Source organism: Sphingomonas sp. 1185 (genome assembly GCF_040544655.1).
Lineage (GTDB): Bacteria > Pseudomonadota > Alphaproteobacteria > Sphingomonadales > Sphingomonadaceae > Sphingomonas.
On sequence record NZ_JBEPKL010000011.1, the window covers coordinates 57,672 to 109,768 of the forward strand.

The 52,097-nt window shown below is 63.4% G+C and carries 40 protein-coding genes, 1 tRNA gene and 2 pseudogenes; 18 read left to right on the forward strand and 25 right to left on the reverse strand.

Going from position 1 to position 52,097, the window contains the following annotated elements; all coding sequences use genetic code 11:
- Window positions 1–31: 31 nt before the first annotated feature.
- On the reverse strand, window positions 32–1,048 hold the full coding sequence (rtcA, locus tag ABIC44_RS09730) for an RNA 3'-terminal phosphate cyclase (RefSeq protein WP_354295133.1): 1,017 nt from the start codon (window positions 1,046–1,048) through the stop codon (window positions 32–34).
- Window positions 1,049–1,141: 93 nt separating this feature from the next.
- A complete protein-coding gene (locus ABIC44_RS09735; protein ID WP_058717031.1) occupies window positions 1,142–2,368 on the reverse strand; it encodes an RtcB family protein in 1,227 nt (408 codons plus the stop codon).
- 256 nt (window positions 2,369–2,624) lie between these two features.
- Between ABIC44_RS09735 and rtcR the strand changes: the two genes are divergently transcribed.
- Window positions 2,625–4,217, forward strand: a complete 1,593-nt coding sequence (rtcR, locus tag ABIC44_RS09740; protein ID WP_058717032.1) for an RNA repair transcriptional activator RtcR — start codon at window positions 2,625–2,627, stop codon at window positions 4,215–4,217.
- Window positions 4,218–4,257: 40 nt separating this feature from the next.
- Here rtcR and ABIC44_RS09745 read toward each other — a convergent pair whose 3' ends face one another.
- The 5 genes from ABIC44_RS09745 to ABIC44_RS09765 form a co-directional block, all read right to left on the reverse strand.
- Window positions 4,258–4,896 carry a hypothetical protein gene (locus tag ABIC44_RS09745; RefSeq protein ID WP_058717033.1) on the reverse strand — a complete coding sequence of 213 codons (639 nt, stop codon included), beginning with the start codon at window positions 4,894–4,896 and terminating at the stop codon, window positions 4,258–4,260.
- Window positions 4,897–5,009: 113 nt separating this feature from the next.
- On the reverse strand, window positions 5,010–6,941 hold the full coding sequence (locus tag ABIC44_RS09750; protein WP_354295136.1) for a relaxase/mobilization nuclease domain-containing protein: 1,932 nt from the start codon (window positions 6,939–6,941) through the stop codon (window positions 5,010–5,012).
- Complete coding sequence (locus ABIC44_RS09755; protein WP_294210122.1) at window positions 6,938–7,315, reverse strand: plasmid mobilization protein; 378 nt, start codon at window positions 7,313–7,315, stop codon at window positions 6,938–6,940. The genes ABIC44_RS09750 and ABIC44_RS09755 overlap by 4 nt, the downstream gene beginning before the upstream one ends.
- Before the next feature lie 199 nt (window positions 7,316–7,514).
- A complete protein-coding gene (locus ABIC44_RS09760) occupies window positions 7,515–9,350 on the reverse strand; it encodes a site-specific integrase (RefSeq protein WP_354295138.1) in 1,836 nt (611 codons plus the stop codon).
- Between the two features lie 262 nt (window positions 9,351–9,612).
- Window positions 9,613–9,687, reverse strand: a tRNA-Gln gene (locus tag ABIC44_RS09765).
- Window positions 9,688–10,019: 332 nt separating this feature from the next.
- On the opposite strand from ABIC44_RS09765, the pseudogene ABIC44_RS09770 reads away from it, so the two are divergent.
- A pseudogene (locus ABIC44_RS09770) lies at window positions 10,020–10,828 on the forward strand (IS5 family transposase).
- A gap of 489 nt (window positions 10,829–11,317) precedes the next feature.
- Here ABIC44_RS09770 and ABIC44_RS09775 read toward each other — a convergent pair.
- The 4 genes from ABIC44_RS09775 to ABIC44_RS09790 all read right to left on the reverse strand — a co-directional run bounded on the left by ABIC44_RS09775 (window position 11,318) and on the right by ABIC44_RS09790 (window position 17,730).
- The gene (locus ABIC44_RS09775; RefSeq protein WP_354295140.1) at window positions 11,318–12,340 is read right to left on the reverse strand and encodes an IS110 family RNA-guided transposase; all 1,023 of its coding nucleotides are present in this window, start codon (window positions 12,338–12,340) and stop codon (window positions 11,318–11,320) included.
- Window positions 12,341–12,603: 263 nt separating this feature from the next.
- Window positions 12,604–13,407, reverse strand: a complete 804-nt coding sequence (locus ABIC44_RS09780) for a formylglycine-generating enzyme family protein (RefSeq protein WP_354295142.1) — start codon at window positions 13,405–13,407, stop codon at window positions 12,604–12,606.
- A 16-nt stretch (window positions 13,408–13,423) separates the two neighbouring features.
- Window positions 13,424–15,349 (reverse strand): sulfatase-like hydrolase/transferase, encoded by a 1,926-nt coding sequence (locus ABIC44_RS09785; protein WP_354295143.1) that lies wholly within the window; start codon window positions 15,347–15,349, stop codon window positions 13,424–13,426.
- On the reverse strand, window positions 15,346–17,730 hold the full coding sequence (locus tag ABIC44_RS09790; RefSeq protein ID WP_354295144.1) for a TonB-dependent receptor: 2,385 nt from the start codon (window positions 17,728–17,730) through the stop codon (window positions 15,346–15,348). Before ABIC44_RS09790 ends, ABIC44_RS09785 begins: the two co-directional genes overlap by 4 nt.
- A 471-nt stretch (window positions 17,731–18,201) precedes the next feature.
- On the opposite strand from ABIC44_RS09790, the gene ABIC44_RS09795 reads away from it, so the two are divergent.
- From ABIC44_RS09795 to ABIC44_RS09805, 3 genes are all read left to right on the forward strand, one after another.
- Window positions 18,202–19,212, forward strand: a complete 1,011-nt coding sequence (locus tag ABIC44_RS09795) for an alpha/beta hydrolase (protein ID WP_354295145.1) — start codon at window positions 18,202–18,204, stop codon at window positions 19,210–19,212.
- Between the two features lie 193 nt (window positions 19,213–19,405).
- Window positions 19,406–20,425, forward strand: a complete 1,020-nt coding sequence (locus ABIC44_RS09800; RefSeq protein ID WP_354295146.1) for an IS110 family RNA-guided transposase — start codon at window positions 19,406–19,408, stop codon at window positions 20,423–20,425.
- 541 nt (window positions 20,426–20,966) lie between these two features.
- Complete coding sequence (locus ABIC44_RS09805; RefSeq protein WP_354295147.1) at window positions 20,967–21,338, forward strand: nuclear transport factor 2 family protein; 372 nt, start codon at window positions 20,967–20,969, stop codon at window positions 21,336–21,338.
- Window positions 21,339–21,664: 326 nt separating this feature from the next.
- On the opposite strand, the gene ABIC44_RS09810 is transcribed toward ABIC44_RS09805, so the two are convergent.
- Entirely contained in the window at window positions 21,665–22,687 is a 1,023-nt protein-coding gene (locus ABIC44_RS09810) for an IS110 family RNA-guided transposase (RefSeq protein WP_354295148.1), read from the reverse strand.
- A 149-nt stretch (window positions 22,688–22,836) separates the two neighbouring features.
- Window positions 22,837–23,643: a hypothetical protein gene (locus ABIC44_RS09815; RefSeq protein ID WP_354295150.1), complete on the reverse strand. Its 807-nt coding sequence runs from the start codon at window positions 23,641–23,643 to the stop codon at window positions 22,837–22,839.
- A 626-nt stretch (window positions 23,644–24,269) separates the two neighbouring features.
- On the opposite strand from ABIC44_RS09815, the gene ABIC44_RS09820 reads away from it, so the two are divergent.
- On the forward strand, window positions 24,270–25,301 hold the full coding sequence (locus ABIC44_RS09820; protein ID WP_354295152.1) for a purine nucleoside permease: 1,032 nt from the start codon (window positions 24,270–24,272) through the stop codon (window positions 25,299–25,301).
- Between the two features lie 260 nt (window positions 25,302–25,561).
- Here ABIC44_RS09820 and ABIC44_RS09825 read toward each other — a convergent pair whose 3' ends face one another.
- A complete protein-coding gene (locus ABIC44_RS09825; protein ID WP_354295154.1) occupies window positions 25,562–26,437 on the reverse strand; it encodes a LysR family transcriptional regulator in 876 nt (291 codons plus the stop codon).
- Between the two features lie 87 nt (window positions 26,438–26,524).
- On the opposite strand from ABIC44_RS09825, the gene ABIC44_RS09830 reads away from it, so the two are divergent.
- Both ABIC44_RS09830 and thrH read left to right on the forward strand, forming a co-directional pair.
- Complete coding sequence (locus ABIC44_RS09830) at window positions 26,525–27,145, forward strand: LysE family translocator (RefSeq protein ID WP_354295155.1); 621 nt, start codon at window positions 26,525–26,527, stop codon at window positions 27,143–27,145.
- A complete protein-coding gene (thrH, locus tag ABIC44_RS09835; protein ID WP_354295156.1) occupies window positions 27,142–27,774 on the forward strand; it encodes a bifunctional phosphoserine phosphatase/homoserine phosphotransferase ThrH in 633 nt (210 codons plus the stop codon). Before ABIC44_RS09830 ends, thrH begins: the two co-directional genes overlap by 4 nt.
- 90 nt (window positions 27,775–27,864) lie before the next feature.
- Here the strand turns inward: thrH and ABIC44_RS09840 are convergent, their stop codons facing one another.
- Window positions 27,865–28,344, reverse strand: coding sequence for an AAA family ATPase (locus tag ABIC44_RS09840; protein ID WP_354295158.1), 480 nt, complete (start codon window positions 28,342–28,344; stop codon window positions 27,865–27,867).
- A 118-nt stretch (window positions 28,345–28,462) separates the two neighbouring features.
- Here ABIC44_RS09840 and ABIC44_RS09845 point away from each other — a divergent pair, with 118 nt between their 5' ends.
- Window positions 28,463–28,900 (forward strand): GNAT family N-acetyltransferase, encoded by a 438-nt coding sequence (locus tag ABIC44_RS09845; RefSeq protein ID WP_307103749.1) that lies wholly within the window; start codon window positions 28,463–28,465, stop codon window positions 28,898–28,900.
- An 89-nt stretch (window positions 28,901–28,989) separates the two neighbouring features.
- Here the strand turns inward: ABIC44_RS09845 and ABIC44_RS09850 are convergent, their stop codons facing one another.
- Both ABIC44_RS09850 and ABIC44_RS09855 read right to left on the reverse strand, forming a co-directional pair.
- A complete protein-coding gene (locus ABIC44_RS09850) occupies window positions 28,990–29,676 on the reverse strand; it encodes a GNAT family N-acetyltransferase (RefSeq protein ID WP_354295160.1) in 687 nt (228 codons plus the stop codon).
- Window positions 29,673–30,359 carry a pyridoxamine 5'-phosphate oxidase family protein gene (locus tag ABIC44_RS09855; RefSeq protein WP_354295161.1) on the reverse strand — a complete coding sequence of 229 codons (687 nt, stop codon included), beginning with the start codon at window positions 30,357–30,359 and terminating at the stop codon, window positions 29,673–29,675. Before ABIC44_RS09855 ends, ABIC44_RS09850 begins: the two co-directional genes overlap by 4 nt.
- A 96-nt stretch (window positions 30,360–30,455) precedes the next feature.
- On the opposite strand from ABIC44_RS09855, the gene pdxR reads away from it, so the two are divergent.
- The 3 genes from pdxR to ABIC44_RS09870 all read left to right on the forward strand — a co-directional run bounded on the left by pdxR (window position 30,456) and on the right by ABIC44_RS09870 (window position 34,161).
- A complete protein-coding gene (gene pdxR, locus ABIC44_RS09860; protein WP_354295163.1) occupies window positions 30,456–31,880 on the forward strand; it encodes a MocR-like pyridoxine biosynthesis transcription factor PdxR in 1,425 nt (474 codons plus the stop codon).
- Window positions 31,881–32,022: 142 nt separating this feature from the next.
- The gene (locus tag ABIC44_RS09865) at window positions 32,023–33,453 is read left to right on the forward strand and encodes an IS1182 family transposase (RefSeq protein WP_354295165.1); all 1,431 of its coding nucleotides are present in this window, start codon (window positions 32,023–32,025) and stop codon (window positions 33,451–33,453) included.
- Between the two features lie 234 nt (window positions 33,454–33,687).
- Window positions 33,688–34,161: an HIT family protein gene (locus ABIC44_RS09870; protein ID WP_354295166.1), complete on the forward strand. Its 474-nt coding sequence runs from the start codon at window positions 33,688–33,690 to the stop codon at window positions 34,159–34,161.
- A gap of 40 nt (window positions 34,162–34,201) precedes the next feature.
- Here ABIC44_RS09870 and ABIC44_RS09875 read toward each other — a convergent pair whose 3' ends face one another.
- Complete coding sequence (locus ABIC44_RS09875) at window positions 34,202–34,513, reverse strand: cupin (protein ID WP_354295167.1); 312 nt, start codon at window positions 34,511–34,513, stop codon at window positions 34,202–34,204.
- A 51-nt stretch (window positions 34,514–34,564) separates the two neighbouring features.
- On the opposite strand from ABIC44_RS09875, the gene ABIC44_RS09880 reads away from it, so the two are divergent.
- Entirely contained in the window at window positions 34,565–35,086 is a 522-nt protein-coding gene (locus ABIC44_RS09880; RefSeq protein ID WP_354295169.1) for an Lrp/AsnC family transcriptional regulator, read from the forward strand.
- Window positions 35,087–35,245: 159 nt separating this feature from the next.
- Window positions 35,246–37,381, forward strand: a complete 2,136-nt coding sequence (locus tag ABIC44_RS09885) for a TonB-dependent siderophore receptor (protein ID WP_354295171.1) — start codon at window positions 35,246–35,248, stop codon at window positions 37,379–37,381.
- A gap of 401 nt (window positions 37,382–37,782) precedes the next feature.
- Here the strand turns inward: ABIC44_RS09885 and ABIC44_RS19630 are convergent, their stop codons facing one another.
- Window positions 37,783–39,051 (reverse strand): recombinase family protein, encoded by a 1,269-nt coding sequence (locus tag ABIC44_RS19630; protein WP_502959836.1) that lies wholly within the window; start codon window positions 39,049–39,051, stop codon window positions 37,783–37,785.
- 94 nt (window positions 39,052–39,145) lie between these two features.
- Here ABIC44_RS19630 and ABIC44_RS09895 point away from each other — a divergent pair, with 94 nt between their 5' ends.
- Complete coding sequence (locus ABIC44_RS09895) at window positions 39,146–42,043, forward strand: Tn3 family transposase (RefSeq protein ID WP_354295172.1); 2,898 nt, start codon at window positions 39,146–39,148, stop codon at window positions 42,041–42,043.
- A gap of 43 nt (window positions 42,044–42,086) precedes the next feature.
- Here ABIC44_RS09895 and ABIC44_RS09900 read toward each other — a convergent pair whose 3' ends face one another.
- The gene (locus tag ABIC44_RS09900) at window positions 42,087–42,557 is read right to left on the reverse strand and encodes a GNAT family N-acetyltransferase (RefSeq protein WP_354295188.1); all 471 of its coding nucleotides are present in this window, start codon (window positions 42,555–42,557) and stop codon (window positions 42,087–42,089) included.
- On the opposite strand from ABIC44_RS09900, the gene ABIC44_RS09905 reads away from it, so the two are divergent.
- Complete coding sequence (locus tag ABIC44_RS09905) at window positions 42,537–42,701, forward strand: hypothetical protein (protein WP_354295190.1); 165 nt, start codon at window positions 42,537–42,539, stop codon at window positions 42,699–42,701. The two genes, ABIC44_RS09900 and ABIC44_RS09905, sit on opposite strands and share 21 nt — an antisense overlap.
- 86 nt (window positions 42,702–42,787) lie before the next feature.
- On the opposite strand, the gene ABIC44_RS09910 is transcribed toward ABIC44_RS09905, so the two are convergent.
- The 4 genes from ABIC44_RS09910 to ABIC44_RS09925 all read right to left on the reverse strand — a co-directional run bounded on the left by ABIC44_RS09910 (window position 42,788) and on the right by ABIC44_RS09925 (window position 48,463).
- Window positions 42,788–43,297, reverse strand: coding sequence for a hypothetical protein (locus ABIC44_RS09910; RefSeq protein WP_354295174.1), 510 nt, complete (start codon window positions 43,295–43,297; stop codon window positions 42,788–42,790).
- Between the two features lie 69 nt (window positions 43,298–43,366).
- Window positions 43,367–44,566, reverse strand: coding sequence for a glycerophosphodiester phosphodiesterase family protein (locus ABIC44_RS09915; protein ID WP_354295176.1), 1,200 nt, complete (start codon window positions 44,564–44,566; stop codon window positions 43,367–43,369).
- A 10-nt stretch (window positions 44,567–44,576) separates the two neighbouring features.
- Window positions 44,577–45,653, reverse strand: coding sequence for a hypothetical protein (locus ABIC44_RS09920; protein ID WP_354295177.1), 1,077 nt, complete (start codon window positions 45,651–45,653; stop codon window positions 44,577–44,579).
- 86 nt (window positions 45,654–45,739) lie between these two features.
- A complete protein-coding gene (locus tag ABIC44_RS09925; RefSeq protein WP_354295179.1) occupies window positions 45,740–48,463 on the reverse strand; it encodes a TonB-dependent receptor in 2,724 nt (907 codons plus the stop codon).
- Between the two features lie 114 nt (window positions 48,464–48,577).
- On the opposite strand from ABIC44_RS09925, the gene ABIC44_RS09930 reads away from it, so the two are divergent.
- A complete protein-coding gene (locus ABIC44_RS09930) occupies window positions 48,578–49,693 on the forward strand; it encodes an ROK family transcriptional regulator (protein WP_354295180.1) in 1,116 nt (371 codons plus the stop codon).
- Between the two features lie 10 nt (window positions 49,694–49,703).
- Here the strand turns inward: ABIC44_RS09930 and ABIC44_RS09935 are convergent.
- Window positions 49,704–50,924 (reverse strand): annotated as a pseudogene (locus tag ABIC44_RS09935) (MFS transporter); the annotation flags it as partial.
- A 314-nt stretch (window positions 50,925–51,238) separates the two neighbouring features.
- On the opposite strand from ABIC44_RS09935, the gene ABIC44_RS09940 reads away from it, so the two are divergent.
- On the forward strand, window positions 51,239–51,979 hold the full coding sequence (locus ABIC44_RS09940) for an SDR family oxidoreductase (RefSeq protein ID WP_354295182.1): 741 nt from the start codon (window positions 51,239–51,241) through the stop codon (window positions 51,977–51,979).
- The last annotated feature ends 118 nt before the right edge of the window (window positions 51,980–52,097 follow it).

The following is a 52,097-nucleotide window of genomic DNA, read 5'->3' on the forward strand; positions in this document are numbered from 1 at the left end:
GATAGCAGAAAGTCGTTACGCTCGCAATCCGTCAGCCGATCGTCACGGCATGCGCCCCTCCCGCCTGCTGCTCGAACCGGGTACGTCGCCCTGTGAAGCGCTCGATCACCGTCGCTGCCGTGCGGGCATGCTCGCTCGGCTTGACGGTTGTGAACGCGCCGCCGCCCGCCAGGGCCATCGGCAACAGCAGCTGGTCGGCGAGATACGGCCCCGCAAAGGCATCGCACGCCAGATAGCCGCGCATCCGCCCCACCGCCGTCTTCGCGACTCGCTCCGCCGTCACGCCCAGTTGCGCGAAGCCGCTCACAATCTCGGTGACATGCTCGAACTGTGCCTCCAGCAGCAGGATGTTACCCGGCCCCTGATCGACCGGCAGTTCGCGCATGAAGCATTCGCGCTCCGACCAGTCGAACGCCTTGCGGACCACGGCGATCTCGCGCTCGGCGATCGACATGGGCAATCCGGCGAACAAGGCGCAAGCTGAGACGCCGACCGCCTCGCCCCGCGCCATGCACTCGACCGGCCGGAGCAGGCCCGGGGTGATATCCACCTCGATCCGCCCGCCACCACGTGGGTAGAAACCATGCCGGATCAGCCGCGCCTCCACCTGCCCGCCCATCCGCCGGACGATCGGCAAGAAGCTGCGCTCGATGAACTCGAACGGCGGGGCCAGCATGTTGTGAGTCCCGCCCTCCAGCATCAGCCGGGACGGACCGTCGGCGAGCAGCAGCGGCATCAGCACCGTCTGCAACACCAGCCCCGTCGATCCCGCCGTTCCAACCGAAAAGCGATAATCGCCAGCCTTTACCCGGCCGGGACGGAAGGTCAGTTCGGACGCCCCGACGACCAGCCCCTCGCACGTCGCGCTGCCGATCGCGCACGCCGCCTCGATCGCGGTGACATGCTGACGCATCAACCCCGGCTTCGATCGCTTGGCGCGGACGTTGGTGATGCGGACCGGCTCCCCGGTAACAAGTGACAGCGCGCACGCATTGCGTACGACCTGTCCGCCGCCTTCGCCCTCGCTGCCATCAATCTCGATCATCATATTCACTCTGACCAATGGTGTGCGTCGTCCACGGCCGCTTTGGCGGCCGGTGACGCGGGGCAACAGGCCCCCGGCCTGTCGCTATCTCCCACTTCACCCTTTGACGCACACCACCTGTTTCAACGTATGGACGATCTCAACCAGATCGGCCTGGGCGGCCATCACGGCTTCGATCGGCTTATAGGCCTTGGGCGTCTCGTCGATCACGCCTTCGTCCTTGCGGCATTCGACGCCGGCGGTGTCGGCGATATGCTCGTCGAGCGTCACCAGCTTCTTGGCCGCCGTCCGGCTCATCACCCGACCCGCGCCGTGGCTGCAGCTATCGAACGAGTCCGGGTTGCCGAGCCCACGGACGATGAACGACTTGGCGCCCATCGATCCGGGGATGATCCCCATCACGCCCTTCGCCGCCCGCACCGCGCCTTTGCGGGTCACCAGCACGTTCTCGCCGAAGTGGTTTTCGCGCGTGACGTAATTGTGGTGGCAGTTGACCGCCTCCAACTCCGCCTCGAACGGCTTGGCGATGACCTTGCGCAGGGCGGCGATGACGTTGGTCATCATCATCCGCCGGTTGAGCGCCGCATAATCCTGCGCCCAGCCGACCGCCTCGACATAATCGTCGAAATGGTCGGTCCCTTCCGGGAAGTACGCCAGATCCTCATCGGGCAGGTTGAGGTGCCATTTGCGCATGTCCTGCTTGGCCAGCTCGATGAAGAAGGTGCCGATCGCGTTGCCGACGCCGCGCGAGCCGGAGTGCAGCATCACCCACACCCGCGCTTCTTCATCGAGGCACAGCTCGATAAAGTGGTTGCCGGTGCCCAGCGTCCCCAGATGCACGAGGTTGTTCGTGTTCTTGAGCCGCGGGTGCTTCTCGCAGATCCGGTCGAAGCGCTGGACGAGCGTCGCCCAGGCCGAGACGATCGCGGGCGGCGGCGAGCCCCAACTCCCATTGTCGCGCTTGCCCCGGCCGACGCTGCGGCCATGCGGCACCGCCTGCTCGATCGCCGAGCGGACACCCTCCAGATGGTCGGGCAGATCGCTCGCCATCAGCGAGGTGCGCGCCGCCATCATGCCGCATCCGATATCGACCCCGACCGCCGCCGGAATGACCGCGCCTTTGGTTGGGATCACCGAACCCACCGTCGCACCTATGCCGACATGGACGTCGGGCATGGCCGCGACATGCTTGAAGATGAACGGCATCTGCGCCGCTCGCGCCAACTGCGCCCGCGCGCCGTCCTCGACGGGAACGCCCCGCGTCCAGGCCTTGATCGGCACGCCGCCGGGGACATCGGTGTATTCGTAAGCGGTGGCGGTCATCGTCTTACTCCTCGGACTTACCTGTGAGGCGGCCGGCCTATTCCGGCCGCCTCTGCCGCGTGTCGGACCGTTCGATACCATGCGATCCGACGAACATGGCTTTGCGAGGAGCGTGCCAAATGCCGCGCGACAGTCGAAAATCTTTCCTATCCACTTCCTAATTGGGGATTTTTCAGCACTTCGATCATGAGCGGGTTGATCCACTCCTCAAGTGGTTACGATCGACATGGATCGTAGTTTATCCTATAGTATCGCCATGAAGCCCACTGTCGCTATCGGTTTTCTCGGCTCGACGCTTGATGCCGCTAAGTTTGACGCCGGGCGGTGGAGCCGATGGCGGCCGACAGTCGGCCTCACCATGCACGAAGACCTACGGATCGACCGGCTCGTCCTGATCCACGGGACCCAGCATGCGCGCCTTGCCGCATTCGTGGCGCTCGACATCGCCTCCGTGTCGCCGGAAACGCGGGTCGAGATGCAGGTGATGGACTTCGCCGACCCATGGGATTTCGAGGAGGTCTATGGAAAGCTGCTCGATTTCGCGCGGGCCTATCCGTTCGATCCGGATGCGGAAGATTATCTCGTCCACATCACGACCGGCACGCACGTCGCGCAGATCTGCCTGTTCCTGCTGACCGAGGCACATTATCTGCCGGGTCGCCTGCTTCAGACACAGCCTGCCCGCGGGTCTGGCGGCGCGGCGGGGACGTGGAATATCATCGACCTCGACCTGTCGCGCTACGACAGCATCGCCACACGCTTCGCTGCCGACAGCGCCGAGAGCACCAGCTTCCTAAAATCGGGCATCGACACCCGCAACGCCGCCTTTAACGCGATGATAGACGAGATCGAGCAGGTCGCCGTCCGCAGCCGCGCACCCTTGCTGCTGATGGGTCCGACCGGCGCGGGCAAGAGCCAACTCGCCCGGCGCATCTACGAACTGAAGCGGATCAAGCGACAGGTGAAGGGGCCGCTGGTCGAGGTGAACTGCGCGACGCTGAAGGGTGACAGCGCGATGTCGGCCCTGTTCGGCCACCGCAAGGGCGCCTTCACCGGCGCCGCTGCGGACCGTGCCGGGCTGCTGCGCACGGCGGACACCGGCGTGCTGTTCCTCGACGAGATCGGCGAACTCGGCCTTGACGAACAGGCGATGATCCTGCGTGCGATCGAGGACAAACGGTTCCTGCCGGTGGGCGCCGACCGCGAAGTCGAAAGCGACTTCCAGCTGATTGCCGGTACCAATCGCGATCTTGCCGCCTGCGTGGCGGGGGGGACGTTCCGCGACGACCTGTATGCGCGACTCAATCTCTGGACCTTCGCGCTGCCCGGCCTTGCCGAGCGCCGCGAGGATATCGCACCCAACCTCGACTATGAACTCGACCGCCATGCCGAGCGCGAGGGCGACCGCATCACCTTCAACAAGGAAGCGCGCGACCGTTATCTCGGCTTCGCGACCAGTGCCGAGGCGCGCTGGCCGGGCAACTTCCGCGACCTCGCCGCCAGCGTCACCCGCATGGCGACCTTCAGTCCGTCGGGACGGATCAACGTCGACTGCGTCACCGCCGAGATCGCGCGACTCAAGCGCCTTTGGACGGGCGGGGCGGACGCGCCCGATGCACTCGCCGATCTGCTGTCACCCGAGCAGTTGGACGCGCTGGACCCGTTCGATCGGGTCCAGTTGGCCCATGTGGTGGAGACCTGTCGCGAGAGCCGCTCCTTGTCCGAAGCCGGCCGTACCCTGTTCGCCGCATCCCGCCGTCAGCGCACCTCGACCAACGACGCCGATCGCCTGCGCAAATATCTGGCGCGGTTCGATCTGAGCTGGACCGACGTGATGGGCGATCGCTGACCCTGTATGATACGGGGCGGCCGATGCCGCCCCGTGCCACTCAGGCCGCCGCCGTGATCCTGCTCCATCCCGTGCGGAAGGCGCTGATCTCGTCCGCCCAGAGTTGATGGGCCGTGTCCACGAGATCGGGATGCTCACCGGCCCATCCGCTCGGCAGGTGCTGTCGCGCCAACACGCAGAGGTGGACATGCTGCCGGGCGGTGCTGAGTCCGTCACCGGGCACGTGCAGCACTGCCATCGTCGACAGGCGACGACCGCCCGCCAGATGAACAGCCGCATAGGCCGACGCCATGTCGAGCAGGTCATGCGAAGGCATGTCATACTCGCCTTTGATGGTCAGGATCGCGGCGAGCAGCCGCTGATGCGGCCGGACGTTCGAATCATAATCCTCCAACAGCCGCCACAGCGGGGTATCGGGCGCCCCCTGCGCCAGGATCAGTCGATGGTCGCGGGCCGTGACGGGCAAGCCGCACGGTGTCCGCGGCGCATCGGCTTCCGGTTTGAACGGCGCCAGCTTGCTGCCGAACACCGCCATGACGTGGTTGACGCTCTGCCGGGATCGCGGGCGCAGCAGCGCATAGCCGACGGACTCACAGCCGGGTTCGCGCACGTCATAGATCATGTCCATGACCTCGGCCGGGCTGTGCCACGGTACCACGGCCGCATTCTTGGTCTTCATTGTCTTTGTCACTCCGGCGGCGTGGGCTGCACACGCGTCGCCTTCTTTTTCACCCTGACGGTACAGCCGCCAAGGCGCACTCCTGCTTCTCTCCTTGTTCTTCCGGCGCGCGCCTAGCGCCCGACCCCCCGCCCATGAGGAGGAAAACCGGGGGGAAAGTCTATATCGCTCGGCCCTTTGCTCAGGCGGGGCGGGTTCGCATGACGCGCTTTTTGGCGCTTGCTTTGGTCCACCACGGGCAGCGCCAAGTCTGGCCCGGTCGATACCGGTGGAAGCACCTTTGCTTGCGGCACGGGCTCGGGCACCGCCGTTTGTTTCGCGACGGGCATCGGTCGTTTGATCACGTTCGCCGATGGTGATGCCACCGCAACAGCATCGACCGGGCTTGCAGGCACATCGTCCTTCGCACCTTGGATTGGTCGCGCCGGCGGGAGGGGCGAAAGCGATGGACCAACGGCAGCAGCGGGCGGCGGAGCAAGGCGCTCAGCGAGAGTATTATCCGGTTGCGGGAGCGACGGCTGAAGCGCGCGCCACCGCTGCGCTAGGTCAGGGTCCGCCAGTGCATCGGCGAGGCCATATCTGACGGCCATGACGAAGGTCCGCTCGCGAAATTCGGGATCGCCCGCCACAATCACCCGGCCATCCGATTTTCGAACGGCAAGACGAAACGCAGCGAGCATGGCCGCCTCGTCCCGTGCGATCACGTCGATTGCCTCACCCCTGTCAAGGAAGGCTGTGGGACCATCGACTTTACGGGCGTAGCGGACGCCGTCCGAGCAGGGATAGGCATGAAATCCATCGATCGACGGCAGATCGGCCGGTCGCTTGCCGCCCCCTACTCCGAAGCTGGGGAACGCCCTTGTGCTATGGCGATGACGCCACGCTTCGGCAAAGGGCCCTTCCCCCTGCTCATAATACCAGCTTTCCAGATTTGGCGGGGGCCGTTTGGGCGCCTTTTGCTTGGCGAGGGCAGCCGCGCGTGCACGATCGGTGGTATGCTCTGACGATGCGGAGTCGCGCTTGGCTTTCTGCCACCTCTTCCACCGCTCGAGTTCGCCGCGATATTCATCAGCCCTGAAGGCCTTCGCTAACCGCTCCCCCTTCACGTCACGGGCCGCGATTTTCACAGCGGCCGCTCGCGGGACGAAATCTCCAAGGCGCTTTTCCATGGGCACGCGGGTGATCGACCGATCGACGTCCGACGCTCGTACCTTCTCGTTTCCAACCGACAGGATGACGCCGTTCGTCCCGATGGTATCATAGCTGATACCGGCCTCAGCGAGCGAGCGATGCAACTCGTCCCACGATCGCGCCGCCCCGATCAGGGGCACGGCTTCCTCTTGGGCGATGCGTTGCGCGGAACGATAGCCGGTCCGGTTCTCGAACGCCGCCGCTTTGATACCCAGCGGCTTGCGTCCCTCCTCCTGCCTTGCCGCGGCCCCCGGCGCCATGACCAACCTGCCGTCCACGACGGTGTAGCGCGCATCGGCTTCGGCCTGCCAGCCGAACCGATCGACGATCAAGGCAACCGCCTGATGCGCTGCCTCGAGCGTGAAGCCGTCGTTGATCTCGATCATCCGCCGGGCAAGCGGATCATAGCGGTTGAGCGCGATGTGGACATGGCGGTTGTCGGTGTCGCCATGGCAAGCATAGATGCACGGCTGGTCGCTGACGCCGAGATGCCCGAGGAACATGCCGACCGCTTCGTCGATCTCGGCGGGCGTCGGCAACTCGCCCTCACGCCAACTGAGCAGCCAGTGGTCGATCGGATTGGGGCTGCGGGTTGCCGCTTGCGCGACGGCGATCATCTCGGCGCGTTGCCCCTCGATGGTGGTGCTGACGAAGTTGCGACCACCGATATGGAACAGGCGCTCGCCTTTCGTGCTGCCGAGCTTCTCGCGCAGCATATAGGCGACCTGATAATCCTTCTCCTCGCTCTGCTTCTCGGGCTGCCGGAGATAGTCGACGAGGTTGCGGGCATGCCTCGCCCGCTCCGTGGTCGCATTGCGCCCGGCCGGGCGCGCCGGGATGCGTTTCACGATCATGGGGCATTGGCCCTTTCATCGCCATCCACCACATCGTCCAATTCGTCGACCAACCCCAGGATCGCGGTGCACACGTCGCCGAGCGTCGTGGCGATCACGAACTCGTTGACATCGTGCGTCTCGGCCAGCTGCTGGATGCGGCGACCAGCGACATGCAGCGCGGCAATCTTGCGCAGGGCGTCACGATTGCGAACGCCGCCACCGAACAGACGGGCGCGAACGTAGGTAGAAATCCCCACTTCGCCAGCCTCGCTGACCAGACGCTGCCGCTCCTCGGCGGTCACCCGGAAGACGATGCGGTTGCCGGAATCCTTCCTCGGCGGACGCTTGCCGCGTGCCTTCCGAGGAGCTCGGCCCGCGTCATTCTGGCTCACGCCGTTTCTCCTGCGACAAGCCTTCGGCGCGGAGCAGGCCCCGCTGCGCGGCCGGTGGTGTCATACACCACCCATCCTGCTACCTTATTTCCTCCCTCTTCAGCGCGCAGGCGAGAGCCGGAGCGCGTGCTCCTTCTCACCTGGGTGCGCACCCTCGTTCTTCTGTTCTGCCCAGCCCGCCGGGCTGGCTCGGGGCGCGTCATGCGCGGTCCCCCTTCGCGCGCGTCGGGCGCGCCTGCCGCAGTTTCTGCGGCAGGAGGCAGATGGTCCGCTGCTCGGACAGATGGCCGGTCACGATCGGGATCTTCGCTACCGTGGCCTTGAGCTTCTCGAGCGAGGCGCGCCCCGGATAGCGGGTCATGCCCTCGCCACCGGTCCCTTTGTGGCCGAGCAAATCGTTGCGGAACTCGATGAAGACCTCCTGGTCCTTCAGCTCGTCCGACACGGTATGGCGGGCGGAGTGCATCGCCTGACCGCGCTTCCGGTCGGGCACGCTCGGCGCGATATAGATCCACCACAGCTTGTAGAAGACGTCGCCCAGCTTCCGCTTGGTATCGCCGCCGGGCACGAATTCCGGGAACAGCAGTTGCTCGCCGGCCGCGCGCATCGCCTCGACATAGCGCAGGAAGCCGAGCCGGATCAGTTCGTCGGCAATGACGATCACGCGCCGGGCGGACTTGTTCTTGATCCGCCCGGTGATGGTGGGGCGGATCAGCAGATAGTCGATGCCATGCCGCTCCTCGACATCGTCGAGCATGAGCTTGGCCAATTCCTCGCGCCGCGCGCCGGTGTACCAGACCAGCAGCAGCAGATAGAACAGGCCATCGTGGATGACCTTGGGGCCGGGCTTTAGTCGCTCCTCGACGCCGACGCAGCCGGTCCATGGCGGCAGGCGGAAGATCGCCTCGCCCTGCTCACGTGTATAGCGCAGCCGCGCCTCGCGTTCGTCCTTGTCGATCGGGGCCGTGAACTCACCGAAGTCGATCGGTTCGGCGATGGGCACCGCCTTGCGCATGAAGCTGTGGATCTGGCCCAATTTGTTGAAATGCTTGTTGGCGGTGCCGGTGGACAAGCCGATCTGATCCATGGGCACGTCGCCATTCTCGACCCGATCGGCGAACACGGCTGCGGCCTGTTCCAGGCTCTGCCCGAGGTCGTGGTCGCCAGCCGCCTTGCCGAAGTTGACGGAGAGCTGATCGAACCATTTGTCGAGCTCGACGATGTCCGCCTTGGTGACCCGCCACATCGGCGTGCCGGGCGGCAACGACTTCTGCAACAGCACGGCAGCCCAGCGGATCTGGCGCAACGTCTGTTCGCCGACGCTGTCCTTCTCACGCTTGCCGCCCTTGCGATGCTCCAGCAGGCGGGGCGTCGTGGCGATCATCCGCTCCGCTGCCTCGACCGGGGTGCAATGCAGCCAGTCGTCCGGCACCGCTGGCGCGGCACCGACCGGCGCCGGATGAACGCCAGCGACCGGAATGGGGAACGGTGCCGGTGTAGGCGTGGCCGTACTGCCAGGCGCCACCGCCCTGGGCGTGGCCGCACCTCGCAGCTGTGCCTCTGCGGCGGCATAGACATCGCGGTACGCCGGGTAGAGGGCGAGTTCCAGCATCCAGCGCAGCCTGTCATCGATCGCGAAACCGGCGGCGGCAAGATGGCGATCGATCTCGTCCTGCCGGATCGGGTCGATCCCTTGCTCCTCCCGCATGGCGATGATCCTGCGCAGGTCGGCGATCCGCTGCGCGCTCCAGCCCTCCGCCTGCAACTTTCTCTCTTCGGCCGGCAGGAAGGACATGCGACCGCCCTGGTTCTTCAGTCGCTCGAAATAATCGACGAACGCCAGATTGGCGGCCGAGTGGGTCTCAAAATCGTACGGCGTCGATCGCTGCAGGGTGCACACCTCCGCCAGCCGCTCCTCGTACATCGCCTTGGCGATCGCCTGGAGCTCCTGCTCGGTGATATCGGTCTTCTGCCTGGCCCGCCTGTCGAGCATCTCCAGCACCCTCGGCGTCACCGCCGTGAGCGCCGCCCCCATGTTGCGCGCTGCCTTCCGGTCGGTGGTGCGCAGCGACAGCCGGACATCTAGGGTGCCATTATCCAATAAACGGTGAATTCGGCGCCACCAGAAAATATGCCCGCGCCGGTAAACGTGTTGAAGACAGTCCAAAACCGCGGCCTTCCCGGCCAGCGCATTGGCACAATCCGATGCACAATTGTGCAGGTGCCAGTCGCCGACCCTGATAGTCAGCCAGCTTCTTCAAACACTTAGCAGCCAATTGGCTGGGATTTCAGGCAGATGGCTGGGGCGGCAGGATTCGAACCTGCGTATGACGGTACCAAAAACCGGTGCCTTACCGCTTGGCCACGCCCCAACGCGTGCAGAAACCTATATGGTTTATAGGGTTACTCACGCCTACTAAATGCGTGGCCCGATCGCAACCCACACGCGGGCACAAATCGGGCACAATTCGCAACCCCCTTCCCTCCGCTCACCCCACGGTCCACGTGAGAATTCTGCGGACGTCTCGAGCGGCGGCCCTGATCCGATCAGCCCGTGATTTGTCGAACCGGAGAAGCGCCTTCATGGTCTTAGTGCGTATGGGTCCAAGCCACCCGACTGCCCGATGGCCCAGGACGATCTCTGCCTTGCGGTCCCTAGAGGCTGTTATGGACTTGAGAGGTTTGCTGATTCATCCGAGGTGGGATGAGCATTTGCCGCAAGCCGTATCCATCTGACGTGAGCGACGAGGAATGGTTGCTGGTTGCACCGTACCTGTTGCTGCAACGCGAGGATGCCGGGCAGCGGGAGCATGACCTGCGGGAGGTGTTCAACGGCCTTCGCTACATTGTTAAGACGGGCGCGCCATGGCGGTGGATGCCGAACGATCTGCCGCCCTGGGCGGCTGTGTACCAGCAGACACAGCGCTGGCTGGCGGCGGGCTGCTTCGAGGCGCTGGTGGACGACTTGCGCGCGGTGCTGCGGCTGTCAGCGGGGCACAAGGCCGAGCCGACCGCTGCGATCATCGACAGCCGGACGCTGCGTTCCACGCCCGAAAGTGGCGAGCGGGCCGGCTATGACGGGGCCAAGCGCAAGAAGGGCTCGAAGATCCACATGGCCGTCGATACGCTGGGCCATCTGCTGGCCCTCCATGTCACGCCAGCCAGCGCCGAGGATCGCGGCGAGGTGGAGCGGCTCGCCCGCACCGTACAGGCGGTCACCGGCGACACGGTCGAACTGGCCTGGGTGGACCAGGCTATACCGGCGGGCGGGCCGCCGATGCAGCAGACAAGCATGGCATCGCGCTCGAAGTCGTCAAACTGCCGCAGGCCAAGCGCGGCTTTGTTCTCCTGCCGCGCCGCTGGGTCGTCGAGCGGTCATTCGCCTGGGCAACCCGCTTCCGCCGTCTCGTCAAGGACTATGAACGCTATGCTCAAACACTCGCCGGACTTCACGTCGTCGCTTTCGCCTGCATCATGATGAAGCAGGCTGCCGCGATCGCCGCAGGTTCATAACAGCCTCTAGCATGGGAACTTCTACTGCCACTTACTCCCGAGCCTGATCCCAATGATTTCGACGAAATCGGGTCCTGCAGCCTTCTCTTTTCGTCGTGCCCACTGGGGGGTTTCGGGAACTAGCAATCGGGAACAGATTTCGAGAAAGCGGGCACCATCAATGGCTTTCTCTTCCCTCGCTGATCAGTTCGTCGCGGTCTGATGCCCGATCGGAACCCCAATGGGCACGGCCCGGCCGTCTCGTTGGCCGTTCGTCGTCGTCTAATCGCGCTGGTTGCAAGACAAATCTGAGGTATCGTTGCCGGAAGCATGGTCGTCTTCGCGGTCGGCATGGGCCGCCGCATGATGGGGCTTCGCGGGTGACCCTTCCTATGTTTGCGGCGCACTCGGTCGCGCTGGGCGTCTGGTGCAACGAACGTCGCGGAATGGATCAGCCTACGTCCCGGCAGGACCTCTCGTTGGCGCCTTGCGACGCTGGCGAGCAGGGGATCAGATGGTGGCAGGCGTGCTCCGGAACGGTTCGCCGGTGGTCAGCATGGTCTGCATGATGACGGCGAGCCTGCGGGCGACGGCGACCGCGGCGCGCTTGAAGGCGAGCCGCTCGCGCAGCTTCAGGCCCCAGCTACGCAGATCGGACCCTGCCCGGCTGCGGGTCAGCAACGATGTCGCGGCCTCATAGAGCAGCCCGCGCAGGGGACTGTCACCCCGACGGGCGATGTGCCCGACATAGTCGACCTCACCGGACTGGTAGCGGCGGGTCGTCAAGCCGAGCCACGCTCCTACCGATCGCGAGCGCCTGAAGTTGCCAGGCTCCTCGATCGCCGCGAGAAAGGACGTGGCGGTCACGACGCCAACGCCCGGAATGGACATGAGGAGTTGGCAGGCATCGCTGCGTCGGGCGTCCGCCAACAGCGTGCGGCTCAACTCCGCTGCGCGCAGGCGAACGGCCCGCCAGGCTTCCATCAGCGGGCGGATGATCCGGCCCAGGTCCGCATTGTCGATCAGCAGCGCCTCGACCTGGCGCTCGAACTTGCCGCCAGTGACCAGCGGCACGACGAGGCCGAACGTCTTCATCAGGCCGCGGATCTGGTTCGACAGCTCCGTCCCGATCCGCACCAGCCGGGTCCGCGCCGCCACCAATGTGCGCGTCAGCATGCTGTCGAAGCTCTTGACCCGCACCACCTTGTAGAAGCCGACCTCCGCAAGGTGAGCCAGGCCATCGGCGTCGTTGGCGTCGGTCTTGTTCGCCGCCATGTCGAGCGCCGCCTTGGCATGGCGCGCGTCGATGCAGATCACCGGCACTCCCCCCGCGCTGAGCGCATGGAAGAACCAGACGGACAGGGGTCCGGTTTCGAACACCACTCGTTTGGCTGCGGGCGCACGCTCGCGGATCAGCGCCGCAATCGCCTGCGGATCCGACGGGCACTTGCCGCGCCAGACCCGCTTGCCGCCGCGCCGAATGGATACCACCGTGTCTTTCAGCGAAACGTCGAGCCCGATATACTCGTCCATGGCTGTTCTCCATCAGATGCCTGGGCCCGGCTTCCTGTCGTGAGCCCGTTCTTCCATCGTATCGGGGAACAGCCACCAGCATCTATCTCGTTACAGACCGGAGTGCCGCTCCCGCGATTACCCCATGTTTTCGGGGAGGTGGTTGGCCGAGGATGCCCCACTGAACACCTCACCTCTTGGGTCCGGAGCCAGCATCGCCGCGTCTGTTGCGGTGGCCTCACGCGCGCACTGGCGTGCCTGATGCACTCGTCACGTTCAACACGTTATGAGAGGTCGGCAGCGCAGCGAAAGCCGATATGGGATGTTGGCACCGTCCCGATCTGACGGGCGGCAGGCCGATATCGTCGGCACCAGTTCGGGGCACATAAGTGCGATCCGCCCTTGATCACTCCGCCTTCCGCTTCAATCTGGCGCTCCGTTCCGCAGCAGCTCGGTTTAGCGTCGAAGGGAGGTGCCTTGGTGGCAGTCCATTCCCACACGTTCCCGATCATGTCGAACAGGCCGAAACCATTGGGCTCGTGGGACGCCACCGGCGTGGTAAACGGCAGTTCACGACCTTGTGTCCGGCTCGAAGGGAAGTCGCCTTCCCATATGGAGGCGGGAATGCGATCATCGATGGTCAGCGTGTCACCCCAGGCATAATCGCAGCCTTGAAGACCTCCACGGGCTGCTGCCTCCCACTCGACTTCCGTGGCCAGCCTTTTGCCGGCCCATGCGGCATAGGCCTGTGCATCACTATGCCCGACATGCACGACGGGATGTTGCTCGATGGAATTCCAGCGGCTCGCATGTCCGTGGGGCGTCTGCCATGAAAGGCCATCGATGAACCGCCATGATGCCGCCCCAGCATCATGAAAGGCGAACAGCAGTGAGCCCGGACCTCCATCCTCGCCCCGTTCGGCCTCGGTGACATGGCCGGTCACTTCCACAAAACGCGCGAACATCGCGTTCGTGACCGGGGTCGCGTCGATGCGAAAAGTGCTAACCGAAGCGGGCCGCGCGGGACGCTCCTCGGGGTAGAAACGGTCGGACCCCATCTCAAACGTGTGACCGGGAATGACGCGCATATCCTCCGTCACGCGGTCAAAGGCCCGACGGCGCGACGCGATTGGCGTTGCGGATGGTGGCCTGAATATCCATCGTCGGCGTCGAGGGCTTGTAGGTTCGATCCAGGACCAGTTCGAGATAGCGCCCGGCATAGTTGAGATACTGGTCGTCGCTGTGCGCGGCGCGGCCGATCGCCGCACGGGCGGGCCGCGCCTTGTCACCAATGAAGGTCAGCGCGTTCAACGCCTGCAGGCGAACCCGTGGATGGGGATGATGGTCGAGGAGATCGGTCAGTACCGCCACCGCGGCCGATCCGTCGGTGAGGTTGGCGACCGCCTCGGCAGCAACCACCCGCACATGCGGCGAGGGATCGTCACGCATCGCTGACTCCAGCCGCGACAGATAATCCCGCGCGGCGTCACCCAAAATCAGGAAGCCGGTCGCAGCCCAATAGCGCAGGACATCGTCGTCGTCGCCGAGTTGTTCGCTCAAATAGGCAAGGTTGGCGGTGTCACCGCGCGCCGCAGTCGCCGCAAGGGCCATCGCACGGCGGAGCGGATAGGCCCCCCGACGGCGGCTTTCGTCATACCCTTCGACGGGCGAACCCTCGGGGATGAAACCATTGTCGTTGACCGCCACCATATGCGCATCGAGCGCCCGGCGCATCTCGGCGATGCGCTGGGCATGGACGGGCATGTCGATGAGGTTGTGGACCTGATCCCTGTCGGTGTTCAGATCAAAGAATTGCTCGAACGGCTTTTTGCCCCAGAACGCCTCCTGAACCGGATCGAGGGTTCCGGCGAGATGCGCCGCCTCCCAATCCTGATATCCCTTGGCCAGCCATTCGAACGCACCGTGCTGCGCCCAGGGGCGATGCGGGGAATAGTTGCGGATATAGCGGAACCGCCCGTCGGTAACGGTTCGCACCATGTCGTAGCGCTCATCCATGCGATTGCGCATCCCGAAGGCATAGCGTTTCGGCAACGCCATATGTGAGCCCAGAAAGGCGGTGCCCTGCATATGCGGGGGTGCCTTGATGCCGGCGATCGACAGCACGGTGGGAGCCAGATCGATGAAGCTGACGGGTGCGCTGATCTGCGTGTTCGGAGCGGCGGGCGCGAGCCTCCGCCAGCGCGGCGGCACGCGCACGATCATCGCGCAACGATGGCCTTCGTCATAGCAATAGCGCTTGCTGCGAGGCAGCACGCCGCCATTGTCCGAATAGTAAAAGACGATCGTATTGTCCGCGAGGCCCGAGGCGTCGAGTTCCGCGAGCTTTTGCGCGATTTCGCCGTCCATCTTTTCCATTAAATTGTAATATGTTGCGAAATCTTGCCGTATCCCTGGGGTGTCCGGCAGGTAGGCCGGCAACCGTATGGCAGCAGGCTCTACACGCCCCTCCACCGGTTTGAATATGCGCGATTCATGCGTCGTTTCGTGATTGAAGACGGCAAAGAAGGGCGCGCCATCCGGTCGATTTCGCCAATGGGCGGATTTGCTCGACTCGTCCCAGATCACTGCGGGATCAAGGTCGGAATTATAGTCGGTCTTGGCGTTGTTGGTACAGTAATATCCGATCTCGCGCAGATATTGTGGCAGGCCGCGTAGCAGGTTCGGTAATTTCGCCACCGCTCGCATGTTATGGGCTGGCCCTGCGCTTTCCGGATGAACGCCGGTGATGATCGCAAAGCGGGTCGGCGCGCAGACGGGCGCGTTGGTATAGACGTTGCGGTAGAGCAGACCTTCCTTCGCCAATGCGTCCAGCGTCGGCGTATGGGCGAGTGTATCGCCGTAGGCGCCGATGAACGGGTTATTGTCCTCGCTGACAAGCCACAGGATGTTGGGGCGTTCGGATGGGGTGGCAGCGGCGAGCGCATCGGTGGCGAGCCCAGTTGCGGTCAGCGCAGGACCGGCGGCCAGAACGTCGCGGCGGGATATCGTCGACATCGATCCGTTCCTCAATAAGCGATCGAGAAGGTCGCACCGACATAGCGGTCGGCGTCCTTCGGCAGGAAACCGGTCAAGTTGCCGGGATTGGCGGCATTGGTCAGTTGGCCGGCGCGACCGACGCTGGTCAGGAAATGACGGTCGCCGATATTGCGTACGAACAGGGTCGCGGAATAGCGCCCCGCGACCTGCCGTACGCCGATGCTGGCGTCGAAGGTGGCATAACCGCCCTGCGCCAGTTCAGGATCTTGCTCGAGGGAGAAGTTGACCCGTGTTTGCCCATTGGCCGACACCTGCCCGAACAGGGCGAGGTCCGAGTTGGGCAGATCGGTTTCATAGCGCGTCGTCAGCGTGCCGCGCCAGGACGGCGCGTTCGGGATGCGTCCGCCACGCACGTTCAGCAGCGGCGTTCGACCGGCTGCCGTCCGGTAGCACTGATTGACCGGGAAGCCGGATTGAACCGGTGCCGCTCCTTGCTGAGGGAGGGGACAACTTACCCCATCGACGTCGAGATCCGTCGCCAGATAGGTAGCCCCGCCACTGATCGTCAGCCCGCGTGCCGGGCGTGCGATCCACTCCACCTCAACGCCTTTCGTAATCGCGCTCCCGGCGTTGGTGGGGATGGTAGAGACAATGCCGGTAACAGGATCGGTATAGGCCGCCTGCACCTGCAGATTGGCATAATCGGCATAGAATGCCGCAGTGTTCAGAGAGAGGGTGCGGTCGAACAGATCGAGCTTCACACCCGCCTCCCACGCCTTCACCGTTTCGGGCAAGACGGGGCGCTGGCTCGCGAAATTGGCGTTCACCTCGATGTCGTAGGCGGCCCCCTTATAGCCGCGTGTCCATGTGACATAGGCCTGCGCATCACGACTGGCGCGATATTGCAGGCCCAGCTTGCCCGACAGATCGGTATCGCGGGTCGAACCGCTGCCACGCGACGCCCCCATGAGAGGCGCATCGCCCGTCACCAGCGGCAGGCCGGGACGGTTCCCCTCATAGCCGACCCTCTCGCGCTGTAGCCGAGCCCCGGCGATCGCCGAAAGGCGGTCGACCAGCTTCAACTCGGCCTGGCCGAATGCGGCATATTGCTGCGTCGTCGACTTGGCGTTGTGGAAGGTCGAGACATAGGTCGGTGCCGCGCAGGGCTGACCGAAAACAGCCGGGCCGTTCACGCCGCCCGCCACGCAATTGCCGAGGCGACGGCGGAATCCACGCGTGACGTCCAAATCAAGAAAGTAGAGCCCGGCCACATAAGTGATCGCGCCGGTTTGCGGCGATGTCAGCCGCAATTCCTGACTGAACTGCTTCACGCCCGCCGGCCCCCCGTTCAGGATGCCGCGACCGTTGCCGAACGGCACGAAGATCGGCGACGGCGTGTTCAGGCCATCGACGTCGACATTGTTGTCAAAGTTGAAATCCTGCCATGCCGTCAGCGATGTCAGCGTGTGCCGTCCAAGATCGAGATTCGCTTCCAGCGATCCCAGCAACTGGCGGGTGTTGTTGAACGACGGCACGTCGATGCTGACCTGCCTGTTGTGGCGGCTGGCGACCACCGGCGACAACAATTGCGCCAGAAGCGGCGTTGTCACCTTGATATATTGCGGCTGGCAACAATTCGCATCGGTATGGCGATAGTCGATTGTGCCGAGCAGGTTGAGCCCTGGAGCTGCAGCCCAGTCGAGCTTGCCGCGCAATCCCCAACTCTTGAAGCCGTTCTGGTCGCGGCCGCTGGCCACATTGGTGATGTGCCCACCGACGTCATTGCGAAAGCCGCTAAGCCGAAAGCCGAGCGTGTCGCTCAAGGGTCCGGAGACGGTTCCCTTGATCCGGTACTCGCCAAGTTCGGCGATGGTTGCCTCTGCGCGAGCCGTGAACGTCCGGGTCGGGCGCGCGGTGACGACGCTGATGACGCCCGCCGTGGCGTTTTTGCCGAACAGCGTTCCTTGCGGCCCCCGCAGCACCTCCACCCGCTCCAGATCGGCGAGATCGACAAAACCTTGCGCCTGTCGAGCGAGGACGACGCCATCGATGACCGTCGACACGGAGGATTCGGACCCCTGATTGAACAGCGTCGTACCGATGCCGCGCACGCGGAAGGTCGAGTTGGAGACGTTGTTGCCTTGCGTGTAGGTGAGCGAGGAGACGGCCTGGACCAATCCATTCGTATCGTTGATCTGCCGCTGCGACAGCGTGTCGGCGGACAGCGCGGTGACGGCCAGCGGCACATCCTGCAGGCGTTCGCTTCGCTTCTGCGCGGTGACGACAATGTCGCCTTCATCGACCGGCGAGCTTGATGGGGCATCCAAGGCCTGCCCGCTTGCCGGAATGCTCATCCAAACCGGCGCGAAAATGAGCAGCGCACCAACCATTAACTCGCGATGGACGATCGACACGAAACCCCCTTATTCCCATTGGTTTGGTGGAGGTTGCCGCCGGAAGAGAATGGGCCAAACGAAGAAATTCTATCGCTTGGGCAACGGGGTGATTCCTGCCCCACTCAGGCAATTGGCTGAGGGGGTAGGCGCCCCGCTGAGCGAGGTCGCTAAATCGCGGAATGTTAAGGCACCATCACGACCACCCCCTGATGCCAGGAGAACACGTCGCGCCGGTCGTTCAGTTTCTGCGATCAAGAACCAGGCTTGGCGCGCCTCCAAGAGTATGGTTGCGCTACCGGCTATACGGGTGAGCATGAACGGCACGCCATTCTCGAAATTTGACCCCAATGGGAAAGCCCTGGGCATCTCGCTGACCGTTCGATTTCGGGAAGTAGCCGCTTGCGCGGATGCCAGTCCCAATTAACCTGTGTCATCGCAGCTCGACTGATTCCACCAGCGGGTCGCACCCTCAAAATTGGAGACAGTAATTTGCCGCGCTTTCGGTTTGTCGTGCCGTCGCTCCTTGCACTTGGTTTGGCCGGAGCAGCTTGCGGTCAGGCGACCAAAAGCGACGCGCCGCCAGATAAGAGGATTGAAGTTCCGAAGGTCGAGAAGAAGGGGGTTTGGCAACCTACAGCCGGCGGAAAGCAAATTCCTTTGTGGTCGCCGGATATCCCCCTGCTGAAACCGGACACGGGCGACGAAGCTGAAGGAACGGGAAATGGATCGCCACTCGTAGGCGGTAGGAAATGGCATTGGGCAAGCTATGTCACCCGACCGACGATGACGATCTACAAGCCCAAAGGACGAAACACTGGCGCGACAATGCTGGTGCTGCCGGGTGGAGGATTCTATGCGGTAGCAACGGATTTGGAAGGCACGGAAATCTGCGATTGGGTCGTTACGAAGGGCATGACATGCGTCATGCTGAAATATCGAACACCGCAAGTTTGGCCTAAGGTAAATGGGCGTCAGAAACGACCGGACGTACTGCTAGGCTTGGAAGACGCGCAACGCGCTATGGGCCTGCTGCGTAGTCAAGCCACGTCGTATGGGATCGATCCGCATAAGATTGGCGTCATCGGCTTTTCGGCCGGCGCGTACCTCGTAACAAACATGAGCAACGACTACGAAAGAACATATCCTGTCCGGGATGCAGCGGATCGGGTGTCACCACGTCCCGATTTTGCGATCGTTGCCTATACGGCCCGTGTATTGGACACCAGCAAGGGCAAGAACGAACTGGAGCTTGCCCCCTGGGTAAAGATCAATCGTGAGGCACCCCCGACGCTCATCATCCACGCGATGAACGACCCGACCGACAACATTCGGCAACCGATGGCCTACGCGCTGGCGCTCAACGATGCCGGTGTTCCTGTTGACATGCGCCTCTACGCGAAGGGAGGGCATGCGTTCGGAATGCGACCAACTGCTCACCCGATCACAAAGGAATGGCCGGGGCAGGTCGAGCAATGGTTGCGTAACATCGGCGTGCTGTAACCACATGGTAATTTAGAGGGGCGCGCTCCAAGATGGGATCGCGCCCCATTCCCGAAACATGGGGTAATCGCGGGAGCGATCTGCCCCGTGTCTCCGCTTCCAACAGGACGGCAGACAGGTGGTTGTTCCCCGATAGGATGGACAGACGGGCTCACGACTGGCGCCGGGCCCAGGCATCGCACGGAGAACAACCATGGGCGAGTATATCGGTCTGGACGTGTCGTTGAAAGATACGGCCGTCTCCATACGGCATTTGGGCAAGCGGATTTGGCGCGGCAAATGTGCTTCGGATCCGCAGACGCTGGCCGAGTTGATCCGCAAGCGCGCGCCGGATGCGGAACGGGTCGTGTTCGAAACCGGCCCGCTGTCGGTGTGGTTCTATCATGAGCTGACCGCGCTGGGCTTGCCGGCGATCTGCATCGATGCGCGTCATGCAAAGGCGGCGCTCGACATGGCGGCCAACAAGACCGACGCGAACGACGCCGACGGTCTGGCGCATCTCGCCGAGATCGGCTTCTATCGGGAGGTCCGCGTCAAAGGCTATGACAGCATGCTAATGCGCACGTTGGTGGCGGGGCGCAGCAAGCTGGTCCGCGTGGCGACCAGTCTTTCCAACCAGATCCGCGGCCTGATGAAGACCTTCGGGCTGGTCGTGCCCAGCGGTCAGGGCGGCGTGTTCGAGAAGAACGTCCGCCGGCTGCTGGAGGGCGAGGAGGCGCTGGCCCGCATCATCCTTCCGATACTGGAGGCTTGGCGGGCCATGCGCGTCCGTGCCGCCGAACTCGGGCGCCAGCTCACCGCGGCTGCTAGGCAAAGCCAGGCATGCCAGTTGCTGATGTCGATCCCCGGCGTCGGCGCCGTCACGGCGACGACCTTCACCACCGCCATCGAAGACCCGGCGAACTTCGCGAAGTCACGATCGGTCGGCGCGTGGGTCGGCCTGACGACCAGGCGATACCAGTCCGGTGATGTCGACTATGACGGGCATATCTCCAGGCGCGGCGATGCGAACCTGCGCTCACTGCTCTACGAGGCCGCGACGACGATCCTGACCCGCGTTCACGCCGATAGCGACTTGCGAACATGGGGGCTGAAGCTTCGCGAGAGGCTCGGCTTCAAGAGGGCCGCCATTGCCGTTGCGCGCAAACTGGCCGTCATCATGCATGCCATGCTGCGATCCGGCGAGTTGTTCTATCGGACCGCTGCCGCCTGACCTTTTCACAAGCTTGGACGCGCTGCCGCAGCGCCCCGAGGCGTCCCTGCCGGGACGTGAGCCGGATCATTCCGAGGATCGAGTTGCACCACCCAGCCAAGAGCAAGGCGCGTGCGTCCAAAACATTGGAAGATCCGCTTCGCAGACACCCATCATGCGGCGACATGTCTCGACCGCGAAGACGACCGTGCCCCGGCATACGACGTATCCTCCCAGAAAAAGGACTTGCCCTATGACATGCGATTAGACGACTCGATCCCAGTGGGAATGACGCGGCCGTCTCGCGCGCCCTTCCCTATCGGGAAGGTCCGTCGGTTATGCTGCCTGCTCGACAATCTCATAAAGACAATACTGCTCGCATGACCTTCGTTGTTCACATCGCGGTAGCGACCAGCGGACGATTTAATAACCCGGCCTGATACGTCAGGTCGGGTCCGTCCGAGTGAACCAATGCCTACAGGCATTGTCCGTTTGAAGCGGTGTCTGCCTTGCCAAACGGAATGGTGACAGGCTCCGCGCTTCTCGAAGAAGGGCGATAGCTGTGACGCTATCTGCAATCATTCAAAGCTACATCGATGCGTACAATCGGAAGGACCCAGCCGCGCTGGTGGCATGGGTCGGCGACGATGTTGTGTTCGAGAACGTATCAAATTTGGGGCAAAGTATGACGATCGAAGGTCGGGCAGCCTTCGCCGAACTTGCGGAACAAGCTGCCACGATATTCACGGTCCGCCATCAGACCATCACCAACGCAGTTGTTGATGGTGATCGTGTCGCAATGGAGGTGGATTGGACCGGCACCCCGGCTGTTGATCTTGGGTCTATGAAGGCCGGTGAACCGATCGCCATGCGAGGCGCATCATTCATGACGATTAGGGAAGACTTGCTGACGCGGATCGTGGATTTGAGCTGATTTCTGCGACAATCGACGGTGTGGGAGGGGCCTTTGGCCCTTCCCATTTCTTGATCCCAATGGGAAAGCGGCAGCCGTCTCGTTGGCCGTTCGTCGTCTAATCGCGCTGGTTGCAAGACAAATCTGAGGTATCGTTGCCGGAAGCATGGTCGTCTTCGCGGTCGGCATGGGCCGCCGCATGATGGGGCTTCGCGGATGACCCTTCCTATGTTTTCGACGCACTGGACCGCCGACAGGCGACTGGTGCAACGAACGGCACGGAATGGGTCAGCCTACGTCCCGGCAGGACGCCTCGTAAGCGCCTTGCAGCGCCAGCGAGCTCTTGGTCAGGCGGGAGCGGTCGTGCTGCGGAACGGTTCGCCCGTGGTCAGCATGGTGTGCATGATGACGGCGAGCTTGCGGGCGACGGCCACTGCGGCGCGCTTGAAGCCGAGTCGCTCCCGCAGCGTCAGACCCCAGCTACGCAGATCGGACTCTGTCCGGCTGCGGGTCAGCAACGATGTCGCGGCCTCATAGAGCAGCCCGCGCAGGTGACTGTCACCCCGACGGGAGATGTGCCCGTCATAGTCGACCTCACCGGACTGGTAGCGGCGGGTCGTCAAGCCGAGCCACGCTCCTACCGATCGCGAGCGCCTGAAGTTGCCAGGCTCCTCGATCGCCGCGAGAAAGGACGTGGCGGTCACGACGCCAACGCCCGGAATAGACATGAGGAGTTGGCAGGCATCGCTGCGTCGGGCGTCCGCCAACAGCGTGCGGCTCAACTCCGCTGCGCGCAGGCGAACGGCGCGCCAGGCTTCCATCAGCGGGCGGATGATCCGGCCCAGGTCCGCATTGTCGATCAGCAACGCCTCGACCTGGCGCTCGAACTTGCCGCCAGTGACCAGCGGCACGACGAGGCCGAACGTCTTCATCAGGCCGCGGATCTGGTTCGACAGCTCCGTCCCGATCCGCACCAGCCGGGTCCGCGCCGCCACCAATGTGCGCGTCAGCATGCTGTCGAAGCTCTTGACCCGCACCACCTTGTAGAAGCCGACCTCCGCAAGGTGAGCCAAGCCATCGGCGTCGTTGGCGTCGGTCTTGTTCGCCGCCATGTCGAGCGCCGCCTTGGCATGGCGCGCGTCGATGCAGATCACCGGCACTCCCTCCGCGCTGAGCGCATGGAAGAACCAGACGGACAGGGGTCCGGTTTCGAACACCACTCGTTTGGCTGCGGGCGCACGCTCGCGGATCAGCGCCGCAATCGCCTGCGGGTCCGACGGGCACTTGCCGCGCCAGACCCGCTTGCCGCCGCGCCGAATGGATACCACCGTGTCTTTCAGCGAAACGTCGAGCCCGATATACTCGTCCATGGCTGTTCTCCATCAGATGCCTGGGCCCGGCTTCCTGTCGTGAGCCCGTTCTTCCATCTTATCGGGGAACAGCCACCAGCATCTATCTCGTTACAGACCGGAGTGCCGCTCCCGCGATTACCCCATGTTTTTGGGGAACCTTCTTTCCATCAGCGCAAATTGCGGTGTTGATAAGCGACATAGCAAGCCGCTGACGCCGCATCTCCAATGCGGACCAACGCTTTCCGAAGCTCAATAGGAGAAGAAGGGCCTTTGTAACTGGCTAAGTGATAGCCAAAGCTGCTCAAAAATGTCGGCGAAAAGACGATATAATTGGACGAATCACTACATATAGCCTTGCGTTTTTTGTCGGGCAGGTTGTTAAAGTCGTTTATCCAGTCAAATAGTTTTTCTGATATTCCCGATTTCTCCAGAAAAACACTTTGCCGATGCGCTGTTGCATTCAGGCCTAATTGGGCGTGGCGAGCGAGTTGGAGTGGATTGGGTACACCCATTTGTTTAAAGGCGGATAATATTTGTGAGAATGAGACGGACTCGGCACCTCCGTGGAAGCCAAGTACTGCGTCGCGATTAACAATCTTCCGATATCCAGACGCAAGGACGTAATTAGCGCAACTCGATATGCAGTAGTCATAGTCAATCACTGATGATTTACGATGTATTATTGCTTCGGCTATATCCAGCCCGACGTTGGCATCACCTCCTTGTGATCTGATGACAATGACCGGACTATTGCGGTCGGGAATAGATTTGATGGCTTTAATTAGAGATGATCCTCCATTCTTTTCTATTTCACCGTCGTAACATATCCCTGAACGACCAATTCGGATCACATGCCCCGAGCTTTTGGTGTGTCGCTGCAAGGCTCCCATTTTACTAGAACATGCGGAAGTAACATTCGCTTCCAACGTGGTCAGATCGCTTATAACTGCCAAAAAGGCGAGCGTTAACGGCATGCTTCCCCCTATTGGTAGGCCATATACCCTGTGATCGGAGAGGGTACGGTACCACCATTGGTGGCGAAACCCATTCCCGATCCACCATCCTTGTGGGAAGCCTCCGGCCGTCTCGCGGGCCGTTCGTTTGTGGAAAGCCTGGCGCGGTTCAGTGAAATGAGGACGCGGCGTCATACTCGCCGGAGAGGGGTGGAATGAGAGTCAGGCGCTGAGGAATTCTGCGCCGCTGCCGCACCTATGCCAGCGCGACGACGCTCACTCACCGTTTAGGATAGGTCAAAGAGTTTTATTGCTCTGCCGCTGCATTCGAGGCCGACCTATTTATTGCAACAAGGCGTCTAATTCATGGCGTTTGTATACACGCGCTCGATGGTTAATTCGTGCCCTTCGCCGGAAGCGCTGCGCGAGATTGTCACAAAGCGCAATCCATCCCCGCAGATTTAATTCGGGCATTCAACTTTATAAGTTTTCCGATTTCAAGAGTGCGAGACATAGCAATGCAATCTTTCATTCGTTCATCTATCCTCTCCCTCTCCCTCTCCCTCTCCCTTGCTGTCTCACTGCTAACGCCAGCGATGGCGCAGGAGCCATCGGTGCCCTCCTTGCCCGTGAACCAGCGAGTACCGGTGAAGGTTGTCGTCGTTGCAAATTTTGAGCCGGGGAAGGACACAGGTGACGTTCCCGGCGAATTCCAATTATGGGCCGAACGCGAACATCTGAATGAAGTCATCCCGTTGCCGGGTGCGACGCACCCCCTGCGACGAAATGCGCAGGGACTTTACGGCATGGTCTGGGGCGGTACCGGCACCCTATTCAGCGACAATGGCCAGCAGTTGATCGGTCTGTTGATGGACCCCCGTTTCGACTTCACCAGGACATATTGGCTGTTCACGGGTATTTCGGGTGTCGATCCTGCCGTTGCGTCCGTGGGTAGCGCGGCATGGGCGCGCTGGGTGGTACAGGGTGATACGCTGCGCGAGTTCGACGATCGCGAAGTGCCGGAATCTTGGCCCTATGGGCTTTTCGCGATTGGTGCGGACAGGCCCGATATGCTGCCGACCAATGGCAACAGTTTTGGCGGAAGCGACGACACATCTGGGCTGGGCATGGCGATCGAGTTGAACCAGGGCCTTGCGCGCTGGGCATTTGAACGGACACGTTCAATCCAAATCCCCGATTCTCCCGCGCTTCGCGAGGCGCGCGCCGCATGGAAAGGATATCCCAACGCCCAGCGCCCGCCGTTTGTCCTAATGGGTGAAACGCTGGGGTCTCGCCGTTACTGGCATGGTCCGGGGCGCACCAAGTGGGCACGCGACTGGGTCAAGTTGTGGACGCAAAACAAGGGTGTTTTTGCCATGACCAATATGGAAAGCCAGACATTGGCTGGCGCCATTGAACTTGGCGGAAAACTCAAGCTGGTGGATCCGGCACGCGTCATGGTCCTGCGCACGGGCAGCAATCCGTCAATGCCGCCGCCCGGAACGTCGGCAATCGCCAGTGTCGGTGATGAAGGCCCAGGACAAATGGCGGCTTACGAAGCCAATTACCGCGTTGGCGTTCCTGTCGTCCACGAACTGCTCGCCCACTGGGACATCTATGCCAAAAATATACCGAGCGTCGATCCAAGCTCAAATGATCCGCAAAACTCCTCTCGGTAAGGCATGCCTAGATGTTTGATCCCGCAGTTTGTTGGTGCGATCCTTTCGTTGGAAGGGAAGGATGTCGCATGGGACAGGTACGTCATGTGTGTGTCCCGACCACGCATGACGCCCGAGCTGGGGGCGTTAAATAGATAGACTTATATACGCTAACGCCCCGTCACCGCGCCGTTAAAGCGTCCCGATTGGGATCCTTATGGGACCGCCGTGGCGGCCCCTCTGAACCTTCCCAATCGGGAAAGGTCATGCAATCGGTGCAGTCAGGCTTGCAGCGTAGCCAGCCGACCTTTCAACCACGCAGTCAGCATCGCGGGTCGCGGATCGATCGTGTTGCCCGGCCAGATGGCAAGGTAGTGCGTCCCATCGGGCAGGAAGCCATGCGGCGCGGCCAGTCGCCCACTCACGAGTGCGTCCGCAACCATGTGAGCCGAAGCCATCGCGACGCCTTGACCAGCCTCGGCCGCCTGAATCGCCATGTAGAAATGCTGGTAGCGGATCGCCGGTCCGGTAAACACCGCCCCACCAGCATCGTCCCAGTCTTGCCAAGCATGCGGTCGCGTCTCGCTATATAGGCGTGGTAGTGCATCACCGCCGGCCTCGGTGAGGTCGGGCCGCATCACCGGCCCCATGCGCTCGGTGGCTAATATTGCCGTCTCCACGCCGGGCGGCAGGGGGAAGTCACTGCGTCGGATCGCTAAATTGACGTGATCGCGGGCGAAGTCGATCGGTCCGCCGGCCGCCAGCACCCGCAAATCTAGGCCAGTCGCCTGTTTCAGTTCGCCCAGCGCCGGGATCAGCAGGCGCAGGCATAGTGTTGGCTCGCACGAAACGGTTAGCGGGCCGGCAGCGTCGTCCTGCATCCGAAAGTCGCGCATCGTCCGATGAAGGTCGGTGAACGTCGCTTCCAGGCGTTCGGCCAACCACATCCCCCTATGAGTGAGATGGATGCCCCGATTGCGCCGCTCGAATAGCCGCGTGCCCAGTTCGTCTTCAAGCGCCTGTACCTGCTTCGAGATCGCGCCGTGCGTGACATTCAGCTCTGTCGCTGCGGCAACCATGCTGCGGTGACGCGCCGCCGCCTCGAACGCGCGGAGCGAACCGAGAGCTGGGAGTCGGCGCGGAACATGTGTGACCATCGTTCACAGATTAAGCGACGAACATTCGATTTTCTAGGCGACCGGCGTGCGGGATGACGCGTGGTCCCTCGAACCCGGATTGCCATCATGTCCAACCTGCTCCTGATCCTTCCCATTATATGGCTGGCCGTCATCAGTCCCGGCGCCGACTTCGCGATGATATCGCGGGTGAGCGCCATTGATGGCCGTCGCGCCGGCCTCATGGCGGCACTCGGCATCGCGCTCGGCTGCTGGCTCCACATTGCCTATGCCGTGTTCGGCCTCGGCCTCGTCGCCCGTCTATTCCCGCAGTTCCTGACGGTGCTGAAGCTCACCGGCGCGCTCTACCTGGTCTGGCTCGGGTGGACGATGGCAACCGCCCAGGCGGTGACGACAGCGGCGGAGGGAGTATCCCCACGAAACCGCAGGCGTCCATTGGTGACGGGCCTGTTGACGAACGCCCTCAACCCGAAGACCTCGATCTTCGTCGTCAGCCTCTATGCGCAGGCGATTGGACTGGGGACGCAGCTGGCGGTCAAGCTCAGCTACGGCGCGATCATCTCGCTGTCGCATCTTGCCTGGTTCGCGGCGGTCGCCCTCTTCCTTTCGCATCCCGCGATCCGGGCCTGGGTGCTGGCGCGACAGCATGTCGTCAACCGGATCATCGGGACGGTGCTGATCCTGCTCGGTGTCGCGCTGGGGCTTGCCGACCTAGGAGGAAGGGCATGAGGCCGCCGCTGCATATCTTCTGCGACCTGGAGGGCGTGCTCGTGCCGGAGATGTGGCCGCATGTCGCGGCGCGGCTCGGCATACCGGCGCTGGCCGCCACCACGCGAGAGCATCCCGATTACGCGGGCCTCGTCGCTGCGCGGATCGCAACGCTGCGCGCGCATGGCATTACTCTGGCCGCGCTCTGCGGCGCGGTCGCCGACGTGACGCCCTATGACGGGGCGGTCGCCTTCGTTGCCGCGCTACGCCGGCATGGCCCTGTCACACTGGTGACGGACTCCTTCGATCCGATGAATACGGTCCTGATCGCTGCCTTCGAGGTGGATCATGTCCTGTGTCATCGGTTCGTCCGCGACGACAGAGGCTACATCGGCCATTGCGCCTATTGGAACGGTTTGGCTGGCAAGCAGCTATGTCTTGCTGGCATCGACGGCGACACAATGGCGATTGGCGACGCCTTCAACGATCTACCACTGTTGCGTGCTGCGACATACAGCGTCCTATTCCGGCCCTCTTCGGAGACGAGGCGGGCCGGTCAGAATCTCCCGGTCGCGACGACCTATGCAGACGCGATTAATGCCTTCGCGAACCAGCGAAGAGCCAGATATTCTCTATCAGGTAAGTTTTAAGAGTAGGATTGCATTCCCAATATCCGATCCCAATGGGAACGGCCCGGGCGTCTCGTCGGTCGTTCGCAATTGGTAAGGCGTGGGTAGCTACTACAGCCATCGGCCGCCATCGAATACGGCAACATGATTGAAGCCTTCCGCTGCCGTCGGTTCCTCAAACTGCTGTGCGACGGCGACGATCGCGGGGGTTGGTACTACCTTGTCGGGGGTTCGGGCCGCGTTTCGTTCGATCGCCACATCAAGCGGCGTGTCGATCCACACCGCTTCGACAGATGCTCCTAGCCGTTGGGCGATGCTAATGATCTTCGCCCTGTGGCGGACCCCGGGCAGCGCGGCGTCGAAGTAGATCGTGAACGGTGATGCTGGCTGCGAGGCGATCCATGTCGATTTGCCGGCTCCTTGTATTCCGCAGACCACCACCACTCGCATCGATGCCGGCGCGAGTTCCAGCGTGCGTTCCAAAGCTGCATAAGACAGCCGCCATGCTTCCTCGTTACGTTCGACCGTCCAAACCCTACCCTCTGGGGTTTCTAGGAAATCATCCGGGTTGATCGTTGTCGGGACGGTCATCGGATCAGCATAGCGTCACGCCAGCCAATTCCCATTATTCGATCACAATGGGAATGTCCTGGCTGTCTCGATCGCCGTTCGATTGTGGGGGACGGCCAGCTGGTGATAGGGAACAGCCATGATTACGATCCGCGCTGCCGCTCCCGATGATGCGGAAGCACTTACCAACCTGATGCATGGTTCGGCCTCTTATAGCGGTAAGTACGCAAGCATCCTCGACGGGTATGCGGTCACGCCCTCGCAGATCGAGCGAGATGTTTTCTATATCGCTGAGCGTGACGACACCTTGTGCGGATTTTACAGTCTAACCCTCGATGGTGAACCCGAACTGGACCTGATGTTCGTAGCAGATGGCATTCAGGGTAGTGGTTTAGGGTCTAGGCTGTTCCGGCACATGATGGCGGAAGCGAGGCGGCGGGGTATCGTCTCGATCAAGATCGTTTCCCATCCGCCCTCAGTTGGCTTTTATGAGGCGATGGGTGCGGTCGTCGTCGGTACGAAACCACCGACAATCAAGGCAACGTGGAGCCGTCCGATCCTGTCGCTGGCGATCTAGCCACCTTCTCAATATTCGATCCCAACAGGAATGCCTCGGCTATGCTGGGCGCCCTTCCAATGAAAAAGCACCGGTAGGCTGGATCACCCTCACAGCGGGTTTCTGGCGACGCCATTCTCGTCAAAATTGTCGTCGTCGAGCCAGGCCTTGAAACGATCACGTTGTGCAGGCCACTCAGGCGCCAGGAGGGAGAACCATGCGGTATCACGACGACGGCCCTTCACGATCCCATCGCACCGCCATGTGCCTTCATGGGTGAAACCGAAGCGGCTGGCAGCGCGGATAGACGCTGCGTTCAGGGCGTTGCAGCGCCAGACGACCCGGTGATAGCCGAGCGCGTAGGCATGGTTCATCATCAGGAATATCGCCTCGGTCGCGGCGCGGGTGCGCTGCAGGGCGGGTGAGAACCAGATGCTGCCGATCTCGATGGCAGCATCGTCCGGCGCGATATCACAGAAGGAGGCCCAGCCCGCAGCCGTTCCGCTGGCTCGCGGGATCACGGCGAAGAAGGATTGCCGGCCGATCCCGGACAATCCCGCGACATGCGCGGCGAACGCCTCCTCCGTCGCGAACGGCCCATAGCGCAGATAGGTGAAGGAGCGATCCGCCCCTTGCGCGACACGCCAGAGATCGGCCGCGTGCGCCATCTCGAGCGGTTCGAGCGTAACAGCGCGACCGGCATGGATATCGAACCCCGGCAATGGCGGAGCCGCACCGGTGACGACGGCACCGAGCGGTAAGTCGTCGGTCCGATGCAGCCGGGGACCGGCGGTCACCGTAGCCGCCCCGATGCGAGCAGGGCGGAAAGACCTGTTGGAAATCCGATATCGCCGCCCAGTTCGGGGGCAGGCTCGGGTGCGGCGAAGGCGCTGCGGATCGGCAGCACCCCGGCCCAGACCGGGTGCGCTGCCTCGTCAACGTCACTGGGCGGCTCGGCCCGTGCCTTCACGCTGGCTTCCTCGATGTCGAGGTACAGGACACTGGTTGCCTTCAGTTCCTGCGTGGTCATCGGCCGCAATGTCTCCCAGCGACCGGGGAACAAGCCGTCGGTGAACCGCCGCAGCGCGTCGGCGATCGCGTCAGGTTCCTCGACGACCCGCGCGATGCCAAAGACCATCGCCGAGCGGTAGTTGACCGAATGATTGAAGGCCGACCGGGCCAGCACATAGCCGTCCATATGGCTGACGGTCAGGCAGACGCGCTGTCCCTCGGCCTGACGCAGGAAGCGACTGGCGGCGGAACCGTGCCAATAGATCCGGTCACCCTCACGCCAGTGGATGGTCGGCGTGACATAGGGCTCGCCATCGATGACATAGCCGACATGGCAAAGCGGCGCGGCGTCGAGCACCGCATGGACCGTGCCGGTAGCATAGTCCGCGCGGCGATGCCCACGCCGCACCCGGCTGCGTTCGGTGATCCGATAGGCGTCCTTGTCGGATGAATGATCGGTCGGTGTCATGTGGCCCCCTTGCCTGTTGCGGGGCCGCCATGTCAGGAAAGCGGATTGCTGCATAATGCCACTTGCGCAAAGATCGGCAGTCCAGTTGAAAGGGACATGGCCGCCACACATCCTGCCACCTGGATCCTGATCGATCGCCGCGCCGGGTATCTCGAACGACAGATCCATGACGCCATCCGCGACCGGGTTTTGGCGGGGCAGCTCGTGGCAGGCGAGCGCCTGCCCTCCTCGCGCGCGCTGGCGGCGATGCTGGGGGTGGCGCGATCGACGGTCGTGGCGGGCTATGAGCTGCTGCGTGCGGAGGGCTTCGTGACCGGGCGGGCGGGGTCGGCGATGCGGGTAGCCGACCTGCCCCCGCCCCCGGACGGCGCACGCCCCGCGCCGCTGCCGCGAGTGTCCCCGCCGGAACCCGAACCGGAACGCTTCCTGCCGTTCCGGCCAGGCCTGCCCGATCTCGACAGCTTCCCGCACGAGATCTGGTCCCGCTGCCTCAGCGCCCGTGCGCGCCATCTGCATATCCATGACCTCGGCTACCGCGATGAGAACGGTCTGCCGGCGCTGCGGCAGGCAATCGTCGATCATGTCACGCGGGCGCGGGCCGTGCTGGCCGACCCCGAGCAGGTCATTATCATGCCGTCGACCGCGGCCATCCTGGCGCTGCTCGCGCGGGTGCTGCTGCCAGCTCCCGGCCGGACCGTCTGGCTGGAAGAACCGGGATATCGCACCGCCCACGACATCTTTGCCGAGGCAGGCGCCGCGATCGTGCCGCGTCCCTGCGATGCGGAGGGCATGACTATCGGGCATAACGATCCGGCACCGTCGATCATCTACGTCACGCCGTCACACCAATATCCGACCGGCGTGGCGATGAGCCTGACGCGCCGCATCGCCCTTCTGCACGTCGCCGCTGCGCACGAAGCCGTCGTCATCGAGGACGATTACGACAGCGAGTTCCACTATGCGTCGCGCCCGCTCGCGGCGTTGCAAGGGATCGATCGCGCGGATCGCGTGGCCTATGTCGGCACCTTCTCCAAGGTGCTCGCGCCTGGTCTGCGCGTGGCTTATGCGGTGCTGCCGGCGTGGCTGCTTGCGCAGGTACGGCCTATCCTGCGGCGCGAGGGCGGGTCGGTGCCGATCCATGTCCAAGCGGCGATGGCCGATTTCCTGAACGCCGGACATCTCCGCGCGCACGTTCGGACGATGCAGCGCGTCTATGCCGAACGGATGACGGCGCTTTGCGATGCGTTAGCCGCCGTCGCCGGAGATATGCTCTGTGTCGAGCCGGCCGCGGGCGGGCTGCAACTGCCCGTCTGGTTGCGCGACCAGCGTATCGACGATCGCAAGGTCGCCCATGCGCTTCAGAACCGGGGGATCGGCGCGATGCCGCTTTCGCCCTTCCATGCGGCCATGCCGCGCAACGGCCTGCTCTTCGGGATTGGGGGTGCGACGGATTGGAATGTAGCGCGCCTCTCGAGCGTCATCGAGCACAGTTGGCCATTTTATGGCATTTCGACGTCTTGAATGCAGATCCGGTCGTTCTCGAAACCGCAGCTATTTTAAGAACGGTCGCGCCGTCTAGCGTGCCGTTCCCAAACGGGAATGAGACCGTCCGAAAACGCGGATCATGATTCCCGTGCGCATCGCGGCGGTGTAATCTTCTGGCATGGCGTACATCGAGGGACATGCTCGGAACCAGGCGCTGCTGCTGCCGGCGTCGGTCGAGGACTATGTGGCGGCGGACAACCCGGTGCGGTTCATCGACGCCTTCGTCGACGACCTCGATCTGGGCGGTTCCGGTTTCCAGCGCGCACGGCCGAAGGCGACGGGACGGCCGGGTTACGATCCGGCCGATATGCTCAAGCTGTATCTGTACGGCTATCTCAACCGGGTGCGGTCGAGCCGGCGCCTGGCGATGGAGGCGACGCGCAATCTCGAACTGATCTGGCTGCTGCGCGGGGTGCGGCCGGACTTCCGGACCATCGCCGACTTCCGTCGCGAAAACCGGGCTGCGTTCAAGGCGGTGTTCCGCGCCTTCGTGATACTGTGCCGCAAGCTGGATTTGTTCGGGCGCGAGTTGCTGGCGGTGGACGGCACGCGGCTGAAGGCGGTGAACAGCCGGGCGCGCAACTTCAGTCGCGAGCGGTTGGCAACGTATCTCGCTTCGACCGATGCGCGACTGGAGCGCTACCTGGCCGAACTCGACGAGATCGACCGCGGTGAGGATGGTGCCGGCACCGGTCGCGGCGAGGCGCTGGCGACCAAGATCGCCCGGCTGCGCGAGCAGCGCCAGGCGAGCGCAGCGCTGCTGGGCCAGTTGCAGGACAGCGGCGAAGGGCAGATCTCGCTCACCGATCCCGATGCACGCCTCATGGTCGCGCATTCGAAAGTCACGGTCGGCTACAATGCCCAGGTGGCAGTCGACGCCAAACATAGCCTGATCGTCGAACAGCATGTCACCAATGCTTGCAACGACATGGGCCTACTGGCACCCACCGCCGGTGCGGCGATGGAGGCACTCGGGGTCGAGCGGATCGATGCGGTCGCCGACATGGGGTATCACGCGGGCGACGATATCGTCGCATCCGAGGCGGCCGGCATCACGCCCTACATCCCCCGCCCGCATCGTGGCACCGCGGTCGGCAACGGCCTCTTTCCCAAGGAGCGGTTCCGCTACGATCCCGAGGCCGACGTCTATCACTGCCCCGGCGGACAGGTGCTGGACACGCGCTACGCCTCGGCGACGCGCGGGCATCTGTCGGTCCAGTATTCCAGCCCCGCGGCGTGTGCCGGCTGCCAGATCAAGGCACGTTGCACCAAGGGGCGCTGGCGGCGCGTCAATCGCGGCGAGCACGAGGCGGTCATCGAGCGCATGGCGGCACGCCTCGCGGAACGGCCCGGCATCCTCGCCATCCGCAAATCCACGGTCGAGCACCCGTTCGGCTCGATCAAGCAGTGGATGAACCAGGGCGCGTTCCTCATGCGCGGGCTGGAGAAGGTGCGCGCCGAGTTCAGTCTGACGGCGCTCGCCTACAATCTCAGGCGCGCCATCACCCTCATCGGCGTACCGGGACTGATCCGAGCGGTGCAGGTGTGAGCCACATCGCTGAACACGCCATCGTCATGTCCTGGACAGCGGGTAGGATGCATATCCCGGCCGCACGGCGCACATAGAGGCAAGATCTCGGTTCTTGCGCCAGTTCGCCAAGAGGAACCCCTGCAGCTCCCACAGCCAGCGAGTTTTCGGACGGTCTGGAATGTCTTTGGCGTCTGCATCGAGGCCGGTTAGAAGACGATCCACCCGTTTGGATCAGGTCGAAGGCAGAATACCGTGACGGACGCAAATGATTGCATCTTCTGCAAAATCGTTGCGCGCACAGCGCCAGCACATGTCATTTGGGAAGATGAAAAGCATCTCGCCTTCCTGTCCATATTTCCGAACACCGAGGGGTTCTCTGTCGTAATACCCAAGGCTCACTATACGAGCTATATTTTCGACCAACCATCGGAGGTTATCTCCGATCTTGTATTGGCAAGCGGGAAAGTCGCGAAGCTGCTCGACAGCAGACTGACGGACGTAGGCCGGACCGGAATGATCTTTGAGGGCTTTGGCGTCGATCACCTGCACGCCAAACTGTTTCCCATGCATGGGACGAAGGCGTCGGAATGGACGCAGCACAAATCGAATGTATCTAAGTATTTCGATCAATATGAAGGCTACATATCATCGCATGATTTCAAGCGTGCGGATGACGATGCGCTGGCACAGCTAGCTCGGCAGCTTCGCGCCGATCCAGCGGCATAGTATGCTTTCCCGATAATCGATCTTGCGCGAGACGGCCGCCTTAGATGCTGCCCGCCCGTTCAATGACCAACGCTCGCACCTCACCATTGGGGACTGCGCGATGGGCATCACCCTGTTCTGCGTGGAAGACGCTACCCGGCGTCAGGCGGTGGCTAATTTCACCATCGGCGGTGCGGACCTGCATGTCTACGATTCCGTCCAGGACGACGAATACCTCCGGTCCATCGTTCACGTGCCAGATATAGGGCTGATCCGTCCAGTGCAGGCGCACGGTCACACCATCGATACTGGCAATGTCCAGCGCCTCCCACGCAAATTGCCCTCGGAATGCCTTCGCCTCGACGATGGTCATCAGTCGCTCCTTAGATTTCATCGATGCTACAGGGGGCGTTACCTGGCGAGATTGCAGATCGCCGTAATTGGTGACGATGTGACGGTGCAGATGAACAGGACAGGCAAGCGGCTCGAGGATATCGACCAAAAACTGGTGGCGCTGTTGCAGCAGAACGCCCGCAAGGCGACAGCATCGCTCGCGCGGGAACTCAACCTGTCGCGTACAGCGGTCCAAGCGCGCATCGCGCGGTTGGAGCGTGATGGCATCATCCTGGGCTATACCGCGATAATCGCGCCTGATGCCGTTCAACGCTTGTCGGCCCTCGTCACGCTGTCAATCATCGTACGGCCATGTGCGCTGGTTATCGATCCACTCGCCTCCTGGCCGGAGATCATCACGATCTACTCGATCGCCGGCGAGCGCGATGCCGTGCTCGTCGTCTCGGTAGAATCGCCCCGCGCGCTTTCCGAACTCGCTGACCGTCTCCAATCGATCGAAGGTGTCGGCAGTGTTGAGACGACCGTCATTCTGTCGGAGCGGGCCAGCTCGACATGCCGCCCCGATCGTCAATCGGCTGCACGAGAGGGTTGATCCAGGCGACGGTTTTCCACTTCACGAACGGGAAGGTGACGAGGGTCTTGAACCTTTGTCCTTTCCGGCTGGACTGCTCGCCAACTCGGTTATGTAACACTAATTGACCTTCCCCGCAACGATACGCTAACGCGAGTCGTTATCAAGCAAGGGGGAATAATGAAGGTTCGTTCCGTTGCACTCGTCGCGTGCATCGCATCCGCGACGCGAGCTGCCCATGGCCAACCTCTCGCCAAGGCGGAGGATGGTCAGGACATCGTGGTCACGGCGAGGCCCTATCCGATCGAGACGTCGAGCGGGTCGAAGTCCGACCTGCCCATCCTGCTGACCCCGCAGGCGATCAACACGATCACCGCCGAGGAAATCGCGGTGCGTGGCGTCCAGAGCCTGACCCAGGCCATCCAGAACACGCCCGGCGTCGTCGGCCAATATGGCGATACCGACGTGCGCCACGACTGGATCATCGTTCGCGGCTTCAATCCGGTTCGGTATCTCGACGGGATGCGGTTGCCGTTCGGCGCGCGCGGCTATGCGCAGATCCGCGTCGAGCCTTATGGCTTGGAACGGATCGAGGTGCTGAAGGGCCCCGCCTCCTCGCTCTACGGCCAGAGTGCGCCGGGCGGCCTGATCAACATGGTCAGCAAGCGTCCGACGGACCAGCCGCTGCACGAAGTCCTGCTGCAGGCCGGATCGTTCGACCGCTTCCAAGGCGGTATCGACTTCGGCGGACCGATCGGAGACACCGCCTTGTCCTATCGGCTGACCGGCCTTGTCCGGACGAGCGACACCCCGACCGACTATCTCGACGAAAAGCGGGTCTTCATCGCCCCCGCATTGCGCTTCGCGCCGGACGACCGCACGTCGATCACGCTGCTGGGCCAGTATCAGAAGATCGTGTCCGACGGCGGGGGCGCGCCGCCCGCGCTGCCGGTGGTCGGGACGTTGCGGGCCAATCCGGTGGGGCAGATCAGCCGCAACCTCTTCATTGGCGATCCCAGCTATGATCACTTCCGGAACGAACAATTTCTAGCCGGGGTCGAGTTGCGCCGCGATCTGAGCGAGGCGCTGCGGTTCGAGCAGAATATCCGCTATGCTGATGTCACGACCGACACCCAGCGGGTACAGGGCATCGCGCTGGCGGCGGATAACCGGACCCTCAGCCGCTATGCCTGGGCCTTTCCGGAACGCAGCCATGTCTGGACGACCGACACGCGACTGCATTGGCGCGGACGCACGGGCGGGGTGACGCATGACGTGCTGATCGGTCTCGATTACCAATATGAGCGCGCCCGCTATGATGAGAGCGCGCTGCGGCTGGTGCCCTCGATCGACGTGTTCGCGCCGGTCTACACCCGCGGGACGGTGCGGCCGCCGATCGCAACGACGATCCGGCAGAACCGCGACCAAACGGGCATTTACGGGCAGTATAACGGCACCCTGGGCCGCTTGTCGCTGCTGGCGAGCGGTCGCTACGACTGGGCTGACAGCACGACCAACAGCCTGACGGTCGCCAGCAACCGGCAGACCCAGGCACGCCAGAGCGACCGTCAGTTCACGGGTCGGGTCGGCCTGACCTACCAAGTGCTGACCGACTTGGCCTCCTATGCCAGCTACGGCACGTCGTTCCAGCCGACCGCTGGTACGGATCGGCTGGGGCAAGCCTTTGCTCCGTCGCTTGGCAAGCAATGGGAAGGCGGCGTCAAATATCAGTTCCAAAAGCTTCCGGGGCTCATCACGCTTGCCGTGTTCGATCTTCGCCAGACGAACGTGACGACCCCCGATCCGGTCGACATCCGCTTCAACACACAGACCGGCGAAGCACGGGTGCGTGGCGTGGAGGCGGAGGCCAAGTTCACGCCCGTTCGTGGGCTCAACCTCATCGCCTCCTATGCCTATAGCGAATCCAAGGTGCTGCGGGCCAACCGCAACGCCGCTGGCGCATCGATCCAGGGCAATGCGCTGGCGTTCGTTCCCGATCATCAAGCATCGGCGCGCGCGGACTATAGCTTCCAGTCGGGCGCGCTGAAGGGCGTGGGCATCGGGGCCGGCGTGACCTATTTCGGTTCGCTCTATGGCGATGCCGCCAATCTCTATCGCATCCCCGCCGCGACCATTGCGGATGCGGCGCTGCGGTTCGACCTGGCTTCGGTATCGCCGGCGCTCAAGGGCGCGAACCTGGCGCTGAATGTCAGCAATATCTTTGACCGGCGCTATCTCAAGACCTGCATCTCGGCCACCGGCTGCTACTTTGGCGCGCCGCGAACCGCATTGCTCAGCCTGCGCTACGCTATGTGATTTGAACAATCTGGAGCTCTGGCACGGCCATCGTGGGGCACCTCCGTGATGGCCGCCTACTTTACTACGCACCTTGGCTCCGAACACAGTTGACCAGCAGAAGACACTGGCCGTTGTCCAACGCGGCGGACCTATCATCGAGGCGACGGCTCCCCCTTCGATTCATCACAAGCGGTGTCAGCCGAGCTAAGATTTCTCGAAATTCGATCCCCGGTGGGAACGACTGTGTCGTCTGACTAGCCGTTCCCAGTCAGGAATGTCGATTGGCATCGCATCGCCATGGGATGTGTTCAGTTGGGGCTCGGTTCCGGCTGAGGGCGAAATGACACCCTAAGCGGCACAGCCGGGTTTGGCAGAGCACATTCCGCAGCTTCAGGGACGGTATCGGAAGGAGCAATGGCTTAGGCGGCGTGCCCTGCTCGATCAGTTGCACCCCAAAGGTAATAGGAAGGAAGTCCTCCAACGATTCCTGATCGATATATACCGACGCCCTTTACCTCAGCGCATTCTGATCGCTGGGCGGAGTGGGCGGCTTGAATAAGCTCCCGTAGGCGAAGATTTTTGCCGTCACTTGCTTGAACCTTGATCGCTTTAGTTGCGCTGCCTCTTGAGCCGAACGGGATGATAGCGACTTCCTGCACGGGCATGGGAATGTCATCTTCCAGAGTAGTTAGGATCGATAGTTCGTCCGACCACCTGGCATTGTGGTGCCTGAATAAACGCATCGGCAAGTCCGGCCGAAACTTCTTATCTTCTTGCGCGGAAAATGGCTTCGGCAACACGTCTGAGGCATTTTCCTCTAAGTGTCGGGTTGATGTTCGGTAATAGATCGCCGTCCGGGCTTTATCCATCACCCAACCCACCTCATCCATCTCGGCATCGTAGAAGGTTTCTATGGCATCCGACTGTAAGACACGGATGGGACGATGGTCCCAACTTACAGTTAGGATGTCTCCAATCTGGAAAGGGACATGCATATTGCGATCCTGACTTGCTAAATGATGCTCGACAATTCGGAACTGTGAAGGCGAGGCGGAACGGTCAACTCCGCAGGTGATATCGGCAGTTGTTTCCACGCGAGCTCGCCCGACGATAGCGGCGACGGTGTTCTTGCTGAGGCCGAGGTCGCGCGCGATCCAGCGATAGCTGCGCCCCTCGGCGATAAGGGCCAGCACCTTGGGGGCGAGCCGGTCGGACTTGGGGCGATCACCGGCCTGCCGCCCGAGCTTTCGACCCCGCGCCCGTGCTGCAGCAAGGCCGGAGCGAACACGCTCGCTGAGCATGTCGCGCTCGAATTGTGCGATGCCGGCGAGCATCGTCGCCATCATCCGTCCGTGTGGGGTGTCGACCTCGAACGTCATGCCGCTCATCGCGACGACCGACACCCGCCAGCCCGACAGCCGGTTCAGCGTATCGAGCAGGTCCTGCGTCGAGCGGCCCCAGCGACTGAGTTCGGTGACGAGGATCGCATCGATGTGCCGTGCCTGCGCCAGCTTCATCACTTCGGCCCGCGCCGAGCGATTGGCCTTCATCCCCGAGGCGGTTTCGCGGAAGACCTCGACCACCTCATAGCCGCCACGCTCGGCGAAACTGGCCAGGTCACGCAACTGCCGCTCGCACGACTGGTCTGCGGTCGAGACGCGGGCGTAGATGGCGGCACGTTGTCCCAATTGAACCTTCCCGAAATCCGGCCCCGAAAACCCTTGATTTGCGTGGGGTCAGTGTTGTCCAAAACAGACTTCTGTTCAACCGGGACACTGGGCCATGCCGCGACGCCACATCTTGAGCGCCCGGCAGCGGTCGGCGCTCCTCGACCTGCCGACCGACGAGGCATCGTTGCTCCGGCACTACATTCTGGCCGACGACGACCTGATCCATATCGACCGGCGACGCCGACCGGAGAACCGGATCGGCTTCGCGCTGCAACTCTGTGCACTGCGCTATCCCGGCCGGATGCTGGCACCGGGCGAGGTGATCCCGCTGGCGGTATCCACATTCCTCAGTGCCCAGCTCGGCATCACCGGCGATACACTCGTTCGCTATGCCGTCCGCCGACAGACGCGTCAGCAGCATATGGAAGTGCTGCGCCGGACCTACGGATACAGGACGTTTCCCGGTCAGGGCGCACCGGGACGGGCATTCCGCGACTGGCTGCTCGCAGAAGCCGAGCACACGCGCTCCAACGACGATCTCGCCCGGCGCTTTATTGCCCGCTGCCGCGACACCATGACCATCCTGCCGGCGATCACGACCATTGAGCGATTGTGCGCGGACGCGCTGGTCGCGGCCGAGCGGAATATAGAGAAGCGGATCGCCGCGCGCCTCGATCGCGGTGCCTGCACCCGGCTCGACCGGCTGACGACCGAGATGCTGCCGGGTACGATCAGCCGCTTCATCTGGTTGCGCCGGATCGAGCCGGGCAGCAATTCCGCCGCGGCGAACCGGCTGCTCGACCGGTTGGAGTTTCTCCGCGCGATGAACCTCGGCGCTGACCTGCTCGCTGGCGTCCCGCCGCACCGCGTCGCCCGGCTGCGCCGGCAGGGCGAACGCTATTTCGCCGATGGCCTGCGCGATCTGAACGCCGACCGGCGCCGCGCCATCCTCGCGGTCTGCGTCGTCGAATGGGCTGCCGCGACCGCCGATGCGGTGATCGAGACGCATGACCGCATCGTCGGCCGAACCTGGCGCAAGGCGAAGCAACTCCACGATGCCCGCACCGCGGAAACCAGAAGCGCGGTCACCGCGACGCTGGACGGGTTCGCCGCGATCGGCCGGTCGTTGCTGGACGCACATGGTTATGGTGCGTCGCTGGAGGATGCGGTCGCGCGCGTGGCGGGCTGGGACCGGCTCGACTACCTTGTCGCGACAGCCACGACGCTGACCGACACGCTGAGCGACGATCCGCTAGCGCATGTCGATCAGGGATATCACCGCTTCCGCCGCTATGCGCCGCGCATGCTGCGCTGCCTTGACCTCGCAGCCGCACCGGTCGCCCGCCCCCTGCTCGACGCGGTGAAGGCCATCGCCGCCAAAGGCGAACTGCCGGTGACCGACGATTTCCTGCGCCCGCATTCCAAGTGGCGGCGTCAGTTGCGGGTGAAGGGCAGTGACGATGCGCGTCTCCGCGAGGTCGCGGTGATGTTCCACCTGCGCGACGCGCTGCGCTCAGGCGACATCTGGCTCGACCGCTCGCATCGCTACGGCGACCTGCGCCATGTCCTCGTGCCCATGGCGGTCGCACGCAGCATGAAGCTGGCGGTCCCGCCCGACCCGCATGTCTGGCTGGCCGACCGCAAGGCGCGGCTTGCCGATGCCCTCGCCCGCCTCGGTCGCGCCGCGCGCAACGGCACAATCCCCCACGGCGGCATCGAGGACGGGATGCTGCGCATCGACCGTCTTACCGCCGATCCGCCGGACGGGATCGATGAACTGGTGCTCGATCTGTACCGTCGCCTGCCGCCTGTCCGCATCACCGACCTGCTGCTCGAAGTCGATGCCGCGCTCGGCTTCACCGATGCCTTCACCCATCTGCGCACCGGCATACCGTGCGGCGACCGGATCGGCCTGCCCAACGTTTTGCTCGCAGAGGGGCTGAACCTCGGCCTGCGCAAGATGGCCGAGGCGTGCAACACCCATGATTACTGGCAGCTCTCCCGCCTCGCGCGCTGGCATGTCGAGAGCGAGGCGATCGACCAGGCGCTGGCGACCGTGGTCGCCGCGCAGGGCGACCTGCCGATGGCGCGGGTGTGGGGTATGGGCACCACCGCGTCGGCCGACGGCCAGTTCTACCCCGCTGCGCGGCAGGGCGAGGCGATGAACACGGTCAATGCCCGCTACGGCAACGACCCCGGCATCAAGGCCTATACCCATGTCAACGACCGCTTCGCGCCGTTCGCATCACAGCCTATCCCCGCGACCGTCAGCGAGGCACCCTATCTGCTCGACGGGCTGACGATGAACGAGGCCGGGCGGCGGATCGAGGAGCAGTACGCCGACACCGGCGGGTTCACCGACCATCTGTTCGGGATCAGCGCGATGCTCGGCTATCGCCTCGTACTTCGCATCCGCGACCTGCCGTCCAAGCGGCTGTACGTCTTCGACCCTGCCGCCACGCCGACTGAACTGCGCCCGCTGGTGGGCGGCAAGGCGCGCGAGGCGCTGGTCGTCGCCAACTGGCCCGACCTGTTCCGCTGTGCCGCCACCATTAGTGCCGGGCAGGTCGCGCCGAGCCGCATCCTGCGCAAGCTCGCCGCCTATCCGCGCCAGAATGACCTGGCCACAGCCCTGCGCGAGGTGGGTCGGATCGAGCGCACGCTGTTCATCATCGAATGGATTCTCGACACCGGGATGCAGCGCCGCGCGCAGGTCGGACTCAACAAGGGCGAGGCGCATCATGCGCTGAAAAACGCCCTGCGCATCGGCCGCCAGGGCGAAATCCGTGACCGCACCACCGAGGGCCAGCACTACCGGATCGCCGGCCTCAACCTGCTCACCGCCATCATCGTCTACTGGAACACCCTGCATCTTGGTCATGCTGTCGAGGCACGGCGACGCGAAGGGCTGGAGACGCCGGACCATCTTCTCGCCCACGTCTCTCCGCTCGGATGGGCGCACATCCTCCTCACCGGCGAATACCTCTGGCCGAAAGACGCCGACCCTTAGGGTGTCATTTCGCCCTCAGCCGGAACCGACCCCAGTTGGCGCGTCACGCCGTCATAACGCTTTCTCGTATCAAGGTCTTCGCGAAGCAGACTGCCTCAGGTCTTCCAACATATTTGCCAAAGTTGGGAATGCGCCGGTAGCCGTTCCTCTCGTAGAACTGAACGGCGCGGCTGTTTACCAATCGTGTTTCCAGCCACAACTCGCGATAGCCATCGGCTTCTGCTCTCCTTTCGAGATCGTTTAGAACAGCCGACCCCACCCCTTTACTTGCCGGAATGGCGAACATCCGTTTCAACTCCGCCACGCCCTTCTGAAGCGGTCGATATGCCCCGCACCCCAGAGCGTTACCCTGTGCGTCATACGCCAGCACAAACGTGGCTCCGGCTCCCTCTACATCGGAGGGGTCGAATGACGATCTCCCGCTATCTCCGGTTATACCAGCCAGCGTGTCCGAGAGTTGATCGAGTAGTTGTAGCGCTGTCGGATCAGACGGGTGGACTGGCTCAACGCGCATTCGCAAAAGCTCCTTTGCAACACCAAAATGCTGCGCCAGCCGATAGGCGACGCCCCCTATTCCATTGCCGCTGCATTCTCGAAAAACCATCCCAATGGGAATGCCGCAGGCGTCTCGCTGGCCGTTCCTAACGAGAACCGCTGACATAGGGACGTCCCCTAAGAGAAGCACAGCTATGCGGAGGCGGCGACTTCGCCGACCGGCGATGGGTACAACTTTTCCTTCGGAAATCACCTGTCCATCGGCAGTACACCCGCCCGGCCGCCGATCCGGGACACTTCCATCGGTATATGCAATGGAAGCGTCAGCAGCGTATCGTTATCGCCCGCCTGGTCAACCACCAGAGGCCCGGTCAAGGTATAACCCTGTTCGCTGAGATAGCGTTCGAGCGCACCATCGAACGGTGAAGGCCCCTGGCTTTGGTCGCCCAGCGCCAAGATCAGCTTGCAGGATAGATCGCATTCGATCCGCCCCTCCCGGATCACGGGGAAGCGGGCGGTTACGAGCGTGACGAGGTGCTGCCCATCATCGGCCGGCATCTCCGCCGCCGCGATCGGCGCGGTCGCCCCGGGGGCGGTGACGGCCGGCGGCATCGATGCCGAACCTCCGTCGACCACCTGGACGCGACCACCCTCGCGTGGCGACGCAGGACCGTGTGACCGCATGACGAGCAACGACATGGTGATGACGATGGCCAGCACCGTGATACATGCCATTCCCGCCCCGACTGCAAAGCGCATATCATCCGATCCCCTGGGATGCCGTGACCAAGGATGGGCGCATCCAATTATGGCCCATCCCCGGCGGGCTCAGTTGCTGATGACCGACGTGTTGCGGCGCTTCTTGTTGCGCAGGTTGGAAATGGCGGTGATCGGATCGTCCGTGATGATGTAGGAAAAGCTTCCGCTCACCACATCGGTCAGCCAGTTCAGGTCAGGCCGGTTGTCGGCGGTTTCCTGGCCCCAACCGTGCCGCGATTTCCAAAGCCAATATTTCGGCTCGGTGCAGCAATGGCCGTCGGCCGCAAAATAGGTATTGTTGCGCGTTTCCGGCACGGGCTGGTATGCCCCGAGTATCTTGGTGGTCCGCTGCGTCGTACGCAGACCGTAGTAGCGATTGACGATGTTATTCAGCGGATAGCTCAACGAATTGTCATACTGCTTCAACCGGACTTCCGTCGCATAGACATAGCCCTTGTCGTAATAGGCCTGCCAATTTGAGAGCGCGTTGGACGGCCCACCGCTCGCATCGATGAAGTCTGCGCCGAACACGGGGATCAGTCGGAACCGCCCGCCTTCGGTCGACGCATCGAAAATTCCCTTTCTCTCCAGGTCGGCAGGCGTATTGCCGATCGAACTGACCGGCATCTTGAAATAGACCCAGCGTTCCGCCGGCGTGCCCCAGGCATTCTTATAGCCTTTCACGATCTCCCAAGCCGCCTTGGCGACGGCGACATCCTTCACGTCGAACAGCAGGATCATTGAGATCCTGTGGTCGCGGACCGCGCTCAAGATATCATGCAGGCGCGTGAAGCGGCTGTTCGTATAGCCCGACAGGCTGGGCTTGCGCAGGGCGAGCTTGTAGGTTTCACCTGGGAATTGATCGGTGTTGGGGTTATAGCCGCGCCCTGTGTAGGGATCATATTCGGTGGCGCCGCTGACCGCGCTATACGCGTTGGTCGTGCGGCCGAGATTGCTGTCGTGAAGGACCGCCACATTGCCGTGCCGGTCGAAACGCAAGTCGATCTCGGAACATTCGATACCCTGCGCTGCCGCGGCCTGGATTGCCGCGACCGAATTTTCGGGCACGTCGCGCAGCCAGTCCTGATGCGAGTTCGTGCCGACCGCCGTGCCGTGCAGGCCCCGATGGGCGCAAACCAGCGTCATGTCGGTGCGGGCGCTCTTCAGCAGATTGCCGATCTTGTCCGTATTGTATGTCGCCGCATGGGCGGTTGAAACCGCCAGACAGGCCCATGCGAGGCCGATGATGCTGGACAGGCGAAATCCCATGAATCGTTCCTTAGTAAGGGGTTCGTGGATCGGTACGCGGTACAAATCGAGGTTCAGGCTCCGTCTCGGCGACGAAGACCGATGGGGGCGGGGCAGGCACGATGGAGGGGGACAGCGAGGCGCCCGTATCCGGATCGTAGCGGAACACTTCGGTCAGCGGCCCGGTAAGGACGGTCAGGACGCCGCGAAGATCGTCCGTCACGGCGATACGGGTCGCCGGTTCGTCGCCGCAGAGGACCCGCACACCGGCGTCGAAACCGGCACCCCCATCGGGCTTTATCAAGCACGCAGCACCACCGGGCCGGGCGATCTCCAGCCATCCTTGCGTCGTGATCCGGTGGCTGTAGAGGGCGCGTCCGTCGGACGCGATCGTGGTGAAGGTCTCGCCGCGGCCGAAGCGGCGCTGCGGTGCGTCCAAGCCCTTCACGCCGACGATATTCTCGATGAGCAGCCCGTCCGGGCCGATATAATAATGGCCGATCTGCGTGCCCGTATCACCGGGCCAACGCAGGTGCATATGGACGTGCGGGGGCGCATCGGCATGACCATGCGGGGCGTTGGTATCGAAGCCCATGATCTGGATACGGCCCAACCCGTCGCGCTCGACCTCCTCGCCAAGGCCAAGACGTCGCACGACCTCGCGCTGGGCAAATTCGAGCATATTCGCCGCGCGGCGTTGCCGATCGGGAAACGGTCCGGTCGCATAGGCACCGGCGCGGCGTGCCGGATCGGCATGTTCGAAGCGCAGCACCATGCCCGGCTCGACGATATGCGTCGCGACCTCGGCCGCCGTGATCGCGTCAGCCGCGACCGGCGGCAATTGCACCACGACACCGTGCGGCCCCGATCGGAACGGCACGTCGCCGCCCGACAGGATCACCCGCCGCACGGTCTGGCGCGGCCCGTCGAACGCCAGTTCCAGCGATCGCCGCCTCGGCACGCGCAGCGCCACCACGGTCTCGCGCGGATTGTCCGCATTGAACGACGGCGTGGTCACGGGCACGCAGGCGGTACAGGATTCCGCCTGGAACCGCGCGACCGGGCTGTCCGGCGATCCATGCTTCACGAATTTGAGCACGATCTGCACCGCATCGCCCTTCCTTTGCGGGGTAGCAGCCGATGCCGGGGCAGCGGACAGCAATGCCCCACAGAGCCAGGCCAAGGCTGCCCGGCTCACCACTTAGGCTTCCACGACAGGCCCAGCCAGAAGGTGCGCCCGACCGGGAAATAGTAATTCACATAGTCGCGGCGCACGCCCTGGCGGACGATGAACGGCTCCTTGGTCAGGTTCTGCACCTGGCCGACCAGCTCGACACCGTCACGCAGCGCGACGCGTGCCTGCATGTCGAGCTGCTGACGCGGTTCCTGATACAGGTCGCGGGTCGGCGTATCGCCATCGGCAGACTGCAGCGCGCGGCCGATACGATTATAGGATGCACGCAACTCGATCGGTCCGGTGACGTAGAAGACGGTCATGTTGGCGATATAGGCGGGCTGCTGGATCAGGCCGGTCGTGCGCCGCGTCCGTGGCAGCCCGGTGGCGACACCCGCCGCGCTGACCGGCTGGTCGAATGATCCGTCGAGCAGCGTGACGTTCGCATTCACCCCCAGACCGGGCACCACCGCGATCCGGTCCAGCGTATAGCTTGCTTCGATCCCCTTGACCCGCGCACTTGCCGCATTGCGCGGCGTGCTGACGAACACGGTCTGATAGGTGACCCCAGCGAAGCTCGTCGGGCTGCCCGCCTGGGTCGAGGTGAAGATCTCGTTGCGGATGTCCTTGGCGAAACCGGCAAGCGAGATCATGCCCGCGCCGCCCAGATACCATTCGTAGGACAGGTCGTAATTCCAGGCCTCGCGCGGCTTCAGCCCCGGATTGCCGGTGTTGATCGTCAGCGTGCCGTCGGTCCCGACGCCGAACGTCGTGCGCGCCGCATATTGGCTATAGTCGGGGCGGCCGATCGTCTTCGACACGCCCGCGCGCAGCCGCATCCCATCGCCTAGATCATAGGTGGCGAGCGCCGAGGGCAGCCAGAAGCCATAGCCGGTCGTCCGCCGCTGCGGCCTATAGGTTGTGGCGTTGACCCGCTGGTTGGTGTCGATGACCAGGTCGGTCCGGTCGTAGCGGACGCCCGCGCGCAGGTCGAACCGCTCGGTGCGGAACAGGCCCTGCAGATAGGCCGCCTTGACCCGTTCGATATCGTTGAAGTCGTCGGCGACATTGTTCGCGACCTGGTTGGTCGCGGTGAAGGCGCTGCGGTTGGCGGCGAAGCGCGCCCAGGCGGCATCGCGGTTCAGCAGCAGGTAGGGGACACCCGGCGTCTCATAGGTCGCCGGTCGTTGGGGATAGAGCAGCCCCGCCAGCGTGCCGACCGCCGCCTGCCCCGCCAGGGTGCCGGGGACATATTCCAGATAGGTCTGGTCATAGCCGACATCGGTGCGCGTCGCCGCGACACCGACATTGAGCCCTGCGCCTCGATCGTCGGCGCCGCTGTTATAACCCAGATTGGCGGTCGCATATTGGACCGTGGAGTCCAGGTCGCGGTGGATGTCGCGATAATAGAGATTCTTGTAGGAATTGGGGTCAGCCGCCGCGACGGGATCGTTGAAAGTCAGGCGCGGGCGCCCGTCGACCAACGTATAGCTATACCCGAAAGCGTTCGCGAACCCGTTGGATGCCGCACCGGGACGCGGCGCGATGTCGTATTTGATCATCTCGCGATGTTCCCGGTACAGCGCCTTGGACCGGGCGATCGTCGCATCGAGCACCCAACCGCTGCCGAAATCATGCCGCCCCTTCATATCGACCAGCCAGGTGTCGCGGTTGACCGGCTGGAAGGTCAGCCCCTGCTGCGTATCGCCCTGCGCGAACTGGCCGCTGGTCGGCGTCGTCCCGATCGGCGCGCGGGTCGGCTGGGTCAGCGCTTCGTAGCGCATCTCGGTGTCGGTATCGTGATAATAGCCGCCGAACAGCGACACGGTCGTCGCGTCGTCGGGTCGCCATTCCAGCTTCAGATTGCCCGACAGGCGCGTGCGCATATTCTCGAAGAAATAATCCTGGTTGCGCACGGGCACGAGATTGCCGTTCGACAGGCCTGGAAAGGCCGTTCGCGCCCCCGCCGCGGTGAAGTAGCTCCACCCCGCACCGTTACTGTCGCCCGGCAGTTCCGCGCGCGCCGTAGAGGGCAGCCGCTGATATTCGACCGATGCGACCACCCCGAACTGATCGCCCGGTCCGAACACGCGGGACGCCGTGGCATCGGTCCGGATCGACGCGCCCCCGCCGCGCACCAGCTTGCCGGTGGTGTCGTTATAGCCGCCATTGGCGTTGACCACGAAGACGCTGCGCCCTTGCTGGTCGAAGGCGCTTTTCGACACGATATTGATCTGACCGCCCAGCGCATGGGGATCATATTGTGCCGACACGCTCTTGATCGCCTCGATCCGCGACACGAGTGAGGCGGGCAGCATGTCGAGGCGCGCGCCGCGATAGACCCAGTCGGGCGAGGCGAGCGGAATGCCGTCGATCGTGACCAGATTGTAGCGCGGGTCGAGCCCGCGGATCGTCGCCCGCTGATAGATGTCGCGGTTCTTGGTCGGATCGGCGCCTCCGACCACCGACACCCCGGTGATGCGGCGGCTTGCCTCGACGATATTGAGGTCGGGCAGCCGGCCGACATCGTCCTGCGACACGGCGTCCAGGATGACGGCGGCACTCTTCTTGGCCTTCGTGGCCGAGCGCTGCGACGCGCGGAAACCCGTCACGACGACCTCGTCGCCGGTTTCGCCGGGCGCCCCGGCAGCCGCCGGATCCGTCGCCTGCGCCAGCGCGGGCGACACCCCGGCCAACATCGTTCCTGCCAGCCAAAGACCGGCCTTTTGCATCATGATTCGCATGATCGTCTTCCCCTTTGGCGGCTTTATATATCATGCTGTATGATATTATTTTGACAGTCGGGTGCTGGTCAGTGTCGACCGAGCCGGTTAGAGATCGGCGCCTTGGGGAATGGGATGACGATCCGCCGATTATCCGCGCGCGCGCGCAGTGTGCTGAGCTTGATCCGCCGCCATGGGCAAGTGTCGCGGGCGGTGCTGATCCGTGAGAGCGGCCTGTCGGGAACCGCGATCTTCCGTGCGACGGAGGAACTGGAGGCGGCCGGACTGGTTCGCTCGGGCGAGTCCGTCATCGCGGGGCGCGGCCAGCCCAGCACCGCGATCCATATCGAACCGGATGCCGCGTTCAGCCTAGGCCTGTCGGTGATGACCGACCGGGCGGACGTCGTCCTGATCGACATGGCGGGAACGGTGCGGGCTCGGCGTGAGGTGACCTGCCCCGACATGTCGCGATCCGCCATCATCGCGGCGGTGCTGCGCTTCGGCGACGATTTCTTCGCGGCCTCGGGCCTGGACCGACGGCGCCTGCAGGGGCTGGGCGTCGCGGTGGCGGGCTATTTCGTCGATCCGGGTACGGTCAATCCGGGCTTCGAGTTGGAGGATTGGGCGCTCGTCGACCTGGGCGAGGCGATCGCCCGCGACGTGGCGATGCCGGTCCTGGTCGAGAATATCGCCAATGCCGCAGCCCTTGGCGAACGCCTGTTGGGCACGGGCGCGCGGTTCGAAAGCTTCTGCTACATCAATGTCGCCGCCGGGTTCGGCGCGGGCATCGTGGTGGACGGCGCGTTGATGCGCGGCCGGCACGGCAATGCGGGCGAGATCGGCGGGCTGTTCCTGTCCAGCGGCCGCGTGACCCCCAATCTCGCCACGCTGCGCGACTGCCTGGCCGACCATGGCGTCCATTGTGACGGCATGTCCGACATGATCGCCCGTTTCGATCCCGACTGGCCTGGCGTCGAGGCCTGGCTGGCCGAGCATCAGCCGTCCTTCTCCTATCTGTTCGGCGCGCTGCGCTTCACGTTGGATTGCGAAGCGCTGATCCTGGGCGGCCGCCTGCCGCGCGCGCTCGCCCGGCGGATCGTCGATGCGATCGACTGGCCGGAAAACCACTGGCCGATCCGGCGCGGGCGACGGGCACCGGCCACCGCGACGATGGTGGCGCATCTGGAGCCGGAGCTATCCGGCCCCCTCGGTGCCGCGGCACTGGTGTTTCATCGCACGCTGTTCGACTGACCCGAAAGACGGGAATCGCCGCCACGCACAGCAACGCAACGATGGCCACCGCCCCCGCCATCAGCAGCAAGGGCGGCGACCACGGATCGGCCATCGTCACGCGGTAGGAGGAGCCCGAGAGGGTTTCCCCGAGCAGCAGCATCGCCAGTGCCTGGCCCAGCTTCGATACACAGGTGAAGAGGCCGGCATGGCCCGTGGCCTTCCCCGTGGCGGCACGGGTCATCATCGCCGACCAGAGGATCAGCCACAACCCGCTCATCCCCGCACCGAAGCCGAGCCCCGCTATTGCCCCGGCGATCATGGGTGGCGCGACCAGCAACGCGACCGCGGCAGACAGGAGCAGCACGGCCCCGCCCGCCAGGACGCTCACCGTCCCCAGGCGCCGGTGGCAAAGGGCCCAGATCGGCGGACTGAAAATACCCCCGACCGCTCCCCCTGTGAGCAGACCACCACCCGTCCCGGAATAAGCGGCATAATAGGGTTCGAGGGCACGAAAGCTCGTGCCGAGGATCATCATCAGCGCCAATATCGCCAGAAGGGCCGGCATGGCGATGCGCGCGTCGCGTTCGAGAACGGGGTCCGGAGGCGCGCGATGATCGTCCTCCGGCTGGGCGCCAAGCGACCATGCCGTGCCGCACACGAAGAGCGTGAGGCATGCGGCCCATGACAGCCATGCCGCAACCCCGTACCCGTGGATCAAGAGCGGCGCAGCGACCGTCGCGACGCTCAAACCGGCCAGCCCGGACGCGACGTTGCGCTTGGCCAGCAGCACGCAGCGCGCATCCGGTCCCGGCACAAGCCAGGCGACCATCGCGTTCTGCGGAACGTCGATAAAGGGATAGCAGGCCCGGAACGCCAGCAGCATCGCCATTGCCCATCCCAGCCGTTGTTCGGGTGCCAGCAGCGGGGTGGCGCAGAATGACAGGAAGAACAGGCAGGCGACCGGCGCCGCCCGTGCCTGCCGCCGGGTCGCGGCCCCCACCGTCGTCACCGTCCGGCTCCAATAGGCTCCGAGCGCGGCGTCGATCAGACCGTTCAGCATCAGCGACCCCGCCATGATCGCGCCCATCGCCCGCGTATCCAATGCGCAGATCTCGGTCAGGAAAAAGCCGAACAGCAGCGTGCTGGCATGCCAGAGGTGGCTCTTGGCGAAATGCGCCAGCAGACAGCGCGCCGTCGCGCGTCGGCTGAGCACCCCCCTTGAGACTGTCCGATCCCGCACGCGATCCACCCGAAGCCCCGGGCCAAAGAGCGCCCATCCGCTATTTTGGCGGAGATTTATGCTCCTTTTATGTACCGGGTGGATATAGAGTCACGCGAAACGGCATGGTTCGCCCTCAATCGGAACCGCCCCTGATGATACATCGCTCGCTCGCCCAATTTTCGACTTTCATAGAGCGGCTTGTTTCTCAAAACATTATCCCAACGGGAACGTCACGATCGCCTCGCTGGCCGTTCCCGATTGGGAATGGCCCGGCCGTCTGGTTCGCCGTTCCTTTGGGGAGATTATATCCAGCGAGCGGCGTCTTCTGCTAACATGGCTCAATGGCAAGGTTCGACAACAAGCGCGTTCATATCACGGGCGGAACGAGCGGCATGGGGCTGGCCGGTGCGAAGCGCATCGTTCTGGAAGGTGGCAGCGTCATCGTCACGGGGCTCAATCCGGATCGTTTCGACAGTTCACGGGACGCTCTCGGCGATCGCGCACAGGTCCTCGCTAATAATGCCGCTGATCCGTCAAGCGTCGGCATGCTGGTCGAGGCGGCGAACGATGCAGGTGGGCTGGACGGACTATGGCTCAACGCTGGCTATGCCGCGCTTGGTGCGCCTGAAGAGGTCGACACCGACGCCTTCGATCGCATGATGGCCGCGAACGTGCGCGGACCGATGCTGCAACTTGCCGCATTGTCTGACCACATGAAAAGTGGGGCGTCGGTTGTCATCACGTCATCGTCGTCCACCTATGAGGGGGCTGCTGCGACGGGTTTGTACGCCGCCACCAAGGGAGCGCTGGTTGCGATGGCGCGATCTTGGGCAACGGCGCTGGCACCGCGAGGCATCCGCGTGAACGTCGTCGTGCCGGGACCGATCGACACTAATTTTCGGCATGTCCTGCCGGACGACGCAAAGCGTGGTTTCGAGGACTTTGTAGTCGGACAGGTCCCGCTCGGCCGCCCCGGCACACCGGACGAAGCCGCAGCCGTCGCGCTGTTCCTCCTGTCGGAGGATGCCTCCTATGTCACAGGTAGCCAATACGCCGTCGATGGCGGCCTAATCATGCAGTAGCGAGGTTTTCCCGTTTCTCGATCCAGACCGTCCGAAAACGCGATGCGAGGCGGTTCGGCGGGAGCGTTCACGGACGAAATCGCTGGAAATCGGATATTTGCCGACGCCTGCGCCTCAG

Bases quoted from the DNA above. Each gene is read 5' to 3' on its own strand.
- rtcA (WP_354295133.1), bottom strand. From the start codon at position 1,048: ATGATGATCGAGATTGATGGCAGCGAGGGCGAAGGCGGCGGACAGGTC.
- ABIC44_RS09735 (WP_058717031.1), bottom strand. From the start codon at position 2,368: ATGACCGCCACCGCTTACGAATACACCGATGTCCCCGGCGGCGTGCCG.
- rtcR (WP_058717032.1), top strand. From the start codon at position 2,625: ATGAAGCCCACTGTCGCTATCGGTTTTCTCGGCTCGACGCTTGATGCC.
- ABIC44_RS09745 (WP_058717033.1), bottom strand. From the start codon at position 4,896: ATGAAGACCAAGAATGCGGCCGTGGTACCGTGGCACAGCCCGGCCGAG.
- ABIC44_RS09750 (WP_354295136.1), bottom strand. From the start codon at position 6,941: ATGATCGTGAAACGCATCCCGGCGCGCCCGGCCGGGCGCAATGCGACC.
- ABIC44_RS09760 (WP_354295138.1), bottom strand. From the start codon at position 9,350: ATGGGGGCGGCGCTCACGGCGGTGACGCCGAGGGTGCTGGAGATGCTC.
- ABIC44_RS09775 (WP_354295140.1), bottom strand. From the start codon at position 12,340: ATGGACGAGTATATCGGGCTCGACGTTTCGCTGAAAGACACGGTGGTA.
- ABIC44_RS09780 (WP_354295142.1), bottom strand. From the start codon at position 13,407: ATGCGCGTCATTCCCGGTCACACGTTTGAGATGGGGTCCGACCGTTTC.
- ABIC44_RS09800 (WP_354295146.1), top strand. From the start codon at position 19,406: ATGGGCGAGTATATCGGTCTGGACGTGTCGTTGAAAGATACGGCCGTC.
- ABIC44_RS09810 (WP_354295148.1), bottom strand. From the start codon at position 22,687: ATGGACGAGTATATCGGGCTCGACGTTTCGCTGAAAGACACGGTGGTA.
- ABIC44_RS09815 (WP_354295150.1), bottom strand. From the start codon at position 23,643: ATGCCGTTAACGCTCGCCTTTTTGGCAGTTATAAGCGATCTGACCACG.
- ABIC44_RS09825 (WP_354295154.1), bottom strand. From the start codon at position 26,437: ATGGTCACACATGTTCCGCGCCGACTCCCAGCTCTCGGTTCGCTCCGC.
- ABIC44_RS09830 (WP_354295155.1), top strand. From the start codon at position 26,525: ATGTCCAACCTGCTCCTGATCCTTCCCATTATATGGCTGGCCGTCATC.
- thrH (WP_354295156.1), top strand. From the start codon at position 27,142: ATGAGGCCGCCGCTGCATATCTTCTGCGACCTGGAGGGCGTGCTCGTG.
- ABIC44_RS09840 (WP_354295158.1), bottom strand. From the start codon at position 28,344: ATGACCGTCCCGACAACGATCAACCCGGATGATTTCCTAGAAACCCCA.
- ABIC44_RS09845 (WP_307103749.1), top strand. From the start codon at position 28,463: ATGATTACGATCCGCGCTGCCGCTCCCGATGATGCGGAAGCACTTACC.
- ABIC44_RS09855 (WP_354295161.1), bottom strand. From the start codon at position 30,359: ATGACACCGACCGATCATTCATCCGACAAGGACGCCTATCGGATCACC.
- pdxR (WP_354295163.1), top strand. From the start codon at position 30,456: ATGGCCGCCACACATCCTGCCACCTGGATCCTGATCGATCGCCGCGCC.
- ABIC44_RS09865 (WP_354295165.1), top strand. From the start codon at position 32,023: ATGGCGTACATCGAGGGACATGCTCGGAACCAGGCGCTGCTGCTGCCG.
- ABIC44_RS09875 (WP_354295167.1), bottom strand. From the start codon at position 34,513: ATGACCATCGTCGAGGCGAAGGCATTCCGAGGGCAATTTGCGTGGGAG.
- ABIC44_RS09885 (WP_354295171.1), top strand. From the start codon at position 35,246: ATGAAGGTTCGTTCCGTTGCACTCGTCGCGTGCATCGCATCCGCGACG.
- ABIC44_RS09895 (WP_354295172.1), top strand. From the start codon at position 39,146: ATGCCGCGACGCCACATCTTGAGCGCCCGGCAGCGGTCGGCGCTCCTC.
- ABIC44_RS09900 (WP_354295188.1), bottom strand. From the start codon at position 42,557: ATGCGCGTTGAGCCAGTCCACCCGTCTGATCCGACAGCGCTACAACTA.
- ABIC44_RS09910 (WP_354295174.1), bottom strand. From the start codon at position 43,297: ATGCGCTTTGCAGTCGGGGCGGGAATGGCATGTATCACGGTGCTGGCC.
- ABIC44_RS09915 (WP_354295176.1), bottom strand. From the start codon at position 44,566: ATGGGATTTCGCCTGTCCAGCATCATCGGCCTCGCATGGGCCTGTCTG.
- ABIC44_RS09925 (WP_354295179.1), bottom strand. From the start codon at position 48,463: ATGCGAATCATGATGCAAAAGGCCGGTCTTTGGCTGGCAGGAACGATG.
- ABIC44_RS09930 (WP_354295180.1), top strand. From the start codon at position 48,578: ATGACGATCCGCCGATTATCCGCGCGCGCGCGCAGTGTGCTGAGCTTG.
- ABIC44_RS09940 (WP_354295182.1), top strand. From the start codon at position 51,239: ATGGCAAGGTTCGACAACAAGCGCGTTCATATCACGGGCGGAACGAGC.